The sequence below is a fragment of the Heliomicrobium gestii genome (assembly GCF_009877435.1).
Lineage (GTDB): Bacteria > Bacillota > Desulfitobacteriia > Heliobacteriales > Heliobacteriaceae > Heliomicrobium > Heliomicrobium gestii.
In genome coordinates, this window is record NZ_WXEX01000002.1 from 229,201 (window position 1) to 286,871 (window position 57,671).

The 57,671-nt window shown below is 54.0% G+C and carries 46 protein-coding genes, 1 pseudogene and 3 CRISPR repeat arrays (2 of these 50 only partly in view); of the genes and pseudogenes, 11 read left to right on the top strand and 36 right to left on the bottom strand.

All coding sequences use genetic code 11. From position 1 onward, the window contains the following. The 6 genes from GTO89_RS03070 to GTO89_RS03095 all read right to left on the bottom strand — a co-directional run. Positions 1–667 carry the 5' portion of a tripartite tricarboxylate transporter substrate binding protein gene (locus GTO89_RS03070; RefSeq protein ID WP_235920198.1) on the bottom strand. The gene continues 335 nt to the left of window position 1, outside the view, so only the first 667 of its 1,002 coding nucleotides appear in the window; its start codon is at positions 665–667; the stop codon falls past the left edge of the window. Between the two features lie 28 nt (positions 668–695). After that, positions 696–2,198, bottom strand: a complete 1,503-nt coding sequence (locus GTO89_RS03075) for a tripartite tricarboxylate transporter permease (RefSeq protein ID WP_235920212.1) — start codon at positions 2,196–2,198, stop codon at positions 696–698. Positions 2,199–2,240: 42 nt separating this feature from the next. Further along, entirely contained in the window at positions 2,241–2,936 is a 696-nt protein-coding gene (locus GTO89_RS03080; RefSeq protein ID WP_161260604.1) for a tripartite tricarboxylate transporter TctB family protein, read from the bottom strand. 57 nt (positions 2,937–2,993) lie between these two features. After that, a complete protein-coding gene (locus GTO89_RS03085; RefSeq protein WP_161260605.1) occupies positions 2,994–4,004 on the bottom strand; it encodes a tripartite tricarboxylate transporter substrate binding protein in 1,011 nt (336 codons plus the stop codon). Positions 4,005–4,266: 262 nt separating this feature from the next. Then, positions 4,267–5,391 (bottom strand): Ger(x)C family spore germination protein, encoded by a 1,125-nt coding sequence (locus GTO89_RS03090; RefSeq protein WP_161260606.1) that lies wholly within the window; start codon positions 5,389–5,391, stop codon positions 4,267–4,269. Between the two features lie 61 nt (positions 5,392–5,452). Further along, entirely contained in the window at positions 5,453–6,850 is a 1,398-nt protein-coding gene (locus tag GTO89_RS03095; protein ID WP_161260607.1) for a spore germination protein, read from the bottom strand. 184 nt (positions 6,851–7,034) lie between these two features. On the opposite strand from GTO89_RS03095, the gene GTO89_RS03100 reads away from it, so the two are divergent. Both GTO89_RS03100 and GTO89_RS03105 read left to right on the top strand, forming a co-directional pair. Continuing rightward, on the top strand, positions 7,035–8,174 hold the full coding sequence (locus tag GTO89_RS03100; protein ID WP_161260608.1) for a GerAB/ArcD/ProY family transporter: 1,140 nt from the start codon (positions 7,035–7,037) through the stop codon (positions 8,172–8,174). A gap of 146 nt (positions 8,175–8,320) precedes the next feature. Beyond that, positions 8,321–10,189, top strand: coding sequence for an alpha-amylase family glycosyl hydrolase (locus tag GTO89_RS03105; RefSeq protein WP_161260609.1), 1,869 nt, complete (start codon positions 8,321–8,323; stop codon positions 10,187–10,189). A 62-nt stretch (positions 10,190–10,251) separates the two neighbouring features. Here GTO89_RS03105 and GTO89_RS03110 read toward each other — a convergent pair whose 3' ends face one another. Further along, positions 10,252–11,571: a hypothetical protein gene (locus tag GTO89_RS03110; protein ID WP_207708914.1), complete on the bottom strand. Its 1,320-nt coding sequence runs from the start codon at positions 11,569–11,571 to the stop codon at positions 10,252–10,254. 122 nt (positions 11,572–11,693) lie between these two features. Here GTO89_RS03110 and GTO89_RS17760 point away from each other — a divergent pair, with 122 nt between their 5' ends. After that, entirely contained in the window at positions 11,694–12,782 is a 1,089-nt protein-coding gene (locus GTO89_RS17760) for an HD-GYP domain-containing protein (protein WP_161260611.1), read from the top strand. A 175-nt stretch (positions 12,783–12,957) separates the two neighbouring features. Then, positions 12,958–13,542 carry an NAD(P)H-dependent oxidoreductase gene (locus GTO89_RS03120; RefSeq protein WP_161260612.1) on the top strand — a complete coding sequence of 195 codons (585 nt, stop codon included), beginning with the start codon at positions 12,958–12,960 and terminating at the stop codon, positions 13,540–13,542. Between the two features lie 105 nt (positions 13,543–13,647). Here the strand turns inward: GTO89_RS03120 and GTO89_RS03125 are convergent, their stop codons facing one another. Continuing rightward, the gene (locus GTO89_RS03125; protein ID WP_161260613.1) at positions 13,648–14,169 is read right to left on the bottom strand and encodes a nitroreductase family protein; all 522 of its coding nucleotides are present in this window, start codon (positions 14,167–14,169) and stop codon (positions 13,648–13,650) included. A gap of 168 nt (positions 14,170–14,337) precedes the next feature. Between GTO89_RS03125 and GTO89_RS03130 the strand changes: the two genes are divergently transcribed. From GTO89_RS03130 to GTO89_RS03150, 5 genes are all read left to right on the top strand, one after another. Continuing rightward, a complete protein-coding gene (locus tag GTO89_RS03130) occupies positions 14,338–14,685 on the top strand; it encodes a winged helix-turn-helix transcriptional regulator (protein ID WP_161260614.1) in 348 nt (115 codons plus the stop codon). Positions 14,686–14,756: 71 nt separating this feature from the next. Further along, entirely contained in the window at positions 14,757–15,860 is a 1,104-nt protein-coding gene (locus GTO89_RS03135; RefSeq protein WP_161260615.1) for an HD-GYP domain-containing protein, read from the top strand. Positions 15,861–16,209: 349 nt separating this feature from the next. Continuing rightward, positions 16,210–16,758 carry a M15 family metallopeptidase gene (locus GTO89_RS03140; protein ID WP_161260616.1) on the top strand — a complete coding sequence of 183 codons (549 nt, stop codon included), beginning with the start codon at positions 16,210–16,212 and terminating at the stop codon, positions 16,756–16,758. A gap of 224 nt (positions 16,759–16,982) precedes the next feature. Further along, positions 16,983–17,642: a hypothetical protein gene (locus tag GTO89_RS03145; RefSeq protein ID WP_161260617.1), complete on the top strand. Its 660-nt coding sequence runs from the start codon at positions 16,983–16,985 to the stop codon at positions 17,640–17,642. A gap of 174 nt (positions 17,643–17,816) precedes the next feature. Beyond that, positions 17,817–17,990 carry a hypothetical protein gene (locus GTO89_RS03150; RefSeq protein ID WP_161260618.1) on the top strand — a complete coding sequence of 58 codons (174 nt, stop codon included), beginning with the start codon at positions 17,817–17,819 and terminating at the stop codon, positions 17,988–17,990. A 163-nt stretch (positions 17,991–18,153) separates the two neighbouring features. Here the strand turns inward: GTO89_RS03150 and GTO89_RS03155 are convergent, their stop codons facing one another. The 19 genes and pseudogenes from GTO89_RS03155 to GTO89_RS03245 all read right to left on the bottom strand — a co-directional run. After that, positions 18,154–18,330: a BsuBI/PstI family type II restriction endonuclease gene (locus tag GTO89_RS03155; RefSeq protein ID WP_170294344.1), complete on the bottom strand. Its 177-nt coding sequence runs from the start codon at positions 18,328–18,330 to the stop codon at positions 18,154–18,156. 22 nt (positions 18,331–18,352) lie between these two features. Continuing rightward, positions 18,353–19,486: a type III-B CRISPR module RAMP protein Cmr6 gene (cmr6, locus tag GTO89_RS03160; RefSeq protein WP_161260619.1), complete on the bottom strand. Its 1,134-nt coding sequence runs from the start codon at positions 19,484–19,486 to the stop codon at positions 18,353–18,355. Positions 19,487–19,492: 6 nt separating this feature from the next. Next, the gene (gene cmr5 / locus GTO89_RS03165) at positions 19,493–19,990 is read right to left on the bottom strand and encodes a type III-B CRISPR module-associated protein Cmr5 (RefSeq protein ID WP_235920199.1); all 498 of its coding nucleotides are present in this window, start codon (positions 19,988–19,990) and stop codon (positions 19,493–19,495) included. Positions 19,991–20,000: 10 nt separating this feature from the next. Then, a complete protein-coding gene (cmr4, locus tag GTO89_RS03170) occupies positions 20,001–20,819 on the bottom strand; it encodes a type III-B CRISPR module RAMP protein Cmr4 (RefSeq protein ID WP_161260620.1) in 819 nt (272 codons plus the stop codon). After that, positions 20,816–21,925 (bottom strand): type III-B CRISPR module-associated Cmr3 family protein, encoded by a 1,110-nt coding sequence (locus GTO89_RS03175; protein ID WP_161260621.1) that lies wholly within the window; start codon positions 21,923–21,925, stop codon positions 20,816–20,818. Before GTO89_RS03175 ends, cmr4 begins: the two co-directional genes overlap by 4 nt. Next, positions 21,922–23,862 carry a type III-B CRISPR-associated protein Cas10/Cmr2 gene (gene cas10, locus GTO89_RS03180; RefSeq protein ID WP_161260622.1) on the bottom strand — a complete coding sequence of 647 codons (1,941 nt, stop codon included), beginning with the start codon at positions 23,860–23,862 and terminating at the stop codon, positions 21,922–21,924. Before cas10 (GTO89_RS03180) ends, GTO89_RS03175 begins: the two co-directional genes overlap by 4 nt. Further along, complete coding sequence (cmr1, locus tag GTO89_RS03185) at positions 23,859–25,046, bottom strand: type III-B CRISPR module RAMP protein Cmr1 (protein WP_161260623.1); 1,188 nt, start codon at positions 25,044–25,046, stop codon at positions 23,859–23,861. The genes cas10 (GTO89_RS03180) and cmr1 overlap by 4 nt, the downstream gene beginning before the upstream one ends. Before the next feature lie 379 nt (positions 25,047–25,425). Continuing rightward, a complete protein-coding gene (locus GTO89_RS03190) occupies positions 25,426–26,820 on the bottom strand; it encodes an RNA repair transcriptional activator RtcR family protein (RefSeq protein ID WP_161260624.1) in 1,395 nt (464 codons plus the stop codon). A 12-nt stretch (positions 26,821–26,832) separates the two neighbouring features. Further along, positions 26,833–27,759 (bottom strand): type III-A CRISPR-associated RAMP protein Csm4, encoded by a 927-nt coding sequence (csm4, locus tag GTO89_RS03195; RefSeq protein WP_161260625.1) that lies wholly within the window; start codon positions 27,757–27,759, stop codon positions 26,833–26,835. A gap of 11 nt (positions 27,760–27,770) precedes the next feature. Continuing rightward, a complete protein-coding gene (gene csm3, locus GTO89_RS03200) occupies positions 27,771–28,442 on the bottom strand; it encodes a type III-A CRISPR-associated RAMP protein Csm3 (RefSeq protein ID WP_161260626.1) in 672 nt (223 codons plus the stop codon). 7 nt (positions 28,443–28,449) lie between these two features. Continuing rightward, positions 28,450–28,926: a type III-A CRISPR-associated protein Csm2 gene (gene csm2, locus GTO89_RS03205; protein WP_161260627.1), complete on the bottom strand. Its 477-nt coding sequence runs from the start codon at positions 28,924–28,926 to the stop codon at positions 28,450–28,452. Between the two features lie 2 nt (positions 28,927–28,928). After that, on the bottom strand, positions 28,929–31,331 hold the full coding sequence (gene cas10 / locus GTO89_RS03210; RefSeq protein WP_161260628.1) for a type III-A CRISPR-associated protein Cas10/Csm1: 2,403 nt from the start codon (positions 31,329–31,331) through the stop codon (positions 28,929–28,931). Positions 31,332–31,589: 258 nt separating this feature from the next. Next, positions 31,590–32,135: a CRISPR direct-repeat array (repeat unit 38 nt; unit sequence CATTTCAATTCCCTACGGGAATTATCGTTTCCTGTTAC). A 272-nt stretch (positions 32,136–32,407) separates the two neighbouring features. Then, a complete protein-coding gene (gene cas2 / locus GTO89_RS03215; RefSeq protein ID WP_161260629.1) occupies positions 32,408–32,686 on the bottom strand; it encodes a CRISPR-associated endonuclease Cas2 in 279 nt (92 codons plus the stop codon). 21 nt (positions 32,687–32,707) lie between these two features. Then, positions 32,708–34,330 carry a CRISPR-associated endonuclease Cas4g/Cas1g gene (cas4g/cas1g, locus tag GTO89_RS03220; protein WP_235920216.1) on the bottom strand — a complete coding sequence of 541 codons (1,623 nt, stop codon included), beginning with the start codon at positions 34,328–34,330 and terminating at the stop codon, positions 32,708–32,710. Positions 34,331–34,647: 317 nt separating this feature from the next. Further along, positions 34,648–35,541, bottom strand: coding sequence for a CRISPR-associated endoribonuclease Cas6 (cas6, locus tag GTO89_RS03225; protein WP_161260631.1), 894 nt, complete (start codon positions 35,539–35,541; stop codon positions 34,648–34,650). Between the two features lie 36 nt (positions 35,542–35,577). Continuing rightward, positions 35,578–37,752 carry an eCIS core domain-containing protein gene (locus GTO89_RS03230; protein ID WP_235920200.1) on the bottom strand — a complete coding sequence of 725 codons (2,175 nt, stop codon included), beginning with the start codon at positions 37,750–37,752 and terminating at the stop codon, positions 35,578–35,580. Between the two features lie 176 nt (positions 37,753–37,928). Then, entirely contained in the window at positions 37,929–38,468 is a 540-nt protein-coding gene (locus tag GTO89_RS03235) for a GNAT family N-acetyltransferase (protein ID WP_161260632.1), read from the bottom strand. A gap of 316 nt (positions 38,469–38,784) precedes the next feature. Further along, positions 38,785–40,153: a CRISPR direct-repeat array (repeat unit 37 nt; unit sequence ATTTCAATTCCCTACGGGAATTATCGGTTCCTGATAC). A 649-nt stretch (positions 40,154–40,802) separates the two neighbouring features. Continuing rightward, on the bottom strand, positions 40,803–41,048 hold the full coding sequence (locus GTO89_RS03240) for a hypothetical protein (RefSeq protein WP_161260633.1): 246 nt from the start codon (positions 41,046–41,048) through the stop codon (positions 40,803–40,805). Between the two features lie 202 nt (positions 41,049–41,250). Then, positions 41,251–42,484: a CRISPR direct-repeat array (repeat unit 37 nt). A 525-nt stretch (positions 42,485–43,009) separates the two neighbouring features. Continuing rightward, positions 43,010–43,688, bottom strand: a pseudogene (locus tag GTO89_RS03245) (argininosuccinate synthase); the annotation flags it as partial. Between the two features lie 245 nt (positions 43,689–43,933). Here GTO89_RS03245 and GTO89_RS03250 point away from each other — a divergent pair. Together GTO89_RS03250 and GTO89_RS03255 are read left to right on the top strand one after the other, a co-directional pair. Continuing rightward, complete coding sequence (locus GTO89_RS03250) at positions 43,934–44,560, top strand: amidase domain-containing protein (RefSeq protein ID WP_161260634.1); 627 nt, start codon at positions 43,934–43,936, stop codon at positions 44,558–44,560. Beyond that, positions 44,557–45,132 carry a hypothetical protein gene (locus GTO89_RS03255; protein ID WP_161260635.1) on the top strand — a complete coding sequence of 192 codons (576 nt, stop codon included), beginning with the start codon at positions 44,557–44,559 and terminating at the stop codon, positions 45,130–45,132. Before GTO89_RS03250 ends, GTO89_RS03255 begins: the two co-directional genes overlap by 4 nt. Before the next feature lie 158 nt (positions 45,133–45,290). Here GTO89_RS03255 and GTO89_RS03260 read toward each other — a convergent pair whose 3' ends face one another. From GTO89_RS03260 to GTO89_RS03300, 9 genes are all read right to left on the bottom strand, one after another. Next, positions 45,291–46,502, bottom strand: coding sequence for an argininosuccinate synthase (locus GTO89_RS03260; protein ID WP_161260636.1), 1,212 nt, complete (start codon positions 46,500–46,502; stop codon positions 45,291–45,293). A 181-nt stretch (positions 46,503–46,683) separates the two neighbouring features. Next, entirely contained in the window at positions 46,684–47,640 is a 957-nt protein-coding gene (gene argF / locus GTO89_RS03265; protein WP_204758160.1) for an ornithine carbamoyltransferase, read from the bottom strand. Positions 47,641–47,772: 132 nt separating this feature from the next. After that, positions 47,773–51,027 (bottom strand): carbamoyl-phosphate synthase large subunit, encoded by a 3,255-nt coding sequence (carB, locus tag GTO89_RS03270; protein WP_161260637.1) that lies wholly within the window; start codon positions 51,025–51,027, stop codon positions 47,773–47,775. A 140-nt stretch (positions 51,028–51,167) separates the two neighbouring features. Beyond that, positions 51,168–52,406: a glutamine-hydrolyzing carbamoyl-phosphate synthase small subunit gene (gene carA, locus GTO89_RS03275; protein WP_161260638.1), complete on the bottom strand. Its 1,239-nt coding sequence runs from the start codon at positions 52,404–52,406 to the stop codon at positions 51,168–51,170. Continuing rightward, complete coding sequence (locus GTO89_RS03280; protein ID WP_161260750.1) at positions 52,403–53,632, bottom strand: acetylornithine transaminase; 1,230 nt, start codon at positions 53,630–53,632, stop codon at positions 52,403–52,405. The genes carA and GTO89_RS03280 overlap by 4 nt, the downstream gene beginning before the upstream one ends. A gap of 190 nt (positions 53,633–53,822) precedes the next feature. Further along, on the bottom strand, positions 53,823–54,710 hold the full coding sequence (gene argB, locus GTO89_RS03285) for an acetylglutamate kinase (RefSeq protein WP_161260639.1): 888 nt from the start codon (positions 54,708–54,710) through the stop codon (positions 53,823–53,825). 99 nt (positions 54,711–54,809) lie between these two features. Next, complete coding sequence (gene argJ, locus GTO89_RS03290) at positions 54,810–56,024, bottom strand: bifunctional glutamate N-acetyltransferase/amino-acid acetyltransferase ArgJ (RefSeq protein ID WP_161260640.1); 1,215 nt, start codon at positions 56,022–56,024, stop codon at positions 54,810–54,812. A gap of 140 nt (positions 56,025–56,164) precedes the next feature. After that, entirely contained in the window at positions 56,165–57,220 is a 1,056-nt protein-coding gene (gene argC, locus GTO89_RS03295; RefSeq protein WP_161260641.1) for an N-acetyl-gamma-glutamyl-phosphate reductase, read from the bottom strand. 85 nt (positions 57,221–57,305) lie between these two features. Further along, positions 57,306–57,671 carry the final stretch of a DMT family transporter gene (locus GTO89_RS03300; RefSeq protein WP_161260642.1) on the bottom strand. It continues 570 nt past the right edge of the window, so the window shows 366 of its 936 coding nt (coding positions 571–936); its start codon lies beyond the right edge, outside the window; it ends in the stop codon at positions 57,306–57,308.

Consider the following 57,671-nt stretch of genomic DNA (forward strand, 5'->3'; position numbering starts at 1 on the left):
GCATCATATCATTCAGGTTGCCGATGATGGCGTCCACATGACCGCCCAAGAGAGCCACATTCTGATCGGCCGACCCCTGAAAAGGCACCGGTGTGACGGTGATGCCGAGGACATCCTGCATCTTCAACAGCGCCATATGGTGACCGGTGAAGGTGCCGACGATGCCGACGGTTAGCTTTCCTTCTCGTTTCTTCGCCTCGGTGATGAATCCATCGAGATCATCCACACGGCTTGCCTTATTGACGATGAGCATCTGGGGATCGTTGACCACCTGGGCGATGTGGATGAAGTCATCCTTCTTAAAGGTGGCCTGCGGGCTGAGCGATTGAAGGATAAAATGGGGCGCATTGATCCCGCCGATCGTGTACCCGTCGGGGCGGGCCCGGGCGATCTCGGTGAAGCCAACCTGTCCGCCTGCGCCCACCTTGTACTCAAAGGCGATGGGCTGGTTGAATTGTTTCTTCCAGTACTTTTCGACGATGCGCGCCTGAACGTCACTGGAACCGCCGGCAGTAAAGGCGATGACCAGGGACACGGGCTTGGTCGGATAGTCGCCGGGAGCGCCGGCGCCTGTCTGAGTTGTCCCTTTGGCGCAGCCGCCCACCATCAGGAGAAAGGCCAGTAAGAGGGCGATGGCGGCCAGCTTGCGTGGCATTGAAGGCATCATCGAATTTCCCTCCATTCCCAAGAAAGGGTCAACCGTCCTCAGTGATCGCCGGTGGTCCGCCACGGCCGCTATTGCGGAAGCGACCATAGAGGGACAGCGACGTGAGTCCCAGGGCCAGCAGCAGCAGAGACAGACTGATCGGCCGCTGCAAGAGGATGGTCAGACTCCCCTCTCCCATGCTGAGAGTCTGTTTGAGCGACGTTTCCAGCATGCCAGCGAGAACGGTCGTCAGGATGAGCGGCGCGGCAGGCATGTCGATCTTGCGCATCCACCAGCCGAGGAGACCAAAGAAGAGGGCGATCCAGACATCGAGCAGTTTCTCGCGGACGCTGTAGGCGCCGATGAAGGAACAGACCAGAACGACCGGCGCCAGCAAGGGGTAGGGAACCCGCACCAGGCGCGCCCAAATCCCGACCAAGGGCAGGTTGAGCACGACGAGGATGACATTGCCGATGTACATGGAGGCGATGATCGCCCAGACGAGGTCGGCGTTCTTTTCAAACAGGGTGGGTCCCGGCTGCAAACCGTACATCATGAACCCGCCGAGGAGAACCGCCAGGGCGGGTCCGGAGGGAATGCCGAAGGAAAAGAGCGGAACGAAGCCGCCGCTGGTGGTGGCGTTGTTGGCGCCTTCCGGAGCGGCCACCCCCGAGAGGCTGCCTTGACCGAATTCTTCCGGTTTTTTGGCCAAGCGCTTTTCAGCGTCATAGGCGACAAAAGCGGTCACGGCGGGACTGCACCCCGGCAACAGCCCCAGAAAAAAACCGATGACGGTGGAACGGAGCATCGCTGGCAGGGTCTCGCGGATATCAGCCCAAGTGGGCATGAGACCCGTCAGCTTTTTTCCGTACACTTTAACGGTTGGGTTTTCTACATTGGAGAGGATTTCGGCAACGGCGAAAAGGCCGATGACGACACTGATGAAATCAATGCCAGACATGAGGTCCACCTGGCCGAAGGTAAACCGTGAAACACCGGTGATCGGGTCCATCCCGACCATGGCCACCAAAAACCCGAGAAGCGCCGAGATCAGCCCTTTGACAAAGGAACGCCCCGTCAGGTTGACAACGACGCTGAGGGCCAGGCACATCAGGGCCACGTATTCGGGCGGGCCAAAGCGAAGCGCCCAACCGGCGAAGGTGGGAGCGAAAAAGGTGAGGCCGATCAGGCTCAACGTACCGGCAACAAAGGAGGAGATGGCGGCGATGGCCAGGGCCGGGCCCGCCCGCCCCTGGCGGGCCAAGGCGTATCCGTCCATGGCCGTGGGCACCGACGCGACCTCGCCGGGGATGTTGACGAGAATAGCCGTGGTGGAACCGCCGTACATGGCGCCGTAGTAGATCCCGCAGAGCATGATGATGGCCGGGGCGGGATCGAGGATGAGCGTCAACGGCAACAACATGGCGATGCCCGATGTGGGACCCAATCCCGGCAACACGCCGACAAGCGTCCCCAGCAGGCAGCCGAGGAAGGCGAAAAACAAATTGACCGGCGTCAGGGCATCGGCAAAACCGTGGATCAGCGGCGTCATGTATTCCAACGGCATCGCCTCCTCGCTACCGATAGGCCAAGATCAGAACCCGCTCCATCCGACCGGCAAGGGCAACGCAAGCAGTTCACGAAAAACGAGGACAGTAGTGGCGCCGAGCAAAGCGCCATAGAGCACACACCGCCACCAGGCATACCGTCCCAGACGGCGGGTGAGCAGGGTCACCATGCCAACGGTTGCGCTGCCAAACCCGAGGACATCCATGGCGAGCACGTATACGGCGACGAGAAGAAAAAGTTCTGCCACGGCCAGAAATTCTCCGTGCGATACGATCGGCCCCCGCATCTCCGAATCCGAAGTATTTGGATAAGTCGCTTCCTGCGCCTGCGTTTCCTGATCCCTTTTTTCGTTATCCTTTGTATCGTTGCCCTTTGTTCCCCGGCCCTTCGTTTCGTGGTCCTTTGTTTCGCGATCCTGCATTTCCCGCTCTGTCGCTGCCAGTTCCTGTCCCTCATGATGTTGCGTTTGCGATGCAAGGCCGCCGCCCTGTTGCCATTGCCTCTCTCTGCCCCACTCCTGCTGCCCGATTCGTCCTCTGCTGGCAAAATAATCTTTGAGGGCGCGAGCCGTCAGCAAAAGGGATAAGAAGGCGAGCAACAGCCCGATCCACAAGGGCAAGACACCCGGCGCCATGCCGGCGCCAACAGCGCCCCGGGGCATCGCCGCAGCCGATACGACGGCGGCGACGGCCAACAGAAAACACGCAACGCTTGAGGCCATCTCCGCCTGCCACATGTCGCTCACCTGCCAGGTCGGTCGACCCTCGACCCTGTTTTTCTACGGGGTGTTGTTCAAGCCGTATTTCTCAATCAATCCCTTGGCTTCAACAAAATACCGGTCACAGTAGGCGGTAAAATCCTCGCCGGAGAGGTACTCGGCCGGTTGCCCGATCTTCTCCATGTCTTCCTGGTAGCCGGCGTCCTGGCAGATTTTCCGGAATCCCTCACGCAGCCGCGCCACCGTCTCCGGATCGGTTCCGGCGGGCACGGAAAATCCACGGCGGATATCGGAGGTGAAATCATAGCCGAGTTCCTTGAAGGTGGGCACATTGCGGATCACAGAGTGGCGTTTCTCCGAGGCGATGGCGAGCATGCGGAACTTCTCCATGCCGCGCATGACATCATTGAGGTTGCCGATGATCGCGTCCACCTTCCCCTCTGCCAGCGCCTTGGTCTGATCAGCAGCCCCTTCGAAGGGCACGGCCGTGAACGACAGGCCAACAAGATCCTGCATCTTGAGCAGCGCCAGATGGTGACCGGAAAGGAAGCCGACGACGCCGACGGTCATCTGCCCCTTTTTTCGCTTCGCTTCATCAATCAATTCGTTCAGACTGCGGATCGGGCTGGTTTTACTGACGATGAGCAACTGCGGGTCATTGACCACCTGGGCGATATGGATGAAGTCATCCTTCTTAAATGTCGCCTTGGCGCCGAGCGATTGCAGGAGGATGTGGGGCACGTTGACGCCGCCGATGACAGAGCCGTCGGGACGCCCTTGGGCGATGGCCGTGAAGCCGACCTGCCCGCCGGCGCCGGTCTTGTACTCGATGGCCATGGGCCGGTTAAAATACTTTGACCAGTACTTTTCGACGATTTTGGCCTGGATATCGCTTGAACCGCCGGCCGGAAAGGCGATGATCAGGGTGACCGGCTCAGCCAAGCCGCTGCCAGAGGTGTTTTTACCGCCAATCTGGGCGCATCCCACAATGAACGACGCAAGCAACAGAGTCAGCGACAACAAAGCAATGGGCAAAAGCCTCAGCGCGCTCCATTGCATCCTCTTTCCCACGGGCGTCCCTCCCATGATCTCCAATGGATTGGCAACCAAATCGGCAAGCCGGATCAAGGTGAAGCAAATGTATGTCCACCGCAACCGGAAAAGTCCTACACCGTTACCGACTCATGGGAGCCGTTGCCGGTGAACAGTGTTCAACCTGTTCATCGGGTCACTTATTATATATGGGATCGCAAATGATTTATTCCCATAAAAAAAAAGCCGCCATCCGGCTGACGGATTCGGCTCTCATTCGGCGCTGCATCGAAAAACCGGTTCACTTCTCGGGAAAGTCAAGACCAAACCCCTTCGTGTCTGTCGACCCCCTGATCGTCACTTTGGCCTCGACAGTGAGCACCGCTCCAGAATCCTGGCGACGGTTATCGCCCGGACAATACCGGAACGCCAATTCTCTGGCGCCGATGATATCGATGCCCCGTTGTTTCTCACGCTCGTAGAGGGCTTTGCACCGGGACGCGATGAGATCTTCCACGTTCTTTTCCAGGGTGCTCAATTGTTCGTTGGTAAAGGCGGTGCGCACCTCTGTCTCCCGGATCAGGGCTTGACAGGAGATGCGTTTCCAGACGGAAAGAGACGTTGCGGATGGGCTCACCTGTTGCGTCGTATCGCTTTTGGTGAGCAGTAAGGTAACGTGCTTATCCTGCACCGTCGGATGAGGCACGCTGATAATGGCGCGCCGGATCTCGTCGCGCAAAAAGTTCAGGTATAAGGTCTCATCCGTGGAGATCGTGTCCTTCAGGCGGTAGTCTTGGAGCAGGGCGATCCCCTCGACAGAGACTTTGTCCTCGTTCAGGTGACGCTTCACGGTGATCAGCGGCAACATGGTCAGATGGTCGCCAATGAGGCTTTGGGTCAAAAACTCGCGGATGTTCGTGTCCAGCGTCTTGGAAGAGACGGTTTTCGCCGTGCGCAATAGTTCGTAGAGATAGATACCCACATGCTGTTCGCCTTTTAGTTTGACATTCATCAGCGCCTCGGGGTCGCCATCATAAATCAGCACATTGGTGCGCACCAGAAACTCTTCGCGGCGATCAAAGCTATCGATGAAGGTTTCTAATCCCCGCTCAGCCGCCCGCCGGGTAAAGAGCAGCGTCCGGTTCTGAGTAAAATTCACCCGCAGGGCCGACGATTCACTCAGTTGATTGATGGCTTCGCCGACCGTTTTGGCCTGGGTTTTAAAAATCAGCCGTTGCATCACCTGCGTTTCTTTCGTCGACCCTCGCTGCGGGTGAAAAGCTTCAAAGTACAGGATCGGCGAACCGTCTTCCGCCACATCGACCAGGACGGCGCTCGTAAAGAGCACTTTATCGATATCCTGATAGCTGAAACACCCCGCAAGTGTCGCGCTAACACCGATCAACAGCAGCAACAGCCTGCTCATGGCCTCGCCACCCGGTCAGCGGCAGGTCGCGCCTTTCTCATCGACAGCCCCCTCCGAACCATTACCGCAACAGGCGGTAGGAGATGTGCCGGAGATCCCCTCGCAGCACCACATCCTGTGAGGATAGATTCAGCTTTTTCACCGTTCCGATGGGATAGAGATAGGGATAGCCGCAACTGGATAGGGAGCCCAGGTGCGCAATGAGCAGGACCGCACAGATCCAAAAGCCATGCAACCCCAGTATCGTGGAGGAGAAGATAAAGATGACGGCACCTATCGTCACAGAGCCGTTCAGTTTTGGATTGAGATAGGAAGCGGTGGCGAAAATGCCGGTGATGACGATGGTGATCTCCGATGTGAGCCCGGCGCCGATGGCCGCTTCCCCGAGGATCAAGGCCGATACGATGCTGAGCGGTTGGCCGATCGTCGGCGGCAGCCGCTTGCCGGCCTCTCGGGAGAACTCAAAAAACGCCATCATTAAAAGCAGTTCCATCACCGTCGGGAAGGGCACCCCCACCCTAGAGGAAGACATGCGGATCACAAAGCGGATGGGAATCAGCGAGTGGTGATAGGTGACGAGGGCGATATAGAACCCCGGCAATAAGACCGCCACCAAGTAGGCGAAGAAGCGAAGCAGCCGGTGGAAATTGACCATGTACTTGTTCAAATAGTAATCGTCAGGGGCGTGAAAGTGTTCCACAAAAAAGTAGGGGGCGGTGATCGCGCTGGAACTGCCTTCCACGAGAATGACGATCTTGCCTTCAAAGAGTTTCGCCGTCACCGAGTCCGGCCGTTCCGTAAAACCGACCGTATCGAACATGGTCCATTTGTGCTTGATCTGTTCCTCAATAAAGCTGGGGTCGGTCAAATACTCGATCTCCATGGCGGTTAACTTCTTGCGCATGGTTGCGATCAGCCTGGGGGGAGCAAGCCCCTTGATGTAGGCCAGCACCACCGGCGTATTGGACTGTTTCCCCACCTGGAAGACCTCAAGCACGAAATCTGGCGTTTTGATTCGCTTTCGCAGCAAGGACACATTGTCCATGAGCTCTTCGTTGAAGGACTCTTTTGAGCCTCGGATGACGGGCTCATTCGTCGATGTTTCAACAGCCCGTGTGGCGATCTTCCGGGTATCGCAAAAGAGCGCCTCCGCGAAACCGTCAAAGAGCAGGACAACATTGCCGGAGAGAATATGCATGACCGCATCTTCCGGGGATTGCACATCGCCGACAACGCCCGCGAACAGGACTTGGCCTTTCACCTCATCCACACTGAGCGGCGCCCGGCTCATGGCCAGGAGTGGGAACACGATGTATTCGCTGATGGCCCCCAAGTTGGCCATGGTGTCGGCAAAAAAGAGGTGCATCGTGGCCCCCGATACCACCACCTGTTTGTGCTTGATATCAAAGCTGTTTTGCAGCTTGTCCTGAATATAATTCAGGTAGTCCGTTGTCGTCATTTGGTCACCTTGTTGTTGTCGTATTATCGTCATGTTGTCGCCTTGTTGTCGTCGCCGTGTCTTTATCTTGTCGCCGCGTCGCTTCCACAAGGGATAGTATCTCCACTACGAGAGAATAATTCCGGTAGCGCCTCACCTTTAGGGCGTATCGGGGCGGTGATGACGGCAAGGGTGGCTATGGGCGATGTTGACTTCCTGGCACTCCATCTTCTTCATCCTCGGACTGGGCGTTGTGTCGATCAAAACCTATCCGATTATTTTTACGCAGCATGCCGGCCGAGACACCTGGATCGCTTTGATTGTGGCCTCTTTCATTACCCTCGTCTATGTCACCTATATCCTGTGGGTCTGCCGTCAGACAAAGACCTATGACATCGGGGTGATCTACCGCAGCGCTCTGGGCAAGCCCCTCGGGAATCTGGCGCTGGCGCTGTTTGGAGCGACCATCTTCCTGACACTGGTGGAATCTTCGGCGATCGAGGCCAGCGCCATGCGAACCAACTTTATGGAAGAAACACCCCTGTGGTTTCTCCTGATCTGGTTTTTGACGGTCGGCGTCTACGCTGCGAGCCGGGGCTATGCGGCGGTGCTGACGGTCACGTTGATCACGATCTTTTTGGTGTTTCTGTCCGGCGTCAACCTGTTGTTCTTGACGAGCAGCTATAAAAAATACAAATACCTGCTGCCGATCATGGCCGAGGGGGTATCCGCGCCCTTCCTCTTAGCCACAATAAAGCTGCTGGGCGCCTACGGCGCGGTGGCGATCTTTTTTCCCTATCTCATCGACATTGCCGACAGAAAAAAGATGACCCGCGGCATCATCATCGGCCTCTTGCTCCTCTTTCAGATGCAGGTTGTTTCGATGACAGGCACGCTGACCACCTTTGATATCGAACGCCACAATGTCATGTGGTTTCCGAAACTGCTACAAACACAGGCGATCCGGCAGTACCCTTTTTTGGAGTCCGGTGAGTTGTTTGTCATGTTCCAGGTGATCGCCGGATGGCTGACCAAATTCATCATCTCGCTATTTGCGCTTTTGAAAACACTGGAAATGATCGGCTTGCCGACAAAACATCTCGTTTATCTGTTCGGTCTGATCACCTTTTTCCTGTCGACGTTGTTGACAGGCGATCTCTTTTTCCTCTTCTCCTTGCTGAATGACTTCATCTATATCAGCCTCATCAACTTCATGGCGATCCCCTTTTTCGTCTTTTCCCTGTTCCTTTTGAAGGGCGGTGAAAAGGGTGTCCGGCATGGCGACAGGCAGTCGCGCAGCACCCAAAAGTGGATGCGCAGCGGCGTCACCTTGCGCAGACGGTGACCAATCTCCCGCCCTTGCTTGGAACGTCAGGGGGCTATTTCCCCCGGTTGTTCATGAAACCGCCGTCAGGAGACACACTACCCATGGGCTCGGGATCAATGGGGCCACCCATTTTTACGCTCGGCGAATCACAGGAGGATGATCACATGTCTAGGGACACCACGCCGGTATCCATCGAATCGTCACTCCCCCACTCGATCAAAGAAACCGATCTCAAGCCGCGCGGACGGGTGCATCCCAGTCCGCCCACCTGGCGAGATCAGATCGTCTACTTCCTGTTGCCTGACCGGTTCAGCGACGGGAACGAAAGCCGTCGCCCGCTCTTTGACTTCGGCGCTCCCGATCAGCACCGCGCGCCCGACAAGGGCGCCTGGATGGCGGCGGGACAGCGGTTCCAGGGAGGCACCCTGCGCGGCATCGCCAGTAAACTCGACTACCTGCAATCCCTCGGTGTCACCACCTTGTGGCTGGGACCGATCTGGCGCCAGCGGCCGGATCTGCAAACCTACCATGGCTATGGCATTCAAAATTTTCTCGACGTGGACCCCCGCTTCGGCACACGCCAGGACCTGCGCGATCTGGTGGACGCTGCTCATGACCGGAAAATGTATGTGCTGCTCGACATCATCTACAACCACAGCGGCAACAACTTTTTTTACAAAGATGATCAGGGCCAACCTGTGGAGCGGCGCTCCTACCGCTACGCGCCGCCCTATCCGACACATGGGTGGCGCTCCGCAACAGGGCAGAGCGTGCCGCAGATCGCCGGTATGGATGACGGTGTCTGGCCGGAGGAATTTCAGAACATCGACGTCTACACGCGGGCCGGTTCCATCGGCCAATGGGACGCCGAACCGTGGGAGGACAAGCTGAGCCCCGATGTGCAGTTTCGCCGGGGAGATTTCTTTGACCTGAAGGATCTGAACCTGAAACCGGCCACACTGGATCTGATCATCCGGGTGTACCGCTACTGGATCGCCCTGAGCGACTGTGACGGCTTCCGGATCGATACGGTCAAACATGTCCCCTGGGACGCCTCCCGCAACTTCTGCGGCGCCATCCGCGAATACGCCGAATCGATCGGCAAGGAAAACTTTCTCCTATTGGGTGAGGTGACCGGCGGCGAGGAGATGGCCCGCGATTATCTGGATATCTTCGGTCGCAACATCGACGCCGCCCTGGACATCGGCGAACCGACACGCCGGCTGGCCGGCATGGTCAAGGGACTCAGCGACGCGGCCGATTACTTCCGGCAGTATGGCGGTCACGACATCCTGGGGGGCCACCGGGAGACCGGCCGCTACCATGTGAACATCTTGGACGATCATGATATGGTGGGGCGTGAGGGCAAGCACCGCTTTGCCGCCCACAACGACATTCCCGAGTGGTTTTCCCAGGTGGCCCATGCGGTGGGCGTGCAGTTGACCACCCTGGGCATTCCTTGCATCTACTATGGAACAGAGCAGGCTTTTGACGGCACCCAGGACCGTCATGATCCTACGCTGGAACCGTGGGGCGGCGAAGACCGTTACATCCGGGAGGCCATGTTTGGCGGCGAATTCGGCGCCTTTGAGACGAAGGGCTGCCATTTTTTCAATGTCGATCACCCCACCTACCTGCGGATCGCCGCCATCGCCCGGGTGCGCAACCGCCGCGACGCCATCGGCCTGACCCTGCGTCGCGGCCGCCAGTACCTGCGGGAGACGTCCCTGTTTGATGATCCCTTTGCCCTTCGCGGTCGCGGGGAATTGGTGGCCTGGTCAAGGATCCTCTTTGACCGGGAGGTGCTTGTGGCGCTCAACACCCATGGCACGGAAGGCCGCGGCGCCTGGGTGTTGGTCGATCCCATCCTGCATCCGGCGGGAAGCGCCTTGACCTACCTGTACCGGAGCGATTGGAGCGATGGGGAACTCAAAAACCCGCCCAAAGACCAGGTGGAAAAAGTGAGCCTCCAGCATGGACAGGGGGCGGTGCGGATCGATCTGCCGCCGGCGGGGATGGCGATTTTGGCGTAGGGACAGGTACTATAGAAAAAAGCCCCTGCTTGATTAACAGCAAGGGCTTTTTTCTGTGCGGTTTATTTAAAGATAAAGATTTTCATCAGAGAAAAAAGAGACAGGACAATCGCAAAGAAACTAAACACCATCCCCGACTTCGACGAAAAGGTTTTTTCCACTTGATTTAGTTTTGCTTTTAAACGCTCATATTCTTCCGGCAAATGCATGGATGTCCGAATGGTGCTGTTCAGCGAGTCCAGCTCTGCAATGCCATCCTGCGATATTAGTCTTTCTATATTCGAATATATCCTGTTGTGGTTTCCCCAGTACAACCACAACATTCGCGGCAATTTGATCAACGCGGGATCGATGAGAAGAAAATTTGTGAATTGTTTATGTACTTCACGAAGTAGGTAGTAGGTTTTTGAAGCAAGTTCAAGCACCAATAATGGCCCATGATCCAAACCTGCCAGGGTTACGCTCGGGCCTTCTTTCATGGGATGCCTCTCGGCGCCGATTGCCGTTTTGAAGTTGAGTTCGTACTCTTGCGCTTTCGCAAAACAATCCAAATGATGCATCTTGAACGAAAGTACGCGTTTACCCAGCGCATGCACCCGCAGGTACTCTCTCGTGCTCCAACAATTTCTTAGTCGATTTTCAGCGCATGATTCGGGAACATTTCTCCAGCCCTCATCACTCGTGAGGATTCCATAAAACAATTGCGGGTATTTAGTTACCAGTTTAGCGGGAACCTTCTGTTCATCATCAACGTCTAGAATTTCGCAGATTACGCTGTAGTATATCTTATCTTTAATCGGTTCATTCCCAGTCAATGCCCGATATATATTCGAGACAGCATTCATCCTATGAGCACTATAATATTGTTGAATAAAAATTAGTTCGTCGGCATTTGTGTTCTCTAATGAAATGTTCAAAAAAACAATTGCGATCCGCTGGTTTTTCAGCACAGACAAGACTGTATCTGTTTTTTCAATTTTCATTTCCTTATTTTCTTTTTTAATTAAGCTTTTATATGCATATACTGCATTTTCCATCCATTTCTCTATAGAATGATCACATATCCAACAACTATATCGATTGGGATCATCCGTCTTTCTTGTGATCTCCTGGGCGATGAGATGATCACGCTCATAATAAATTCCATTTCTGTCGAGTGAACTTCTAATTATCGCTTCACTGATATGTTCAGATGGGCTAGAAGGTAAGAAATCTAAGTGAAACAAGCTCCCTTCTCGATAAAACGGAATGGGAATGGTAAAGATGTTAATAAAACAGAGCCGCGCTTCTGTAATCGGTAACGACTTAGATTTCTGCATATACGCCCCTCTCTTTACTCTTTTTCCTATACTTATTTTACCATTTATAAACTGTTCTCTCAATCGCCCAAATATCCCCAGCCACACCCGAAATTGGGACCCCGGGTCTATTCCCCTTTCTCCCTGTGAGGGCTACAGTTATCTAAAGAATCTTTTTTTCGGGTGATGGCATGCGGATAACATCAGTGAACACACTCAAAGTGGGCGATGTTCTCGCCAAACCGATCTATGCCAGTGACGGCCGGGTTCTGCTCAGCCAAGGGGTGGCGCTGACAAGCGGGTACATCGCCCGCATGATCAACCTGGGTGTTTCCAAGGTCTATATTGAAGACAAGCTACTGGCCGACGTGACCGTTGACGAGCCCCTGACCGACCGGACGCGAAACGCCGCCATTCAGATCCTCGAAGATATCACCGACACGATTCCGGTTAAAAAAGAGGGCCTGCTGACGCTCAGCAACGATGAACTCGATCGGGTCAGCAGCAAATTCAATTCCGCGCGATACATCGCTGTGGTCAAAGAGATCGTCAGTGAACTGATCGGCAAAATGGATGTCATGGTCCACCTCGCCGATATGCGAGAGCGGTCTGACTTCCTCTTCAGCCATTCCGTGACGACGACGGTGCTGTCCACCCTGTGCGGCCTCGGCATGGGATTGAGCCGCAAACAACTGGACGAACTGGCGACCGGCTGCCTGCTCCATGACATCGGCTTCACGATCATTGATCCGGCGTTGCTTCGCAAACCGATCAACGTCATCACCGCCGATGAGGCGGCCCTCTTTCGCAAGCATGCCGCCGTCGGCCTGGCGATCATGAAAAAACTGCCCGGCATCAGCCTGCCATCGGCCTATGTGGCGGGCCAGCATCATGAATTGATGGACGGAACCGGTTTTCCCAACCGGCTGCGGGGCGATCAGATTCATCTTTACTCGCGCATCCTGGCTGTCGCCGACTTCTTCGACAACCTGATCACCGGCAAGGCGGGAAAGACGCTGTTGCCCCACCAGGCCTACGAAGTGGTCTTGGCCCAATCGGGAACGAAGTTTGACCATAACGTGGTCGCTTCCTTTGTGCGCCATATCGCCCTCTATCCGAACGGCAGCACGGTCCTGCTGACAACGAATGAAACGGGCATCGTCGTCCGCCAAACCTCCTCTCCGGCCCGCCCGGTGGTGCGCGTCTTCCGGAAGCGAACGGGCGACGAGGTGGATTTCAAGGAGTACGATATGCTGAAGGAGTTGACGGTCTTCATCAAAGAGGTCGTCGACTAACAGGGATGCCTGAACAGGCGCGCTGTTCAGCCTCGTCGCAGTGACGCCTGAGTGCGAGACAGTGTCACCGGTTATTGGACGCCATGACGGGCAACGCTAAGGGTTGACCAAACCTGGCGAGATCGATACCGTCGATTTCGACCTTTTCGGGAAGACAGGTAGAGGAGGACTCTTGATGAACCATTTGATTCTCTTTGCCCACCCCAACCCCAAAAGCTTCAACGCCGCGATCTTGGAGACGACCGTGACATCGCTGGAGGGCAAGGGCCACCGGGTTGTGGTGCGCGATCTCTACAAGCTGAATTTTGATCCGATCCTAAAGGGGACGGATTTCGAAGTTTTCCAATCGGGCCGGAAACCAGCGGACGTGGAGGTCGAGCACGATCATATTCAAAAGGCCGATGTGATTACGATGATCTATCCGATCTGGTGGTCCGGCATGCCGGCGATTTTGAAAGGATACATCGATCGCGTCTTTTCCTATGGATTTGCGTACAGGTACAACGATGAAGGAGTCCCAGTGGGCCTGCTCGCCGGGAAAAACGGGCTGATCATCAACACGCAAGGAAACACAACCGATTATTACGATTCCATCGGTATGACTGGGGCCGTCAAATTGACGACCGATACCAGCATCTTCGGTTTTTGCGGCATTGAGCCGGTGGATCACCTCTTCTTCGGCGCAGTACCCACTGTGGACGACGCCACACGGCAGGGTATGCTGAAGACGCTGCGGGAACGGCTCGACCAACTGTTCTAACCGACGACCATCGACGGAAATACAAGAAAGCAGCCCGCCGTTTTTACGAGCGGGCTGCTTTTTGCTTTATCGATCCGTGACCAGGCGAACTGTCTTCATCATCGCCTATTTGAATTCTTCGTAACACACCAGTTCTTCCAACGGTTTGCGGGCCGTATCATGCCGGTCTGGCGAAAGGGCTTCCTGAGCGGAATACCCGAGGGCGAGGATGCTGATCGCTTCATAGTCGGCGGGGATCTGAAATTCCTCACGCAGCACCGTGGGGTTGAAATAGCAGATCCAGACGCTATCCAACCCCAGTTCTGTTGCCTGCAGCATCATGTGATCGGTGACGATGCTCGTATCGATATCGACGATGTCTTTTTGATCAAAAGGACGAACCCAGACGTTGCGATGATCGCCGCAGACGACGATGGCGAGTGGCGCGCCGTAAATATTGGCCGCCTTTTTTAGTTTCTCCAACCCGGCGGCCTCTTGAAGGACGAGCAGCTTAAAGGGCTGTTTGTTGGCGCCTGTCGGCGCGATTCGGGCGGCTTCCAACAGCGCTGCCAGTTTCTCCGGTTCCACCGGCTTCGGAAGGAATTTGCGACAGGAATAGCGCTTCTTGGCTGTTTCGAGAAAACTCATGGATATCGTCCTTTCTTGGGCAATAATTTTGAAGCCATGATGACTCCACAGGTCGCTGTTCATAGTATAATCGTATTGGATAGTCATCTTCAGCACAAGTACGTACTATTTAGTTATGTAGTTTCCATTTAGATACTATGATGCGGTACGGATATACGGAGGAGAACGATGATTCGATTCAAGAACAACACGTTGAAAAGCACCATGGAAGTGGCCATTGAACTGATCGGCGGCCGGTATAAGGCGTTGATCCTGTGGCATCTCGTCGATCAGACGTTGCGTTTCAGCGAATTGAAACGGCTCATCCCCCAGGCGACGCAAAAAATGTTGACCCAGCAGTTGCGCAGCCTCGAAGAAGACGGTTTGATCACGCGAAAGGTCTACGCCGAGGTTCCTCCGAAAGTAGAGTATTCCCTGTCCGATTCGGGTCGAAACCTGCAACCAGTGCTCGAAGCCATGTGCCAGTTTGGGAAGCGGTATGTGGAGGAGCGCGGGCTGGAAGTGGACTGCAATTAGGACTTTGGGTCTATTCCCCTTTGCCAGAGCAAAGGCTACAGTTATTTATAAAATGCTAATTAGGTGAAAGCATGCGGATTACATCAGTTAGTAATCTAAAAATCGGCGATGTTTTAGCGAAAAATATTTATGCCAGCGACGGCCGGATCCTGCTCAGCAAAGACGTGTCGCTCACCGGCAGCTATATCACCCGGTTGAGGAATCTGGGCATTTCCAAAGTCTATATTCAAGATGCCTCACTAGCTGACGTATCCATCGACGAGCCGCTGACCGATCAGACGCGCAACGCGGCGATTCAAATCCTCGATGACATCACCGACACGATCCCGATCAAAACAGACGGGCTCATGACCTTGAGCAATGATGAATTGAACCGGATCAGCAAAAAGTTCGACTCCACCCGCTATATCGGCGTGGTCCGGGAAATCGTGACCGAACTGGTGGGCAAAACGGAAGTGATGGTTCACCTCGCCGATATGCGGGAGAAATCGGACTTTCTCTTCACCCATTCCATCACGACCACCGTGATGTCGACCCTATGCGGCCTCGGCATGAACCTGAGCCGGAAGCAACTGGACGAATTGGCCATCGGCTGTCTCCTTCATGATATCGGCTTTACCATCATCGAGCCGGAACTCCTCCGCAAACCGATCACCACCATCACGGCAAAAGAGGCGGAGCTCTTTCGCAAACACACCGTCGTTGGCTTGGCGGTGATGCGAAAACTGCCCGGTATCAGCATCCCCTCGGCCATCATGACCTACCAGCATCATGAGATGCTCGATGGATCCGGCTTTCCCTGCCAGCGCAAGGGCGACCAGATTCACCTGTACTCCCGGATCCTGGCTGTCGCCGATTTTTTCGACAACCTGATCTCCGGAAAAGCCGGAAAAACGCTGTTGCCACACCAGGCCTATGAAGTGGTGATCGCCCAATCGGGCCGGAAGTTTGACCACAATGTGGTCTCCTCCTTCGTCCGTCACATCGCCCTGTACCCGAACGGCTGCACCGTCCTGTTGACGACAAACGAGACGGGCGTCGTCGTCCGGCAAACAGCCTCCCCCGCCCGTCCAGTCGTTCGCGTCTTCCAAAAACGGCTGGGCAATGAGGTGGATTTTAAGGAATACGACATGACGAAGGAATTGACGATTTTTATTAAAGAAGTGATCGATTAAAGTTTCCCGATGAATCTCGACACGGTTTCTCCCTTGATAGGGCTCTGGATTTCTTCGGGATTCTCTAGCGAGTGCATAGAGCGCTTATCGAAAGGCAAAAGGATGCCGGTGGACTTGTGGTCCCCGGCATCCTTTTTTCATTGTCCGCCAGTGTTGAACACCTTTTTTAAATACTTCTTTTGAACATTTCTTTTGATGCTTCTTTTGAATACTCCCTTTACCCGCCATTCAAAACATGTTTATGTCTTATATCGAACATCAAAATGACATCTAAAACCTGTAATATATCACCTTTTTGAAGCATATAATTTGACGAGAATGGTTGCGACAAAATGCTTGGAGGGATTTTATGAAACTCAAGGTAAAATCGGTCGTTTTGATCCTCACGATGCTCCTTTGCTCCCTGGCGCCAGCCTTCGCCTATGCGGCAGACCCGTACCCGAAAACCAGCCCGACCCACGGCAAATTCGGTCAGTTCAAGTACAAGGAAGCGAGCGGCGGCAGGATCGAAATCGATCCATCCTGGAGCAAGAGCAACATCGTATCCGTCTCACTGCCCGGCGTGAACAAAACGGTAAGCATACATAAAAACGCGAAGGATGCCCTCGTCAAAGCCTTTACGACAATCAAAAACGATCCTGCGTTGCTGAAAAAAGTAAAAACCCTTGACGGCACCTGGGTGCCCCGTCACATCAGCTGGGATGCGAGCAAACCCTTAAGCGAACATTCCTGGGGGATCGCCATCGACATCAACGCGTCCGCAAACCCCCAAGGCAGCAAGCCCACCAGCGATAACAAAACGCTATGGGAAAAGGCATTTAAACCGGCGGGATTCAACTGGGGCGGCAACTTTTCCGGCAGTGACGTCGACGGCATGCACTTCGAAATGCCCTATTAAGGTTGTTAGAAACGGGCAACCATTCTCAGGTTAAAATAATTGGTTTTACCCCGCTCTTTACGATGAGAGCGGGGCTTTCTCATTCAACATTCATTCTTGGTGTAAAGCCAAAACCGAAGTGGAGAATCCCTATTTGTGATCATTGTGAAGCCACTTACGTTGACAAAAATATCAATCTATTGATATAATAAATGTATAAACAAAATTTACCAGGAGGAAGAAATATGATTCCCAACTTGGATGCGTCATATTCCTCATTGATAAATACCCTCAGTTCTACATCTACAAAAAAAGCGAATACCACTTTATTTGCGGCACAACTCGAAGATTTTAAAAAAGCCGATACCAATCTCTATATTAATGAAATCGGAACCTGTTATCCCGGAACAAAGGTTACGGTAAAATCCATGACCAGTAGTGATGTTCAAAAGTATTATGAAGAGTGGAAGAGACAGCCGATCTCTTCATCTGGGTTTGACCATAATATCATTGTATCGCCAAAGGTATTGGAAAAGATGAAAAACGATCCGGGCTATGCGGAAAAGATGCTGGGAAAAATCAGGCAGGCAGCGACTCCGGTAGGGTTTGAGAACGCAACCTTATATGAATATAAAGTCATCGTTCGGGATGACGGTGAAATCGAAACAATGGCCTGCGCAGATTTTATGAATGGCAACGAACAAAAAGCCGAAAACAATGACAAAGACAAGAAAAAAGCCGCGAAAAAATTTGATCCTATCTTTTTTCATAGGAAAATACAAAACCAACGGGAAACGCAGCTTTTATCAGAGACCGGTTTTTATACTAACCTATTTTTCGAACCGCAATATCGTTTCATTGCAGGAATTGCTAATGGGAACAGAAAGGGAAATGCTGTTGAATGAACGTGAAGGCGATTAACTTTACTCAACAACCGGGTTTCTGCAAGAACAGCCGAACACGCCTAACTGATTAAAGTTAAGCATGATCGGCTGTTCTTTTAAGTGTGCTAAAAAAGATAGGGACAACCAGTGATCCAGTTTTTTGATGTCGTTTTGTAGCGTAAAGGAGGGGGTACTATGCCATTACTGTTTTTCTCGATATTAGGCGGCATCGTGGGATATAGCATCGGCAGCACGCTGGGTCTGCCTTTTGTGACGATCACCAGCTTAATCGGCTTTAGCATACCAAGCGTTCTCGTATTAGATAAAGTTCATAAATACCTTGTTGAAGTAAAGAGAATGGAGGATTAGTCACCAATAATCGCTGTTAAGGCCTACTCTATGTCCCTGCCCATTTCCTGTTGTTGTTACAGCGATTGCCTCGCCGTTTTCCTCAAATCGGCCAACTTCGTCTCATACCCCTTCTTCAACACGACGATATTATCCGGCTCCGCCATGAACCATGCGTATGTATTCAAGGCCAGCACAGGCATCCGCCTGCGGCTGGGTCGCCCTGCCGGTCTTCAAAAGCGGTGACAAAGGCCAAGTCGCGCGTCTTGAATCCGGCATCGACGGCGATTTGCTGGAGCGCCTCTTTTCGCTGCTGGCTGATCGGGCCGTCGGTGGCCACGACTTCCACGAAGACGATCAAGTAATCACTTGTCCGTTCAGTATCAATCCTTCAGCCGGTATTTTTTTATTTTTTTTACCTTTTCTTCATTTTTACCCTTAGGCTTTTTCCATTGGTCAGGCTTGTTGACCTGATACCACTCTGCCAGAAGAATCGCTATCTCCTGCCTGGTTTTTTCCTGTGGTTCCTCATCAAGGCGGGAGAGCCACTTTTTCGTTAGAGCAGCCATAAACAAATCTACATTTCCAGAGTAGCCATCGTCCTCCATCTCCCGACGCACCGGACTCATTTGGGCACGCGCTTCTTGTTGCTTAGCCTGTTTCGCTTTCTCTTGCCGCGCCTTCAGCCATATATTCCATTCTCTGTCCTTCTTATCATCGTGAATAAACCTGCCGTAGCCCGCGGCGGTCTTGGCGCCAGCTCCGATCCACTCAAGGGCCTCCGTAAGCCAGTGGATGACCTGCCCTGCATCGTTTCGGCTATCTTCATTTTTCGGAAAACGGGGCGCCACTGCAAACAAAAAAGGTTGCTCTTTGGTGACAGTGAGAAACGGGATCGGGTTGGGGCTGTACCAGTCCGCCGGGCTCTTCTTTCCGCTCGTGTCTTGGTAGTAATCCGTATAGTGGGGCGTCATCACATCGCATTGCAACTTCACCGTTTTTAACGGAAGGGCATCAAAAAAGATGACACTTCCTGCCGACCCGACTTGACCAAAGATTCGCTCATTTTGCTCGCTGTTTTCTTGTTTCTGCCAAGAATCCGCCCAAGCACGCACGAGACCTTTTACGGAGGAACCAGGCAAAAAAGGAACCCCTAATGTGCTGTGCCAAGCAAAACCGTTTTCAACAGGGTGATTGCGGCCCAACCCGGTTACAAAACGCCATTCGGTTTGCATCACTTGCCAACAACCGCTCAAACTATCCACCAAGGTCAATTGGCGTTCGATTGCTTCCTTGATCTGTTTCGCATTCCCAACGCCGCCTTCACTCTTTTGAGCAACGGTCTTAATCCAGTTGACCTTCGGGTTTTTATTTGCGCTGTTCGATTTCATCGACCAATATTGGACTTTTCTATATTCAACAGTCCATTGGTTGCAAAACTTATCATACCAAAGGCCGGCATTCATACCGACTGTGTATGCTTCCGGCGCTTCAACGCCGTTATACAAGGGTAACATCCGTTCTCACCCCCGTTGCTTCAGGTAGGCCGTGGCGAATTTTTTCAACCATTGCAACCAGGCGAGGGCTTCGGCCTGGGCGCGCATATAGGTGTTGCGGTCACTTTCAACGATTTTTCTCATCAGATCGGGCGTTTCATCCTGGGGCGTATAATAAGGGGCCATCGAATCATCCCGGCACAACCAATGCTCTAGGTCTTTATATAGTTTCATGTTAGCCTTCTGGACATTGTTGGCTTCTTTTACGTCTGCTTTTGCTGCCGCCAATAAGGTCGCCGCCGCCTGACCCAACCCGTTGGTGATAATTGTGACCGGTAGGCTGGTTGCATAGGAGGCGTATTTGTCCTTCGTGTCCTTGTTTTCTGATGATGATTCCTCCAGATTTTTTACTTTCTTAAAGGCATCTACGGCCATCCTCTGTATGTATGTCCTATTTGTTTCTGCAGGTGCGATTCCCGATTCTCCCCCGTTACTTTGCTCCATTTTCTGCATGTTCTCTCTCATTTCCATCCTCCTAGCTCAACCAGGATACGGCGCACCAGCCTTGACCTATGGTTTCATTGCCGCCCACTTGTAGATAGGGGTGGTCATCAAAGATCTCTTTCAGCCGTTCGAGCCTTTGTTCTTGACGAGATAGAAGCAGGGTGTACAGCAGAGTGTCTGGGGGCAGTGTCTCTTCATACCAGAGGTTGTTGCTTTTTTTCGTATCCGTCTCCAACTGGTTGCGGGCGTTGACTTGCAATCCATACAGGGCAAAATGATGAAACTCATCATCACTGATTACGACCAGTTGGCTCTTTAACCGCTCCTGCACTGACGGATGTTTGATCAAGGGAGCAAGCGCGTCGGCAATGGCAGAAATCTCCTGCTCCGCTTCATTGACCTTAAAAGAAAACTCTTCTAACAGCAACGGCGTTTGGGAAGTCCCTTTATATAAAATAGCCTCAGAATTTGCCGGCTGCGGAATAGCGAAGGATGACCCTAGACCCGCTAGCCCCTGATCCCGTTGAAACCGTTCCAACAGATAGGGACAGGTGACCCATTTATAGTGACTAGTCAAAGAGCGCACCGGCAACAGCAGCAACCTGGCATCGGTCACCGCCATCGAGCCAGCGCATTCCCCTGTTCCAAATAATTCTTCGACGGCTTTCGCATCCGGGATTCGTTGATTCGCCACCGCATTCCGTAGCGCGCCCTTCAGACTGGAACCCACCAGCACCGGGTACCCGGTTGCGACCTCCCTCGCCACCGGCAGATCGATAACGCCTGTGCTCTGTTCGGCGCCAGGATGTAAACTGGTCTCGGCCAATAGGCCCATGATCGCGTTTTTCACACCGATCCCCCCCACTTTCCAACAACGACCTGTCCATAACCGTAGTTCGTTTTTTCCCCCACCAGTTGGCCGTGCAATGCTGTAATTAGGGCCACTTCTTCTGCCTGAGCCTCATAAAACCAGATGCTTCCTGCCGGCAAGAACGGCTCCAGGGGGCGCGGTTTCTTGTTTTTCAGATTCCAGCCTCCCACCTGCCGAACCTTACCGATACAACCGGCAATGCAACATCCGGGAACTCCCGGCGGTCCGTTGATGATCGCATCCCTTGTCGCGGCGACATCTGCAAATTTTGCCGGCGTCACCAGCATGATTGTAAATCTCACGAGACCGTTCTTTATCTCCAGTTCCGGCATCGACGGTAACAATTCTCGCTCGTCCATGATGGTTACGTGAACCAACCGCCCTTCCCCGCCTAAAGAAAAAACAGGGGCAACCTGCGCATGCCATTCATCGGGAATTCCGGACACCAAAAGGGTCACCGCGACTTCTTTGCCCGGGCGCACATGAACCGCGTTATACAGTTTCCTGTCCACAGCTGTTCGAGTATCTTTGTCTCTCTCGATGCCAACCCTGTATTCGGAATGCCACAATTCTCCCGCTTCTTTGATCTGTCCATCTGTCGGGTACGCTTCAGACAGCAAAGAACTCAGGCCTTCCCGGTCTATATAGGCTTGCTCCAAGACCTTTGCCCCCCTCAGCCGGGTTACAGGCTGCGGCAGACGCTTATGTCCCAGATCACAGTGAATCGATTCTTTTCCAGGCTCTAAGCGGGTGTACTGGACTGTCTGACCGTCTTTGCTTCGCATCAGCGAAAGCGGTACCGGAAAGAGCGTTCGATTGCGCCACTGCACATAGGGTCCACGAAGCACCAGTTCACCGATGTCTTGATGATCTCCCAACTGCCTAGGAAAGCTTGCACCATGTTCTGGCCTCCATCCCTGTCCATAGGCCAAGGCGGTTCGTACCGCCCCCTGGAGCGTGCTCATCATGGGTGGAAACGTGCTGGATACACTGGTGAAACCGCCCTCGCCAGCGTTGAAGGGACTTCCATCTCTGAAAAAGAGGGTATCCAGTGCTTGGAGCACCCACAGTTTTGTCGAACTCACCGGCACACCCCCTTTTCCGCCAGGAAGCGCACCAAAAGCGCCCCGTCAGCCGAGAAACCACTGTACACAATTTCCGGCGGCTCACTCGCATCCTTGCTTACCCTGCGGCGAAAGCGCCGACAGATTTTCAATAAAGTGTCCATCCGTTCCATAAGTTCATCGATTTTAATATCCTTAGCCTCACGATCCCGGTTTTTCAGGTACTCCGCCGCCAGTATTTTTGCTTGATCCGCTGCCTTAAACGCATCATCTCCAGTGGTTTGATTGAATAGCTCCTCGTATCGTTCTTGCATGTTGTAAAAGAAGGCGCTATTGAAATGCCGGTCCGCGCCTGCCTGTCCGACAAACTGTTCAACCATATCGTCTATGAGGTTTTTGGGGCCTGTCACAATCTGCGTCCAAGGCGCAGACCATTGAATGCCGGGACCGCTGGCACGCCAGACATTGACGGCCAGGCTATCTCGTCCGGTCTCTTCTTTGGCTACTTCATCGAGCATATAATGGGCCCGGTTCAGCACCGTCTTCAGCGCTGCATTGCAATGGGCATAGACGATGCTGGCGGAGATAGTGGTTTTATGGTCAGGAAATGCCGTTTCTCGAAAGGCTGCGAGGTACCTTTGACGCAATTCCACGGCTGCGCCCAGGGCATCCTCCAGGGGCAACAATGCAAGCACATCGTCACCTCCGGCGTAGAGCAAAACACCGTTATGCCGTCTCACGGTAGCCTCTACATTACTGCTAAATCGAGCCAAGGCGCGGCTGATCACGGTTGCCGTCTCTTTGCCCTGCCCTTCACCCTGCAACAGACCGCCGAGGGAATCGCCGTCCATCAGCAACACAGCATAATAGGGGTTCGGTTTACTGTCGCCTTCGTTTTGCTTATACAGTTCAACTAGCCCTGTGCGCAACTCGAATCGTTGCATCCTTGTGCCGTCAGACCAAAGGCGGTCATTCAACAAGGTGTCCTCGAAGAAGTGATTTCCGTTTAGGGCAGCAAAACCGCGCAACCGGGGATTGGCATCGACGAGTCGCCTGAGACAGTCGATGTTCCCAGGCAATTTGTCGGAGGACACGGTCAATCCCTTCCGTGTTGCCGCTGTCGCAAACTCGGTTGCTTGTTGCGGTTGGGTTTTCATGATGTCTTCCATCCAGTGAACGGCGGCCAAATAGGTCGTGGAGGGATATGTCAGCGGAACGGGCCAGCCGATGGCCTGCACTGCAACTTCCGGAAACATGCGTTTGATCATAGCGATGGCACACAAGCGTTCGTCGGAACGCAGGTTGAGATCCGATACCTTTTCCTTTATTTCGGCCCAGAAATGGTCTTGAGCGTGTCTTTCACTGCATCGGACAAATCCAGAGATCTCCTGCCAATTGCCCATGCTGATGCATTTGTCGCCTTCTTCCGGCGGCGGCACGTGGCTGCGCCAGTTCTTTCTCCGATCAAGCAGATCATTGCCGTCTTCTTCACTTACCACCCAAGCCATATCCCAGAAGTGTTCCACTTGCCTTTTCCAGATGGCTTCTGTTTCTTTTCCGGATCGCGCCGCTTCACATACATAGCTGTCCCAAACAGCTTGAGCCAGCCTTCTCCAGGCGGCTAAAACCGCTTCCTCGCACTGAAGAGGTGAAAAATCCGGAGGGATCTCCGCCTTAAAACGGTTCGGAATAGATCCAATGCTGCAACCCTCAATCGTTGCCGATTTCTCTTCAAAGGCCGCAATAGCGCTCAACAGGGGATCGGTAATGCGGTCTTGATCCTGAACACTGGGGAAGAGGATGGCGCCCCCGGCCTTGATAACAGCATACATTGCTTGTCCCGCCAGGTAAGAGAGCAAAAAAGAACCGCTCCATAGGTCTTTTGTGCGCCTTGCCTGAGCCACAAACCCTTGAACGGGACCCAGGGTAAAGTGCAGTTGCCGCCCTTGTTTTCTCATTGTTCGATCACCTCTAGCCGGTCAGGAAACCGATCCATAAAATCCCGCACTACTTGATAACGCTCTACATCGGGGCTGAGTGGAACAGCCTTATCATTGATTTTTATTTTTTCATCGTCCGGGAGAAAACGAGCCGGCATTAATATGACGACAGCCACATACAACTTGGCGGTCAATCGGTGTATGTGGATGAAGAGCGGGCTTGCCCGGCGATCGTGTCTTTCGGCGTTTACATCTACTTTATACTCACTCTTAGGAAACCAATAATTATGCGGCAAGCCAAAAGCCACACGCTCAGGGGGTTTATCTCCCCTCAATACACATTGACAGTCAGCTATAAAACGCCGGACCGGTTTCCCGCCGACAGCAGAACCAGTTTTGCTTGGCCCACTTAGGCGATTGCTACGATAATCCATCAATTTTTTGCCTATGTAATTTAAGAGTTTAAGTGAGCCTGAATCATTTTTCACATCTGAATTATGTTTTACATCTAAATCATTTTTTACAATGAAAATGCGACTATGTCGAGAAAAGGCAGTATATTCAGGTAATACCGATGACAGTTTAGCACTCGGAAGGATTTCTAGAATTCTTGCTTTGAGTTCGTGTTCGTTGGTTGGTGGTTGCCAAACGCTCTCATCATTGTGTAAGAGCTTTTCCAGGCTTAGGGAACCAAATCCCCGACGCGAGCGGGAACCCAGACCTCCAAAGAGGCCCAGAGCGATCAAAGACTTGCGAATCAATTGGATATCTTCGTCTGACACGTTCTTGTTTTCTGTTTTATTTTTCTTTATCAGTAGGGTGACTGTGAAAACAATCCCTTCCTTTAAGTACGGACGGCTGTTACTGCCTCCTTGTTTTGGCTGGTTCAAACCATAACCCAGATATCTTATGCCCACTCCATGGGACCAAGTCGTACCCCGTTTTTCTGTGTTATCTTCTGTATCCGTCTCAAAACTAAGCTTCATCAGAAATCCGGCTTGTCCAAAGTCAGTACTGCCAAAAAGCCTAGCTTCTCTGTACTTAATATCCTGCCAAAAGTTTGAATTTGAAAGCGCCAACCCCCGGAACCAGAAGCGTAATGCTCCCTTAACGGATGGGGGTCGGAGTTCCGCCGTATCTATGTCAGCTCCTGCTATAAACATCGGTGTTGTTATTCTGTAGGTAGCCTCAAACCTATTCATGGTTCCTCCCTCCCTGGATGTTTTTATCCGTCATGTTGGATTTGTTAAAACCATTTGAATGCGTTATTGGTTTATTCTACAATCCAGGATTCATTCCTCTGGATTCAACATATTTCCACTAATTATTTTACTGGGATGTGTGTTTTCTTTTCTAAACACAAAAAAAGTGTAATGGACTTAATTAAACGCGAAAGCCCGTATAGCTCTAGGAAATTCAGAGTAATACGGACTTTTGCAAAACAAATCAATTTCTTACGGGAATTATCGTTTCCTGTTATTGTCAACCAACTGTCCCGGCCATCTTTAAACGTAATTTAATTCCTTTTTGTTTTGCAGACTAATGTTGCCTGATGGGGCACTACGTATACATTGTGAACTCTTATCGCAAACGTGTGAGTATCTCCTCCAGAAATGTCCTCATCTTTAACAAACCGAATGAATACTCACTAATCTCCGTTTGGATGGACTCCCGCTGCATTCTAGGATGAAAAAATACAGCGAGTACTTCTAAAAGACTCTTGGTAGCTAATTCACTGTCTTCAAAATTGACAAAGCGTAATCCATGAGCAACGCTAGATTCATTACGGAGAACTCGCAAGTAATCAAGCGCATCCTTCAACACCAACGTATTCCCACCGGCTCTACGAATCCGCACACTCTCCAGCCTTTGTTTGAAGTCAACGCTAATAGCCAGTAAAACCCTTTCCGCATCCATCAGTTGTAATTTATCGTCCCTTAGGTTCGGCAACTTTTGCCTAATCAATTGGAGTCTACGCTTATCCGGGCTATTGCGGAAGGAAACTGGGTCAATCCCCTTCGCCTTAAGCCCGTAAAAGATGGCTTCTTCATAAATGCGCCAAAAACGGGCAAGGGCGTCTCCGTACCGTCTTTCCTCATGACGCCTCATCATGCTGTGATACAGGTCAGTTAAGAGGGTGAACATTTCATCCCGGCCGTATTCAGGAGAACGTTGATGCTGTTTTCGTTTCTGACAATTGACTAAAATAGAAAGCGTTCGTTTCTGCTGTCGAATGAGGTCTGCATAATTCGCTAAGTCCGGATATTTCTCTACATCAACAAGGCAAGTATCGAGCTTTGACTGCGCTTCTTCGTACAACAACAAGTCCCATGCGTGATAAGCTTCCAAAAGAATGGACAAATAGCTGGCATGCCGACTCCGTTCATGATACCGGGCGAATTGTGTCAACCGGGATAATTCCTGGGCTGCAAATCCGTAAGAAAAAAGGCGGGTCAGTTCACGAACTCGCTGAATAATGTTCTCCTCTTCCAAGAAAGTGGTATCAACAACCCTCGTTCTCTGAGTTGCGTATTTTGGGGCTATGCTTTGAAACGGTTCTGCAACAAGATTGCCGCTGTTCAAGAGCAACAGCCAACAACTTTGCATCTGCGGCGTTCCAGAAGATATATTGACGATGTACTCCGGATTTTCAGCGTGCACTTCCGACTGAGCCAATGCTACTACGCGCCTCATCTCAAGCAGGAGCGCATGGTAATCCGTAGGGTCTTCCACAGATAACGGATAAATCCGCGTCTCTATATGCATACCCCGCACTTCGGCGATTGATTGTAAGTGGGCCACAACTGTATCAATATGGTTAATCGTTCCCTCACGGTTTTCCGGTTGGCGATCCGTAGGGAACAAAAACACCACATCGGGATGGGTCTCTGCGAAAATAGTAACCAGTGGCCCCTCGCTGTTATCTTCCCGATTCAACGGATCACGGTTGCCAACACAGGAAAGCAGGATTCTCATTATCCTGCCTCCCTATCGAAACACAGCGGGCACGGCAAAGGCCAGCCCGTACTGAACCACTTCTTTTTTCGCGGGCGCGATGTTGGCGATCATTCGACCGTAATAGGGTTTGACAACACCACTGATACGGAAGGCAGCCCCAGGCTGGAGGTAGATAAAGGGGTGTTTAAATGGGTTGTCGCAAGCGGCATAGGCATTGCCCAGCTTTCCATACTTTTGCGCCAGACGGTACCTGCCATCGACAGGATCATCCGTCGCCGGAACACAGTTGGAAAGATAGATAACCGCGTTGGGGTTGGGCACGTTGTCGAATTTATCATAGGGCTCAAATTCCTTCAGCCGGAAAAAGCCCTTGCCAACACTCCGGCGCTTGCCGAATCCGGTTTGCCCTAACAACTCCAGCCACCGTTTGAGCGGCGCCACCCAGGTTTCGTTTATCTTTAGATAGATGCTGATGTCGCTTTCCTTTTCATAAAAGGTTTCATCTCGACTGTACAGTTGACCGCTTCCTGCGGTGGTATCGGTCAGCCGGTTAATCTGATTATGAAACACTTCCATGGCTTTACCCGGAACTTTCGAGTCGGAGAGGTGATCAATGGCCTCACCCCGGATCACGCGCAGAAACTCCGTTTCATTCAGAAATTCTATCGCCCGAAGCCGCTTACCCTCGCGGGCCTGTGTGATACCCTCTTTTTTAGATACGTCTCCGGTCGATGGCTGGCGCATCCAAAGCATAGGCTTGGGCAAAAGATCGTTTGGAAAACCGCTGCTGATGACGAAAGGGGCAGTTCCAGCCCGGTATTCATCCAGAAAATCGTTGAGTACGGCCTCGCTCTCGCAAAGACGAATCATCCAGCAGATCTGTCCAAACAAGGTATCCGAATGCCAAGGAGATATGACGCTGCTTTCCGGCATCAATCGCGCCACATAAGTACGCATACCCTCATCCCCTAGTCATTCAACATAAAGGCTTGTCCATCCAAGGTCAAATCCTTGAATTCTACCTGACCAGAACCACGGCTGCCAAATCCGCCGAGATAGGTGTTTTGGACCATCAAGAGGGCTTGTTTTACATGATTGATGAGCGTTTCTTCCCTGCCCAAATCCATGTTGTAAAACTGCAGCGCAATCTCCATTTGAAACTCCGCCCCAGCCGGCACACGCTCCACCGGTCTGGGGTGTTTTGCTTTGCCAGAGTTTCGATCGATCATGTTTTCCGTTTTGGTTTCCAAAAAAGGTTGACCTTTGGTGAGCATTTCGTTATATAACTCCTGCTGTTTTTCCGTAAAGGGGCAGTCTCTAACGATGATCCGTGTCGGTCCGGCGGCACTGGTGGATTTGCTCTTATGGGTTCCGAATATGACACAGACAGGGCAGTTGGAACTTCCGCAGCCGCAGGGCTCTCCCGCTTGCACATCATATCTCCCCAGCTTTTTTTCCAAGCCGGAACGCATCTTCCCTTTTAGACTGCTGCCGGGTATGTAGGGCTCCCGTGTCCAGGGGTGTTTGATGACGGGCAGCTCAACACCGCCGATTTCAATTTCATCGTTCGAACCGCCGATCCGCAAGCCTGATTTGCAAAGGATGACGCCCCGAATGACCGCAATCCTCTCTAGTTTCATGAACAAATCACTCCTTCGGATACATGTAGTAGAAATAGGCCACCACCGCTTCAAAATGCGGCAAAAACCCTTCGCGGAAGTCTCTAATGGTGTGGATCCGCTCTACGTTCTTTTCCATGAAGGTGACAAACCGGTCAGGAACTTTTTCACGGCTATTGGCATAGAGGGCCATCGGGAGCAATTTCAAAATATCCAGGCGGATGGCGGGAAAATGATCTTCTCCCATCTGGATTAATTTCATTTCTAGGGCGCGGGCATGGTTGAAAAAGCGGCGCAACTGACTGTTCTTCAGGCGTTTTCGTCCATTGGCGTAATGCCCGAAAACCCCGGCGCATGCCTTCGCATGCGCGATGATCAGTACTTCCCGCAGGTTGCTATTGGCATCAAAATATCCATGGATCAGATAATCTTCCGGTAACCGAAGTTCCGGCGCAGGGGGTCTGCCGCCACCCTGGCCTCCTCGAAACCCAGAGGGCCGTTCCATGTTCAAGCGCTCTCCTTTCTTGTCGCCATGATGGCATAGCCCAAGATGAAGTCAAGATAATGCAGCACGGGGTTATTCTTCTGATAGTCAAACAGCGTCTCCAACCATGCCTTGACCATTTGTTGCTCTGGATGATACGAATCGGAATAGTTGCGGCCGATGTCGTAGGCTAGAAGAGGGATATAACGCAAACCTTCCGTCTTCATTTTTCGGTTCCATAGGAAATCCTGAAAATAGCGGCTATAGGTTTGCAGGTTTCGGATGGAAGATAGGGAAACAATATTGCCTTCGATCCAGCGAATCATGCAATCGGCATGGTGAAACAGTAGCTTTCCATGTTCCCATTTGAAGACGGTGTCAAAGGCGCAGAATTGATTTCGACCGATAGCTTGTCCCGGTAAGACGATTTCTTTTGCCTTTTCCAAGGCCCATTCCGCCTGATCAGCCATGCGAGCGATGGGCACTTTTGGACGGCTTGTCACCAAGCCTGCCGATAGGGTTAGGTTCGGGTTATTGCCGCAGAAGCGACTGAATTCTTGACGCAGCTCTTTGGCAAACCAAGTCAAATCTGACCAAGGGCCAACCAAAAAGAGGTCATCTCCTCCGGAGAAGACGGTATAGCACTGTGGATATCGCTCCCGCAGGGTCTTTTCAACCCATCCCGCAAAGAATAAGTCCAGCATCCGGCTTAGGGTGGTAATCCGGGAAACGCTGTTCCAGTTATGGCCCTCTTCCATCAACCCGAAGACAACCACAGCGCCGAGTTGATCCACATCAGCCTTGAGATACCCAATGTAGGGCTTTCCTTTCGACATTTTCGCTAACTCGTCAAAGCTGATCGTGGAATGTGCTTCATTGACGGGGACATAGTTGGCGTAATAACGGCTGAGTGCAGGCCATTCGCCCAATTCCTGAATGGTTGGGGAATTCAACTTCTGCACCAAAAAAGGATTTGATAGGCCGATAGTATCGGGATGTTCATGCAGCGATAGGACGATCCCGTTGAGCAGTTGAAACTCATTGAAATGTTGCTTTAATCCGCTACTGAAGGCGATGTATCTAGCCTTGGTTAAAGAACTACCCATTTTTAGGTCCTCAGCGCAAGCGGAGCAAAAATTCTCTTCAGCGCCAGACTCTTCCGCAAATGCCTTTTGGCAACCGTCGCAGAGCACCTGTCCGGATCCTTTTACCTGCAACTTGTGGACAAACTGCTCAGTCTGCCAAACCTGCTCAGCAGTAAGGACTGTTTGGAGAGGTCTTGCTTTCTTTTCTTGCAGTAAACCAGCCAACCGGTGCAACACGTTACCAAAATGCTTGAACTCCTTGCCGGAAAGAGAAGTCCATGCCAAGTTGACCGTAACAACGCCATGAAAGCGTTGGAAGAGTTCCTGCTCCACTGTTGCTTGCAACCGTTGAAGTCTCTCACCAACATCAGCCAATTGTGGCAAGAGCACGTAAAACTTGCCGCCAGATGTCATAAGAATGTTTGCTTGCGGTAAATCAAACGTTTGCAGGATTTGCTGACTCACTGCGTCAGAGAGGACGGAAAGCAAGAAAGAGCGCGCCCGTAAACGCTTGGAAACGCCACCGCTCCCTCCGTGGGCGATATCAAAGATATACTTCTGAATCCCCGACAGGTCACCGACGACGAGGAGGAACTTTTCTTTCTCGTTGTCCATGATAGAGGCTTTAATAAAGCCCTTTTCCTGGTGATATTGATATAAACAGGCGGCAATGGCACTGGTGGTCTTCAAATGGTCGAAAAGGGAAACGTCGGGGATATCTTCAAGAGTGTTGCTAGGGATGCACCATGCGTAAACCTGCATTAGGTTTAACAGATGGGTGTAAATCGTCTGAAAGGTTTTTTTACCATTGTTAAAGATTTGGATAAACGCATGCTCAAAGCACTCACGATGATGGGTTAATTTGATTAAATCGTTTTTCCTTTCTGGACGGGGAAACGCTTGTTCCGGTGAAAACAGGCCAACATCATAGTAGGTCATTTCCGCCAGTTGACGCTCAAGAGAAACGCGACTTAACACCGATGCGAGGGGAACAGTCCGGTAGTCTTGCCCCTGTCCCGCCCATTCTCCCCGCTCGTAAGACGAATAATTGTCTGCACGGCTGATCAATTGGGCCAATGGCTGTATCGCCTCAGTAGCATTTTTCACCTGTAAGTCGGCAGGGTATTTGTCTGATTCATGATGGCGTTGGACGAGCTCTGTCAATAACTTAGGGTCGGCATAGGGAGTGAGCCGTTCCGAGTGTTTTTTAATAAAATCGGCAGAATAATGAGGGTGTCTCCCACCGTTACTCGGTTTTGGATATCCACTTCTCTGCAAAAACTTACCGATGTCGTGTAAGAGACCAGCAAGGAGAATCGTCTGATATGTTTTTTTGTCCATAATAAAATCCTCCTTCCTTGATTAATGCAAGACAGGGGATTCGTTTCAGTTTGTTGTCTTTATGGGGAAACCAGATTATGTTTCTGATTATTCTACAAAATGCATACATTTCCTTCTAAAATTTACAACCCTCGTCGAATTTTTGACGAGGGTTGATTGTTCTTTACCTTTGCTTCGGGTGCGTCCCGTAACATCCTCAACGGGAATTATCGGTTCCTGTACCGCACTGAGATATTGGATAAAAATTTCCACTCTCTTTATTTCAATTCCCTACGGGAATTATCATTTCCTGTTACAAGGGTCAGGTGAAAACGTCACCATGGCAAACGAAAAATTTCAATTCCCTACGGGAATTATCGTTTCCTGTTACCCGATGACCCTGGCGCATTTTTCGACTCCTGCACCGTTATTTCAATTCCCTACGGGAATTATCGTTTCCTGTTACCTTATGGGGAATTCGTAACCTTGCCTGTCAAACCATTTCAATTCCCTACGGGAATTATCGTTTCCTGTTACGGAATGGCAAGGCATTTTCGGGTAACACTGAAAATGCATTTCAATTCCCTACGGGAATTATCGTTTCCTGTTACACACAATGGCGTTGTCATGAAACGGGCTTCAGCCATTTCAATTCCCTACGGGAATTATCGTTTCCTGTTACTGATTGCCGAGTACGCAAAGGTCGACGAGGAGCATTTCAATTCCCTACGGGAATTATCGTTTCCTGTTACCGGGCGGATGAGCGCCGATCCGTGTCCCAGCGGCCCATTTCAATTCCCTACGGGAATTATCGTTTCCTGTTACTGCGCCCCCTTTCAGCCCTTCTCCCACAAGCCCTCCAGCCCCCCTTTGCGAGCGACGCCAAAAACGTCCCCCTTTTCATCGCCTTCTCCCCTCTCAAAACCCATCCAACCCTTGATCTCATCGGATCGAGACACTCCCGGCATTTCTGCCGACCTGCGTCGCTCGCGCGGGAAAATCCAAGTAGCGGCACCATGACCTCGCGTCACCATTGACGCTGAACAGCTATCCCCATAATAAAACTACCACACCAACCCCTTCCAGTCCATCCCCCTTTACAACACGATATCCCCGATCCCGACCAATTCCACCTTCCGCCCCAACCGCTCCACATCGTGTTCACAGGCGCGGCATTGGCGGTAAAAGATCACGCTGTCCTCATCGCGGTGGATGCGCCGGAGCAATTTGTGCCGCAGTTCCACATAATCCTCCGTCATCAGCACCACCTCGAAGACGCTCTCTTGCACATGGGTCCCATAATCTTTCAATGTTTTGAACACCTTCGATCGCCGCTTGTCATCGGCAATGTCGTAAGTCACCACGTAATGCTCCACCATTGATCACTCCACCCCGATTCACCTGGCCCGGAAGGCCTCATACGTCAGCCATTCCCCTTGCATCACCTTACCCAGATAGCGCGCCTGGATCTCCATCAGCCGCAGGTAGTTGACCCGATAGCCGAAAACAGGATGCACGGCTTCCTCGCGGATGCGCGTCTGGTAGGCGCCGAAAAAGCGTTTGCGCCCGCCGTCTTTCAGTTGGATGCCATCGAAGACCGGTTCAAACTCGTCCGCCTTGATGATGCCCCGGTTGATCACATTCAGCACCACCGAGTCTGCCACGATGGCTCGAAACTCCTCCATCAGATCCAAGGCCAGGGCGGGACGGCCGTAGCGCTCACAGTGATACAGGCCCAGGTAAGGATCCAGGCCGGCCCGGATGATCGCGTTGATGCAGTCTTTGGTCAGCAGCGAATAGGCGTAGCTCAACAAGGCGTTGACGGGGTCACGGGGCGGCCGGCGGTTGCGCGAGGCGAAATCAAACCCCTCTCCCGCCCGCAACAGTTGGGCAAAGCCCGAAAAATACAACCGGCCCGCCAGCCCCTCGAGGCCGCGCAGGCTGTCTTTGTCTTCGGCCTCTTTGGCGGCGGCGGCCAATCCGTCGAGCCGCTCGACCACCCCTTGGATCCGATCGATTTTTCGCTCCCGGTTGCCCCGCTGCAAAAAAGTCCGCTGGTTGAGGATTTTGCCGCGCACGATCTCCCGCGCCACCGCCAGCGACTGCGTGTCCGATTCGACAAAGCGATACTGAGCGCGCCGCAAGGGCACATTTTTGTTCCAACTCGGCTGCAACCAGCTGCGCACCCGTCCATGCCCCATGAGGTAGAGGGGGATCCCCAGATCGCTCAGGGCCGACAGGGCGGCGCTGGACAGCGATGCGGCCTGGCTGATCACCACCTGATCGACCGCCGAAAGGGGCACATCCTTCAGCGTTTGGCCGTCGGCCTCGATGATCAGCCGCCCCTGGCGCTTTCGCAAAGCGGCTCCCGGCACATCGAGATAGAGCGTCCGGCCCAGGTTGCTGCCGGGCGTCGGGCGCCGAGGGGCGGCCTGCGCCCCTGTCAAAAAAGCGCTTTCCTCCGGCATGCAACGCTCGGCCAGGGCGCAGCCCTGGCATTTCGCCTCTGGCACAGCGGCCAAGGGGGGCGGCTCTCCGGCCTCCCGGATCGCCCGGGCCGCCGCCAGGGCTTGCAGGGCGGTTTCTCGCAGCGACTCATCCAAAAACACCTGTCGCCGTTCGGCCGATGCCACATAATAGACATAGCCGTAGGCCACGTCCCGACCGGTCGCCTCCTCCAACAGCAGGCCTTGCAGGCACACCTGCACGTCATCGTTGAGGCGGTGCTCGGCCCTTCCTTTTTTAAACTCGACAGGATAGAGCTCCCCTTCGGCGGCTTCCAGCACATCCAAAACGCCGCGCAGTCCCAGCGCATCGGAAGACAAAGAGACCTGCCGCGTCTGCACCCGCCCGTCCTCACTGCGGGTGCGGCGCTCGTTGCGGCGCTCATCCTGGAAGCGGCCTTCGAGCATGTGATGGTTGGTCTCCTCCGCCCCTTCTACGGCGCGGTAGAAAAAGTTTCGCGGACAAAACAATACCTCCGCCACGGCCGAGATGGGGAGGTATTCGCGGGTATCCATATCCACTGGCGTTGGCCTCTTTCATGCAAACTCGGGGAGCGGAATTGAATACGAAAAAACTCCCTATTCTCAGTTTGCCAATTCCGAGGGCGTTGCATACACCGTCTTCACCGGATGATTGCCTGTCGAATCGGCCGATCCTTGGGGCATTTCTTTTTTCTGCTCGACGGCTTTCTCCCATGCTTTCTCTCATGGCAACGCCAGTGTTTCGGCTGTAACGCCATACACGCTGAAGTAAACGCCTTACAGACCCATGCTTTCTCCCATGGCAACGCCAGTGTTTCGCCTGCTGCATATTCCCGGTGGGAATTCCCTCTTCAGTTCGCGGCGGGAGAAACCGGCGTTACCGAAAGGCGGTCACCGCAGCAGGTCACCGGCAGCATGTTCCGTCGTGTCCGTTCAGAGGTCGACTGGATGATCCGCGTCTCGCCCATGCCCATCGTGCTTTTGTAGCCGACGCCGCTGTATTCGGCAAAGCGCGCCAGCGCATTGAAGAGGATGGGGGTGACCGGATTGGTCGTGGCGAACTCGAAGACCACATCGCCGGCAAAGCCGATGATTTTATACCGGTCAAACCGGTAAAGTTCGGTGCGGATGTTGTGTTTGCGGATGCGGATCGCCGCAAATTCTTCGGCTAAGGATTCGGGAAAAGGCATAGGGCTGTACTGGTTCCAGCGGCGAAGGAGGCTGCCGAAGACCAATTCGGGGATCGGCAGCACCACCTGCGTGCCCCGCTGTCGAAAGCTTGTGGGCGTGAGAAAACGAACATGGATGGGGTTGTGACATTCCGTTTCCGTGTACAACTGCTCATAGGTTTTTTTCGTGATCCCGATGGCGCGGATCGCCAGCGGCGTGTTCCCGATCCGAACCGCCCTCCCCTCCCAGGCCGTTGCCGCCTGGTCGATGACCTCGCTCAGCCGCCGATCGAGGGAACGAATGGTGAATCGCCAGCGACGGGCGTTCTTTTGTCCTGATCGTTCTGCGGCGGAGACCGGAGTTTCGGAAGGCGTGGTCGGGGAGGAACGCCGGGCCAGGCTGCGCAGCGTCGAGATGGCAAAGGGCTTTCCCTCCTGATCGTGGATCGATGTCGCCAGGTCGGGATCGACGCTTTTTAGCAGATCAAAAAACAGGCCGTGCAGTTTTTCTCCGCCTTCTTCCGGGATGGTTGTCTGCGGCGGTGCTTCCAGTTCGAGCGTTGCATTGAGAAGCAATGGGACATCTCCTTTTTCGCGCGATCTTGCCCCCGATTAAAACCCAACTCGATTGAGGGATTCGACAATCTCGGCGGGAAGTGTACTCCCGCTGATATCGATTTGAAGCGATGTGCGATCTTCAAAGACAACGCCCGGATTCGTGGATGGGGGTTGTGTCGCTGTTGTAGCGCCTTCTTCCTCGGGCCACTCATAATCGTTCGGTCTTTGCGCCCAATCGGCGGCAACTTGCCCGGTCGCTTGGCGCTCATGCAGTTCTTCGCCGTGATCTCGTTCCGCCAGCAACCCCAGATTCTGCAGCCCATGCAATGGACCGGTCACATCATGGGCCTCCGATTGAACCGCGCCCTTGACCTCATTGGCCAGCCACTCCATCGCCGCCGCCCATGGCCAATAGTAATAGCCGGTATCTTCTGTCGCAAAGTCCTTGATGCTTTTCGTCAAGCTTTTGTTTACATGCTCCAACTCCCCAGACAGTTCTTCCCCTTGCAATCCTTTCAGCAGTTTGAAGGATTGATCATGCAGCTTGATCGCGTTTTTTTCGGTGTCATAGATCGTTTCAAGCAGCTTGGGGGGAATAGCCAGCCTTTCCGGGGTGAGCGTTTGAATGGCCTCTGCAATGTTCGTCGCGAACCCATTTCGAGCCTCGGGGGGCTGATCGACAAACATCCGTCCGAGATCGGAGCGGATCAGGTAACTGACGGCGTTTTTGACCGTCCCCAACTGCGGCTTTTGCAGAAAACTAAGGGCATCCTTGAAAATCTTCACCGTCACGTCGATCGCTCTTGCAACTAAGCTTTCTCCGAGACGCCCGGACATCCCCAGGGCTTCTGCCATACTGGCGCGATTGACGATGACATCCTCCTTCTTAACATCTCTGATTCTCTTATCCATCCCTTTCCCGTATTTCTTTGGCACTTCCACTACGGTTTTACCGGCCACATACTCACGCGTATCCAGATTGGAGATTTCCGCCAGCTTATCCGGAGTTCCCTGGAAGGTGAGCTGCGTGCTTACGCTATAAAGCTGACTCTTGGTTGACGCGTAATCCTTGGCGAAACTATCTTCCAATGTGTCGCGCGGGACGGTTATTGCCTCCTTACTCAAGCAATCGCCGGCGGGTGTGGGCCATCCCATGCTGTAATGGGCGCCTGTGATTTCTCGCGTGCCCTCAAACACAGAGAGGTAGTTTTTGGCGATCTGCAGGTTGGCTAGCAGCGCTTCCCTGCTTGACACCGGTTTGGCCACAAGTTCTGCGATATGCATGCGCGATCCCTTGTTGAGCAGGTTAAGCGCCGCTCTGTGGGCCAGAGAAGAGCTATCGACATGAACCGCAAAGCCCTCTCCCAATGGCTTGCTCAGCCCGCCATCCACATTCTGATGGGTGTAGGTCGTGTTTTGTTCTTTGTAACCATCCACATGATCCGGGCGTGTTCCATTCTCGTAGATAGGCACCATGGTTTCCAGCTCACAGCCAACCAGCATGCGTTGGATAATGCCGGATTGGGGATCAGGTGGCGAACTCCTGTTCTGTTCAAAAGCCGAATCCGCTTTTCCCTGAAGACTGGTCTCGTTATGTTCGGCCCGGTTCATCTGCAGGGCTCTTGCGCCCATGACATCCGCTTCAGCTTCGAGCGTTTTGTCATCATTTATCTGCACGGTTTGGTTCATCCTCAGGGTAGGCGCTACTCTACCCTGCTTCTGCTGAACCGCATGCCAGGCTTCATGGGGCAAATGCCTCTCCTGCCCCGGCGCGACATGAATATCCTTTCCCTGTGTGTACGCCAACGCCCCAACCTTAGCCGGATTCGATGAATTATAATGAACCTTTACGTCACTTAAGCTAAGGCCAGACAAGCTCTCCACGCCGGACTTCAGGTTATCGGGCATTCCTGTGTTATTTTCTCTTCTCTGGATAGTCTCGGCTAGTTTATGGTTTCGAGACTCTTCTGTATTTGTTTTTTCATCTTCGTTCGTATGTCGTTGATTCATTTTGTCTTTACTCTCTAAAAGCTGCATCACTGCCCGGTTACCGATAACACGTTGGAGCTGCATAATCTCCGCAGGACTCAATGGTTCCGGAAACGCCCTCGCGCCCAGGACGGTGGGCGCTGAGGGAGCGCTCGTCCTTGCCGGATTGGTCCTGGTTACCCTTGATTCGGAAACGCTGTTCCGCTTCTTGGATACACTTACGTTTTCCTGTTCCGACATCTTGCACCTCCAAGAACCATCAACGGCAATCGATAAGAAAACACGGGTAGCCTTGTTTCTATTCGAATTGATTCCAGTGAATACATCTTATTTCTTAATAAAATCAGCGATTGGAATTAAATTTAGTACGTTGGTGGAACACTTTGGCGTGTCGAAAATGGGCTGCAAATTGGAATTTATCGCTTCATGACCTTTTCAAATCTAAAAAAATCTTCCCCTCCTGGTACGTCTTTATCATCTGGTGTATGTGGATCAGGGTGATGTTTATTGAAATATTCAACAATTTGAAATCCACATTTATTCACATAAAAATGGATATTGCGTTTTTCAAAGTATGGTGTATGAGTTTTCCAAACTTTGGTTTCGGGATACTTTTCTTCAATGGCCTTCCAAGCTTTATAGCCAATGCCATGACCGTGTTCGTTTACGGATATGAAAAAAAGAGCTAACGAGTTATGCTGTGTCATTTCATCGATAATAAGTACAGCACCGCCTGCCTTTTTTCCATTTGAGAGTATATGATAGATAACAGCTCCAGCGGCATTGAACGATTCTTCTATATCTTTATCAGAAGGAATGGGTTCATCTAAGTCAGAACCAAATGTTTCAACCACTGATACCGCAAACGCTTCCTGTAAGTCTCTTTTAAATTTTGGTAGTTCCTCTTTTTTTGCTACATCTAAAGTAACTATGTTTCCTATGTTAACTTGTGGCATGAATTTTGCCTCCTAAACTTGCAATTTACTAAAAGATACTATTTATTGATTTTTATACACCTTAATATGTCGCGCTGAATTGAAAGTATTCGCTATTAAAGCAAATGGCTTTTCTGTTATGCTGAGCAACATTGCAGGGGTTACATCTTCCTTCTTGTATTTAAGTGTTTCATGGAAGTTTAGATATGTCCTTTATGTTGTCAATGTATAGGGTGCACACTTTGGGGTTAAATATCTTGCGATTTTAAATCCCTACGGGAATTGTCGATTTCCTGATACGAAACAACGACATCGCTTATCAATTTACACTTAACAAATTTTATTTCCCTACGGGAATTATCGTTTTTTGGTACTCAATCATCAACGAAGCCCGCAATTCCAACCTCGTATTTCAATTCCCTACGGGAATTATCGTTTTCTGGTACAGACACTTTGCGTTTAATGACATTATTCAGTTTGTTGAATTTCAATTCCCTACGGGAATTATCGGTTCCTGATACGGTGAAGCAGTGGGAGGAGGCCTGCAAGGCGCGGGATTTCAATTCCCTACGGGAATTATCGGTTCCTGATACCCTGCTCCTCCTTCTCCACCTAACTATTCGTTCGGTACATTTCAATTCCCTACGGGAATTATCGGTTCCTGATACTACGTCGCTCAACTGTTCAACAAAATCTTTGTGGCCACATTTCAATTCCCTACAGGAATTATCGGTTCCTGATACTCGAAGCGGTGCGGTGCAGTCGACCGGGCGGGCAGTGTTATTTCAATTCCCTACGGGAATTATCGGTTCCTGATACCCTGTGCCGGGTGCATGGGTGCGCGGATATTGTGCCTTAATTTCAATTCCCTACGGGAATTATCGGTTCCTGATACCGGCAGCAACGAAGGCAAGATCTTTTTCACGTGCCAATTTCAATTCCCTACGGGAATTATCGGTTCCTGATACTTTTAGCCATAATATCCTTCAGCATGGTCTTAAATTGCATTTCAATTCCCTACGGGAATTATCGGTTCCTGATACAAGAAGGGCTGCGGGAGATATTGCCCAAGTACGAGATTTCAATTCCCTACGGGAATTATCGGTTCCTGATACATGGACGGGAGTGGTCGGAGTTTCCGGGGGTGGCATTTCAATTCCCTACGGGAATTATCGGTTCCTGATACCTGTTCTTCAAAACCTGATCTGACAGCACCTTATCAAGGCATTTCAATTCCCTACGGGAATTATCGGTTCCTGATACTTTCGGATGTCTACGGAGACGCCGCCAAAGTAGTATTTCAATTCCCTACGGGAATTATCGGTTCCTGATACAGCCTGATGATGTTCGCCGCCGACCTCAAGAGGATGAAATTTCAATTCCCTACGGGAATTATCGGTTCCTGATACGTTAGTGCCCTTTTGTTTAGCAGAAGGTTACTGCTATCATTTCAATTCCCTACGGGAATTATCGGTTCCTGATACGCAGCGTTTTCCTCTCCGGCTGGTGGCACGTGATCGTATTTCAATTCCCTACGGGAATTATCGGTTCCTGATACGGAGAAATTGTCTCAAATTCGCGCGCGTTTCACCACCGAATTTCAATTCCCTACGGGAATTATCGGTTCCTGATACTAGACCACGCCGCCGAAATGTTTACGCTTTACAAATTTCAATTCCCTACGGGAATTATCGGTTCCTGATACTGCGGGGCTTTCTAGCCCTTATCCCGCAAGCCTTCCCAACCCCCTTCGCGAGCGAGTCCGTTTTTCTCTCTTCATTCACTGCTTTTCCACCTGACTAACCCCAGCTAACCCTTGATTTTATCGGATCGAGCGACACCGGGGTTTTCTGCCGACCTGCGTCGCTCGCGAGGAGATCTCTAATGGACCTCTAACGGGAAGACTTCGTTGCCATAGCATTCCCGCTGAATATGCGTCCCTATCGATTCGCTCCACTCACGCAAATTTACAGCGGTCACCGTCCGAGCTATCGCACGAATGTGCAGATGATCCATGTGCCGAGGATGAACAGTATCGCTGATCATGCTTTTCATCCATTCTGTAATTTCTTCCATAATTCCTGCCTACATCCATTCAAAAACTCTAAATTCCGGAACCAGCTATAGAAAAAACTGTGCGCTCCTACAAAAACTTATGCCGAGGTTTATCTAGCTATTTGAGTACAACCTCTCCAGCCTAACCCCTCTGACGTTGAATGAGGAAACGTGGATGATGGCGAAGGGTTTTCCTCTTGATCGTGAATCGCCGTCGCCAAAACAGGAATCGGATGGTGGATGACTGCCACCTTCTCCACACTTCACACACGCCGTCGGGAAAGGGAGCGTAATTTTACTTCATGTCCCAATAATGGCAGTAGTAGACCGTTGGTCTTCCTGCACATCGTCTATCTTACGATTTATCGTTTTGAGCATCCCCTTTATATTATTTTCCTGGCTCCGTTCCAGGCGATCAAATCGACGACTCATTTCTTGCTTGAGTGAATTTATTTCACCGCGTATTTCGCTTTTAAGACGCTGCTGCCCATCTTTTAAATCCCGTAGCGCCTGAAGCACGAGGCTTTGGAACTTGTTATCGTTCATGGAAAGCCCCCCTTAAGGCATTTAAACTGTTCGGCTGTTTCAAGTATATCATGTTTAGTTAAATCTAACTTACCCTTACACTAAGCCTGTTAAAGATAGCATGTACCCGCAGGAATTATTGCTTCCTGTCACCGTTAGGCACACCTGACGAATCCCATCCATCCTTATTCATTTCGAATCCCTGCGGTAAACATGAGTCCGCATTTCAATTCCCTACAGGAATTATCGTCTTCTGAGACACGGTTTGTGAAGAATGTCGGGATTGTCTTGAGTGGAATTTAATTCCCTGCGGGAATTATCGTCTTCTGAGACAATCCACCATGTCTTTCATGGGTTGGCCAGCGCCGACATTTCAATTCCCTGCGGGAATTATCGTCTTCTGAGACCCATTGATGCGGCGGGCTGCTGATTATAAGCCAAGGGCATTTCAATTCCCTGCGGGAATTATCGTCTTCTGAGACGGAGAAGACTTTGTAAATTGGGATGGTGAATACAACAAAAAATTTCAATTCCCTGCGGGAATTATCGTCTTCTGAGACGTTCACCGGCGTCACATCCGGGACGGGCGCCACAGGATTTCAATTCACTGCGGGAATTATCGTCTTCTGAGACTCGGTGATTACTGGGTGGCTGGTGCTAGACCCGGCATGGATTTCAATTCCCTGCGGGAATTATCGTCTTCTGAGACAGGATCAAGCTGTCGCCCTGGCCCTTCGCAAGACAGCATTTCAATTCCCTGCGGGAATTATCGTCTTCTGAGACAAACTCGGCCGCAACATGGCAAATCAACGTTTAAAAAATTTCAATTCCCTGCGGGAATTATCGTCTTCTGAGACACCACCGGTACTGCAACGCAGGGGCAATTTCCTACGTATTTCAATTCCCTGCGGGAATTATCGTCTTCTGAGACCTTGGTGAACCGGGCTGTGTTGGGGTGTGACTGCCGGTATCATTTCAATTCCCTGCGGGAATTATCGTCTTCTGAGACTTGACTAGTTCGTCAATCGGAACACCTCCCAATTCCTATTTCAATTCCCTGCGGGAATTATCGTCTTCTGAGACGAAGCGCATCAGCTACTTCGGGCCATCGTGACAGCGAATTTCAATTCCCTGCGGGAATTATCGTCTTCTGAGACGCAAACTTAATCTCGTTATTCTGACTGCGCACACCGAATGATTTCAATTCCCTGCGGGAATTATCGTCTTCTGAGACAGAAAGAGGAGGCGACTGTCATGGGACACAGTGGGCATTTCAATTCCCTGCGGGAATTATCGTCTTCTGAGACACGGCTAGAGCGATTCTGCGCCCTGCCTCTTCGATAATTTCAATTCCCTGCGGGAATTATCGTCTTCTGAGACCTACGTGGTTATCTATCCCTTCTGGAAGTTACTACGATCTATTTCAATTCCCTGCGGGAATTATCGTCTTCTGAGACTGCGCGCCCTTCTAGCCCTTATCCCACAAGCCTTCCGGGCCACTTTCGCGAGCGAGTCCGATTTTAGCCCACAATTCATTGTCTTTTCACCGCCTTGACCCTCGCAAACCCTTGATTTCATCGGATCGAGCGACACCAGGGTTTTCTACCGACCTGCGTCGCTCGCGAGAAGATCGCCGATTCGCCGCTATTAGGAAGACCTTGCTGGCGTAGTGTTCCCGCTGTACATGCTTCTCTATCGTTTGACCGATTCACTCAAAATTACATAGGTTATCGATAAGCCGGGCCATTCCTATGATATCTAAACGACGAAATGGAACCCCGACTAAGTTTTTTATCCCTTCTATAGATTCTTCCACAATTCCTGCTTATGCCTAAGCAAAACCGTAATTGCCAGAGCTAACGATAGAAAAACAGGCTAAGGAGAGATTCCCTAGCCTGTTTTTATTATAAACATACGTGATTTACAAAACTACCCGTTCTTATCCCGTTGCGAATAACACCATTGAGCGCAAGCTCTCCAGCTTACCCCCGCAGCCCCGCCTTCTGCTCCATGATCGCCCGCACTTTCAGCGGAAGGCCAAAGAGGTTGATGAAGCCTTCGGCGTCTTTTTGGTTGTAGACGTCATCGCGACCGAAGGTGGAGAATTCCTCGTTATAGAGGGAGTAGGGGGACTTGGCGCCGGCGGGGGTGGCACTGCCTTTGTAGAGCTTCATGCGCACGACGCCGGTGACGGTTTCTTGGGTCACGTTCACGAAAGCGTCGAGGGCTTCTCTGAGGGGGTGGTACCAGACGCCATCATAAACGAGTTCGGCGTAACGGAGAGCGACCTGCTCCTTGTAGTGCATGGTGGCCCGGTCGAGGCAGAGGTACTCCAGTTCGCGGTGGGCGGCGTAGAGGACGGTGCCGGCCGGGGTTTCGTAGACGCCGCGGGACTTCATGCCGACGAGGCGGTTTTCCACCATGTCGCAGATGCCCACGCCATGGGCGGCGATGACGTTCAGTTTTTCGATCATTTCGACGGGGCCGAGGGCCTCGCCGTTCAGTTTAACGGGGATGCCCTTTTCAAACTCGATTTCCACGTACTCCGGCTTGTCCGGCGCTTGTTCGGGCGCGGTGCAGATCAGGAAGAGGTCGTTCTGGGGTTCGTTCAAAGGGGGCCAGGTCAACCTCTTCACGGCGTAATTGCCAGAGGTTGCGGTCGTGCTATGGAATCGAAAACGGGGTTCGGGTTCTTTTTATTTTAATATTGACAATCAAATTTCCCCACGATAAGATAGAAAATAGTTTCCATAATTTACATTTTTTGAAACATTGAGGAGGTGGTAATTTTTCTATCCCGCCTTCGCCCAAAAGATAGGAAAAATCGTTTAGATCAGCCACAAACAGCAAATGTTTTAATCCAAATTTTTACAAACTAAAGTTCAGTTAGAAAGGGGAATGTTTTAATGTTAAAGAAAATATTTTCTTTGTGTTCAATACTTATAATATTTTGTTTCTCTTACCCTGCATATGCTATAAATGGAGAAAGTGCTGCTCGATATGCTGACCAATGGGCTACAAGTTGTAATACTGCATGGCCTTCCTATACCCAAGATTGCACAAACTTTGTTTCTCAGGCCTTATATGCTGGCGGAATGCCTATGGACAAAACCACTCCAAACGTATGGTTTATGGAAAAGGAAACATTATACGGATGGAACAACTCAAAAAGTTGGACTGTATCTACTGATTTAAGAAACTACTTGTTAAGCACAGGAAAAGCAACTCAAATAGGTGGCTGGGGATGGGTAAATTATCTTACTATTCCATCCGACTCTAACTCTAGTTTTGTGCTTTCTACGTCAAAGACAACGGTATTTTTCTATGATTTTGGTAACGGTTTAGGAGTAAGTCATGCCGCTATACAAACATGGAGCGGTACAGATAATTATTATTCTTCATATACAGGAAACAGGGCAGATTACCATTCCAAGGATAAACTTGGGGTAATTTGGCATCTGAGGCCACACAATACTGACTGGCAACGACTTCTGTCTTTGCATATCAAGTTAATTAAAGAAGGGTCGGGATGAAGTTGATTAGTTCAAGACATTTGGCATTCATATTTTCGATAATAAGCATTATTACTATATCACTCTTGTTAGGTTCTATTAGTATTGAGCGGGATTCTGATATTAAATCAGTAAAAAATGCAGTTGCCGAAAACCTGGAATATCAGTATGCACCCAAAATCCCCAAAGTAAAACAAAAAGACCAAAAATTAAAGTCGGATGACAAAACTAATATTCACAATGCTATTGATGAACAAGCAGACAAATTAATCTCTAAAAATAACGAGCTAAACAAAACTAGAAAAAAGCAATTTAAATGGGCTGTAGAAGATCAGGTGGTAAATAACTTTAGACATACGGATGGAGGAGTCAAAAATCTTATATTTAAGAGTATTGATATTCAAGAAGATACTGCTAAAGTTAATGCGATATATACTGCCTGGATGAAAATGGCGATTATTAATAGTGATGGCTCTTTTGAACCTGAAACATACGCAGAACAAGAACACGAAGGAACCTATAACTTAATTCGAGAAAACGGAAATTGGGTACTAGAAAGTATGACGTTTGAAATACTTAATGGCGCCCCTTGATAGCCTTGAAAACCCTTTTTTTTATAATATGGGTTTCAGACTGAACACCTGCACCGCTATCAAACAGGCCAGAGAACCGCTCCGTCCCCTGGCCTGTTTGTATGATTACCGAGATATGCTCCATTTGTTTCTGACCACTTTTACATTTGCTCTCCAGCTTACCCCCGCAGCCCCGCCTTCTGCTCCATGATCGCCCGCACTTTCAGCGGAAGGCCAAAGAGGTTGATGAAGCCTTCGGCATCCTTCTGGTTGTAGACTTCGTCGCGGCCGAAGGTGGAGAATTCCTCGTTGTAGAGGGAGTAGGGGGACTTGGCGCCGGCCGGGGTGGCGCTGCCCTTGTAGAGCTTCATGCGCACGACGCCGGTGACGGTTTCCTGGGTCACGTTGACGAAGGCGTCGAGGGCTTCTCTGAGGGGGTGGTACCAGACGCCGTCATAGACGAGTTCGGCGTAACGGAGGGCGACCTGCTCTTTGTAGTGCATGGTGGCCCGGTCGAGGCAGAGGTATTCCAGTTCGCGGTGGGCGGCGTAGAGGACAGTGCCGGCCGGGGTTTCGTAGACGCCGCGGGACTTCATGCCGACGAGGCGGTTTTCCACCATGTCACAGATGCCCACGCCATGGGCGGCGGCGATGACGTTCAGTTTTTCGATCATTTCGACGGGACCGAGGGCCTCGCCGTTCAGTTTGACGGGGATGCCCTTTTCAAACTCGATTTCCACGTACTCCGGCTTGTCCGGCGCTTGTTCGGGTGCGGTGCAGATCAGGAAGAGGTCGTTCTGGGGTTCGTTCCAGGGGCTTTCCAGGTCGGCCCCTTCGTGGCTCAGGTGCCAGAGGTTGCGGTCCATCGAGTAGGGACGGTCTTTTTTGACGGGCACGGGGATGTTGCGGGCGTTGGCGTAATCGATGGCGTCTTCGCGGGAGCGGATGTCCCATTCGCGCCAGGGGGCGACGATCTTGAGGTCGGGGGCCAGGGCCTTGACGGTCAGTTCAAAGCGGACTTGGTCGTTGCCTTTGCCGGTGGCGCCGTGGGCGATGGCTTCGGCCCCTTCGGCGCGGGCGATTTCGACGAGGCGCTTGGCGATGAGGGGACGGGCGAAGGAAGTGCCCAGGAGGTATTTGCCTTCATAGACGGCGCCGGCTTTCAGGGTCGGCCAGATGAAGCCGGTGACGAATTCTTCCTTCACATCTTCGATGTAGAGCTTGGTGGCGCCCGTCTTGATCGCCTTTTCGTTCAAGGGGGCCAGTTCTTCCCCTTGGCCCAGGTCGGCGGCCATGGCGATGACTTCGTAGCCGTAGTTCTCTTTCAACCAAGGGATGATGATCGATGTATCGAGGCCGCCCGAGTAGGCCAGGACGATTTTTTTGGACATGGTTCGATCTCCTCTCACGGTATCCGTGTCAGTTTTATTCGGTGTTCTCGTTTACACTAGCCTTGAGATTTAAGGTTTACTTTATGGCTTGCTTTATGGATTACCTTATGGGTTGCGTTATGGATTACGTTGTAGGTTGCTTTATGGCTTGCCTTAGGATGCGCAGGCGCGTACTTCTCCCCTACATCACCGACGCCATGATCGCCTTCTGGGCGTGGAGGCGGTTTTCGGCCTCGTCGAAGACGGCCGATTGGGGGCCTTCGATGACTTCGTCGGTGATCTCTTCGCCCCGGTGGGCGGGCAGGCAGTGCAGGACGATGGCTTTGGGATGGGCCGCTTTCATGATTGTACCATCGATCAGGAAACCTTGGAAGGCTTGGGCGCGCTTCTGGGCCTCACCCTCCTGGCCCATGGAAGCCCAGACGTCGGTGTAGAGCACATCGACGTCTTTGGCCGCTGCGACGGGGTCGCTCATCAGGGTGATCGATCCGCCGTGGGCTTTGGCGTCTTCCGTGGCCAGGCGGACGACTTCCGGGTCGGGGCGGTAGGCTTCAGGGGTGCAGATGACCACGTTCATGCCGGCTTTGGCGCCGCCGAACATCAGTTCGTGGGCCATGTTGTTGCCGTCGCCGATGAAGGTCATCTTCAGGCCGTCCGTCTTGCCCTTGTATTCGACGACGGTCATCAGATCGGCCAGGACCTGGCAGGGGTGCAAGAGGTCGGTGAGGCCGTTGATGACGGGGATGTCGGCGTATTGGGCCAGTTCGGTCACATCGCTGTGGGCGAAGGTGCGGATCATGATGCCGTCGACATAGCGTGAGAGGACGCGGGCTGTGTCCTTGATCGGCTCGCCCCGGCCCAGTTGGATGTCGGCGGAGCTTAAAAAGAGGGCGTTGCCGCCGAGCTGGTACATGCCGACTTCAAAGGAGACGCGGGTGCGGGTGGAGCTTTTGGTGAAGATCATGCCCAGTGTCTTGCCGGCCAGGTACGGATGAGGGATGCGGGCATTTTGCAGGGCTTTCAGTTCCCGGGCCAGGTCGATGAAGTAGAAGATCTCGTCGCGGCTGAAGTCGTGGAGGGAGAGAAAGTCCCTGCCCTTCATGGCCGGGTTGAGTTTGGGCAGTTGTGCCGTCGTCATGGTGCGTTCCTTCTTTCTTGCGAGGTTCCGGGGCGCTGCCGGGGCTCATTGGGGATAGAGCTTTTCGGGAGTTGGGGGTTTTGGGGAGATGGTTTTTTTGGGGGATGGGCTTTGGGCAGCAGCTTCTTCTCCTTAGACCGCCCGCAGTCCCTCCACCCGGGCGCTCCATTCGGCCGAGTTGGCTTCCTGGAAAGTGCCCATGGAGAGGAAGTTCGGCGGGTCGCCTTCGCGGATCATGCGGATCGTGGCGAGGAGCGCCCAGGCCGTGTCGAGCGAGGTGAGACAGGGGACGCGGTATTCCGAGGCGGCGCGGCGGATGCGGAAGCCGGTCCGGCCGGCCACTTTGCCTTTGGTCGGGGTGTTGATGATCAACTGGACGCCGCCGTCTTTGATCTGGTCGAGGACGGCCTGGACGGCGTAGGCGCTGGTGTCGATGGCGGTGACGGCGAGGCCGCTTTCGCGCAGGGCTTCGGCCGTCCCTTTCGTGGCGGCGACGCGGAAGCCCAGGTCGGCGAATTCGCGGATCAGGCCGGCGACCTCCTCTTTGTCCCGCTCGGCCACGGAGATGAGCAGGTTGCCGCCAGTGGGGATTTTCATGCCCGCCGCCGTCATGGCCTTGAAGAGGGCCGAGGGGAGTTCAAAGTCGACGCCCATGACCTCGCCCGTCGATTTCATCTCCGGTCCGAGGGAGATGTCCACGTCGGTCAGCTTTTCAAAGGAGAAGACGGGCGCTTTGACGATGGTATAGGCCGTTTCGGGCCAGAGGCCGCTGCCGTAGCCCATCTGGGCCAGGGTCTTGCCGAGCATGACATTGACGGCCACCTTGATCATGGGGACGCCGGTCACTTTGGAGAGGATGGGCACGGTGCGGGAGGCCCGGGGGTTCACCTCCAGGACGTAGACCTTGCCCTGGCCGTCGACGACGTACTGGATGTTCAACAAGCCGATGACGCCGAGGGCCTTGGCGATGCGCAGGGTGTAGTCGACGATGGTGTCCCGCTCTTCCCGTTTCAGGGACTGGGGCGGGTAGACGGCCATGGAGTCGCCCGAGTGGACGCCGGCCCGTTCGATGTGCTCAAAGATGCCGGGGATCAGGGTGTCCGCCCCGTCGCTGATGGCGTCGACCTCCACCTCGCGGCCGCGGATGTATTTGTCGACCAGGATGGGGTGTTTCGGGCTGATGCGGACGGCCGTTTCCATGTAGGATTCGAGGTCCTTGACGTTTTCCACCACTTCCATGGCCCGGCCGCCGATGACATAGCTGGGGCGGACGAGGACCGGGAAGCCCAGTTCTTCGGCGATGGCCTTCGCCTCGTCGGCGCTGGTGGCGGAGCGACCCTCCGACTGGGGAATGGCGAGGCGCTTTAAAAGGGCCTCGAATTTTTTGCGGTCTTCGGCGGCGTCGATGCCCTCCAGGGAGGTGCCCAGGATGGGGACGCCGTGCTCGGCGAGGCCCTCGGCCAGGTTGATGGCCGTCTGGCCGCCGAACTGGACGACGACGCCGCGCGGTTTTTCCTTCTCGACGATGTTGAGGACGTCCTCCAGGGCCAGGGGCTCGAAGAAGAGCTTGTCGGCCGTGTCAAAGTCGGTGGAGACCGTCTCGGGGTTGTTGTTGATGATGATCGATTCGACGCCGGCGCCGCGGAGCGCCCAGGCGGCGTGGACGGAGCAGTAGTCGAACTCGATGCCCTGGCCGATGCGGATCGGGCCGGAGCCGAGGACGATCACCTTCTCCCCCGTCGTCTGGCGGACCTCGTCCTCCTCCTCGTAGGTGGAGTAGTAGTAGGGCGTCAATGCCTCAAACTCGGCGGCGCAGGTGTCGACCATCTTGTAGGTGGGCTGGATGCCGGCCGCCTGGCGGGCCTCCCGGACGGTCTGGGTGGAGATGTTGGCGATCTTGGCGATCTGGTAGTCGGAAAAGCCGAGGGTCTTCGCCTCACGGAGGGTCTCGCCGGCGACGGGCCACTGGGCGAGGCGCGATTCGAAGTCGACGAGGCTCTTGATCTTCACCAGGAACCAGGGGTCGATCCTGGAGACCTGGTGGATCTCCCGCACCGACCAGTCGCGACGAAAAGCCTGGGCGACGGCGAAGAGGCGTTCGTCGTCAGCGCGCTTCAGTTTGTTTTCCAGGTCGATGTCGGTCCACTCGCCGGCGCCGGGGTAGCGCAGGCCATAGACGCCTGTTTCGAGGGAGCGGACGGCTTTTTGCAAAGCGCCTTCGAAGGTGCGGTCGATGGCCATGACCTCGCCGGTCGCCTTCATCTGGGTCGTCAGGCTGCGGTCGGCGGTGACGAACTTGTCAAAGGGCCAGCGGGGGATCTTGACGACACAGTAGTCGAGGGTCGGCTCGAAACAGGCCGTCGTCTTGCCGGTGACAGGGTTTTTGATCTCATCGAGGGTAAGGCCGATGGCGATCTTGGCGGCCATCTTGGCGATGGGGTAGCCGGTGGCCTTGGAGGCCAGGGCCGACGAGCGGCTCACCCGGGGGTTGACTTCGATGACGATGTAGCTGTCGCTGTCGGGATGGAGGGCGTACTGGACGTTGCAGCCCCCCTCCACCTTGAGGGCGCGGATGATCTTTAAGGATGCCGAGCGCAGCATCTGGTATTCCTTGTCGGCCAGGGTCTGCGAGGGGGCGACGACGATGGAGTCGCCTGTGTGGATGCCGACAGGGTCGATGTTTTCCATGTTGCAGATGGTGATGCAGTTGTCGTTGCCGTCGCGCATCACCTCGTACTCGATCTCTTTCCAGCCGGCGACGCTCTGTTCGAGGAGCACCTGGCCGATCATGGATTTTTTCAGGCCCATGTCACAGATGGTGAGCAGTTCCGCCTCGGTGTGGGCGATGCCGCCGCCGGTGCCGCCAAGGGTGTAGGCGGGCCGGATGATCAGGGGGAGGCCGGCCTGGCGGGCGAAGGCGACGGCCTGGTCGAGGTTGGAGACGATCTCCGAGAGGGGGATCGGCTCGCCGATCTCCTGCATCGTCTTTTTGAAGAGTTCCCGATCCTCGGCTTTTTTGATGGCCTGTAAGGATGTGCCGAGGAGACGGACGTTGTACTTATCGAGGACGCCGGCCTGGGCCAAGGCGACGGCCAGGTTGAGGCCGGTCTGGCCGCCCAGGGTGGGCAGCAGGCCGTCGGGCTGCTCCTGGGCGATGATCTTGGTCAGCGAAGGCACGTCAAGCGGTTCGATATAGACATGATCGGCGATGTTGGCGTCGGTCATGATCGTGGCCGGGTTGGAGTTGACCAGGACGACTTCGAGGCCCTCTTCTTTCAGGGCTTTGCAGGCCTGGGTGCCCGCATAGTCGAATTCCGCCGCCTGGCCGATGATGATGGGCCCCGAACCGATGACGAGGACTTTTTTCAACTTCTGGTCTTTCGGCAAGGGTGTTCCTCCTTAGGTTGGGGGCTGTGGTGGTGGGGCAGAGCCTGGGGTGAGGCAAAAAAGGCGGGGCAAGCCCGCGCCATGAGCTTGAAAACCATGAGGCAAGCCAGGCAAAGAGGCAGGCGGCGTTCGACCGGGATTTAGGCCGACGCCTTCGCCAGGCGCTCTTTCATATTATCAATAAACTCATCAAAGAGGTAGGCCGAGTCGTGGGGGCCAGGGGCCGCTTCCGGGTGGTACTGGACCGAGTAGATCGGCAGCCGCTCGTGGCGAAGGCCTTCGACGGTGTCGTCGTTGCCGTTGCGGTGGCTGACGGTGAGGCCGGCCGGGAGGGTTTTTTCGTCGATGGCGTAGCCGTGGTTTTGGGAGGTGATGAAGACGCGGCCCGTCCGCAGGTCCTTGACAGGGTGGTTGGCGCCGCGGTGGCCGAATTTGAGTTTGTAGGTATCGGCGCCGGCGGCCAGGGCGAGGAGCTGGTGGCCGAGGCAGATGCCGAAGATGGGCAGCGAATGGGCCGGGGACGCCGGGCGGAGGAAGTCGGCGATGGTCTTGATGGCCGGGGCCACGTCTTTCGGGTCGCCGGGGCCGTTGCTCAGGAAGAGGCCGTCGGGGTTGGCGGCGCGGATCGCTTCGGCGGTCGTGTTCGCCGGGAAGACCATCAGGTGGCAGTCAAGGGCTTTGAGCATGCGCAGGATGTTTTCCTTGATGCCGAAGTCGAGGACGGCGACGCGGCAGCCGTCGCCGGGGATGACGTAGGCCTGGGGCGTCGTGACCGAGTTCACCAGATGGGGGCCGGCCACAGGCAGGTGGCGGATGGCGGTGAGGTATTCGATCCACTGGATGTAGCTCGCTTCATCCATGTGGGCGAAGATGGCTTCCAGGGAGGTGCGGCCGCCGACGCGCAGGTTGGCAAGGGCCTCCCCTTCCCAGGGGGCGCTGTCGGCCAGGCCGGCCCTGCTCGGGCCGTTGTGGATCACGCCGCGCAGGGTGCCGTGCTCGCGGATGCGCCGGGTCAATGAGCGCGTATCGATGCCGGCCAGGCCGGGGATGCCGTGCTGGGCCAGGTAGTGATCGAGCGTTTTTTCAGAACGGTAGTTGGAGGGGCGGGCACAGGCTTCGCGGACGATGTAGCCCCGCACCTGGGGTTTCGTCGATTCGGCGTCGGCGGCGTTGATGCCGTAGTTGCCGATGAGGGGATAGGTCATGGTCACGATCTGGCCGGCGTAGGAGGGGTCGGTGAGGACCTCTTGGTAGCCGGTCATGCCGGTGTTGAAGACCACCTCGCCGGTGCTGCTTCCCCGGTAGCCGAAGGGGATCCCCTTGAAAAGGGTCCCGTCTTCCAGCAGGAGGTAGGCGGCGGCCGGTTTTACTGCTGTCATTGCCCTTGCCCTCCTGTGGCGGCCGAGTCGGCGGCGGCGACGCCGGCGAGGACTTCCTCCAAGACGGCGACGGCTTCGTCCACATCGGCTTTCGTGATGGTGAGGGGCGGCAAAAAGCGCAATACCTTGACGGCGGTGCAGTTGATGATCAGGCCTTTTTTCAGGCACTCGGCGACGATGTCCGCGCCGGGGCGGTCGAGTTCGCAGGCGACCATGAGGCCAAGGCCGCGCACCCCTTGGATCAGGGGGTATTTTTCCTGGAGGCGGCGCAGGTGGCCCATGAAGTAGGCGCCCACTTCGCGGCAGTTGTCCATCAGGCCGTCCTTCAGGAGAACGTCCATGACGGCGACGCCGGCGGCGGCGACGAGGGGGTTGCCGCCGAAGGTGGAGGCGTGGTCGCCCGGCTGGAAGGCCTGGGCCACGTCGTCTGTGGCGAGGAGCGCGCCCATGGGGGCGCCGCCGGCGAGGGCTTTGGCCAGGGTCATGATGTGGGGCGTGACGCCGTAGTGCTCATGGGCGAAGAGCTTGCCCGTCCGGCCAAGGCCGCACTGGACCTCGTCAAAGATCAGCAGGAGGTTGTTCGTTTCGGCCAGTTTGGCGAGGCCCTGCCAGTAGGCGGGGTCGGCCAGGTTGACGCCGCCTTCGCCCTGAACGGGCTCGACCATGATGGCGCAGGTGTTGGCGGTGATCGCTTTTTCCAGGGCCTTCAGGTCGCCGAAGGGGGCGTAGCGGAAGCCCTGGGGCAGCGGTTCGTAGTCTTTCTGGTATTTGGGCTGCGCCGTGGCGGTGACGGTGGCCAAGGTGCGGCCGTGGAAGGATTTTTCCATGGTGATGATCTCGTATTTGTCAGGGCCCCAGGTCTTTTTGGCGTATTTGCGGGCCAGCTTGATGGCCCCTTCGTTCGCTTCCGCGCCGGAGTTGCAGAAAAAGACCTTGTCGGCGAAGGAGTTTTCCACGAGCGCCTGGGCCAGCTTGACCTGCGGCTCGATCCAGTAGAGGTTGGAGACGTGCAGCAGCGTCGCCGCCTGTTGCGTAAGGGCGTCAACGACCTTCGGGTGACAGTGGCCCAGGGAGTTGACGGCCAGGCCTGCCAAGAAGTCGAGGTATTCCCGGCCATCGGCGTCCCATACGCGGGCGCCCTGCCCTTTCACGAGCGAGATGGGCAGTCTGCCATAGGTGTTCATCACATATTTCTTTCCCAGTTCGACGATCTGGGCGTTGTTCATCATCCCGGTCACCGCCGATCCCCCCGTTCTTATTTTTTTATGAAGCGGTTGTTGGCCGCAAAAAGACGCGATCTATTCCGTACAGAGATTCTGCCGCGCCGGCCTTTTTTTGTCCTGGGCGGCGCGCTGGTCCGAAGCGGCTCGCTGCGCCTGGGCGGCGCGCCGCCCAGGCCGGCGTGACGAATCGCCGCTACTTGAGGACCATGGTGCCGATCCCCTTGTCGGTGAAGACTTCGAGGAGCAGCGAGTGCGGCAACCGGCCGTCGATGATGTGGGTCTGGCCGACACCGCCCTGGAGCGCTTCGACGCAGCAGCCCACCTTCGGGATCATGCCGCCGCTGATGATGCCCTCGTCGACGAGGGCCGGCACCTCTTCGATGTGCAGCGACGAGATGAGGCTGGCCGTGTCCTTGCGGTCGCGCAGGATGCCTTCCACGTCGGTGAGCAAGACCAGTTTGTCGGCTTCCAGCGCCTGGGCGATTTCGCCGGCGACCGTGTCGGCGTTGATGTTGTAGGCCTCGCCGTTTTCGCCGACGCCGATGGGCGCGATGACGGGGATGAAGCCACGGTCGGCCAGTTCCCGCAGGAGGCCCGGTTCGATGGCGACCACGTCGCCGACGAAGCCGATGTCGGTGGGCACCCGCACACCAGCTTCGTTTTTGACGTGTTCAAAGCGTTTTTTCGCCTGGATCAGGCCGCCGTCTTTGCCGCAGAGGCCGACGGCCTTGCCGCCGAAGCGCTGGATCAGGGCGACGATCTCTTTGTTCACCTTGCCGGCGAGGACCATCTCGACGACTTCCATGGTGGCGTCATCGGTGACGCGCAGGCCCTGGATGAACCGGCTCTGCAGGCCCAGGCGCTCGAGCATGTGGTTGATCTCGGGGCCGCCGCCGTGGACGACGACGGGATGGATGCCGACGAGTTTCATCAGGATGATGTCCATGATGACGGCTTCTTTGAGCTGGTCATTGACCATGGCGGCGCCGCCGTATTTGATAACGACGGTTTTGCCGGAGAATTTTTTGATATAGGGCAGGGCTTCGACGAGGATGCCCGCTTTCTCTAACGCTTTTATCAATGGTGTCTCTCCCTTTTTGGCGATCAAATCGATGCTATCTATTATGGCGCTGCCGCTGGGCCGGCGATTGGCCTTCTGCTGGATCGCGGGCCGCCTTTTTTAACTCCGGTAATCGGCGTTGATCTTCACGTAGTCATAGGTCAGGTCGCAGCCCCAGGCGGTGGCGCTGGCGTCGCCGTCGTTCAGGCAGACAGTGACGGTGACCTCGCCGGCGGAGAGGACTTTCGAGGCCTCCTCTTCCGAAAAGGGAAGGGCCATGCCCTGGCGGGCCGTCTGGACGGAGCCGAGGAAGACGTCCACCTTGGCGGGGTCGAATTGGGCGCCCGAGTAGCCGATGGCGCACATGACGCGGCCCCAGTTGGCGTCGTTGCCGAAGACCGCGCACTTGAAGAGGTTCGATTTGATGATGGCCATGGCGGCTTTGCGGGCGTCTTCAGCGGTGGCCGCCCCTTCGACGCGGGCTTCGATCAGCTTGGTGGCCCCTTCGCCGTCGCGGGCCATGATTTTGGCCAGGTGGATCGAGAGGGCCGTCAGGGCGGCGGTGAAGGCGGCGTATTCGGGGCCTTCCGCCTCAATGGCCGGGGCGCCGCTCTGGCCGTTGGCGAGAATGATGGCCATGTCGTTCGTCGATGTGTCGCCGTCGACGGAGATCATGTTGTAGGAGACTTTCGTGGCCGCCCGCAGCGCCTGTTGGAGGAGCGCCGGCGCGATGTTGGCGTCGGTCGTGTAAAAGGCGAGCATGGTGGCCATGTTCGGGTGGATCATGCCGGAGCCTTTGGCCATGGCGCCGATGGTGACGGTCTGGCCGCCGAGGGCGATCTCCACTTTGCCGGTTTTGGCGACGAGGTCCGTCGTCATGATCGCCTGGGCAGCCTCTTCCCCGCCTTCCGGCGAGATCGCGGCGGCGAGGACGTCGACGCCGGCGAGGATTTTTACCATGGGCAGGGGTTGGCCGATGACGCCGGTCGAGGCGACGGCGACGGTTTCGGCGGCGACGCCCAGAGCGTTGGCCACATGGGCCGTCGTGGCGCGGGCGTCGGCGAGGCCCTGTTCACCGGTGCAGGCGTTGGCGTTGCCGGCGTTGACGACGATGGCTTTGAGAGGGCCGGCGGCGATATGTTCCTTCGTCACCTGCAAGGGCGCCGCTTTCACCCGGTTCGTCGTGTAGACGGCGGCGGCGGCGGCGGGGCGGTCGCTGACGATGAGGGCCATGTCGAGAACGCCCGGTTTTTTGATGCCGGCGGGGATGCCGGCGGCTTGAAAGCCCTTGGGCGAGGTGACCCCGCCCGGGTGGATGGCAATCGGCTCTTGCATGGTCGTCGCTCCTGTCTCTATCGCAGATCCTGTCTTCTTGACAGGTTTTTTTGCAGGGGGGGTGTTACCGTTCCGGTCGCTTGCGTCACCGGGGGGTTCGCCGGGTGAGTCTCCCGGTGAGTCAACAGCGGTGACCTGAATCAGGGATAAATCCCTGCCGCCTCAAGGCCTGTCGTCTCAGGCAGGCCGAAGAGGAGGTTCATATTCTGAATGGCTTGGCCGGAAGCGCCCTTGACCAGGTTGTCGATGGCGGTGGTGATGATGATCCGGCCGGTCCGCCCTTCGACGGTGAGGCCGATGAAGGCGTGGTTGGAGCCGTAGGACCACTTGGTTTGGGGCCAGACGCCTTCGTCCATGACGTGGATGAAGGGCTCGTTGGCGTAGAATTGGCGGTACAGGTCGCGCACCTCTTCGGCCGAGGGGCGAAGGCCCTCTTTAAGGTCGGCGTAGACGGTGGCCAGGATGCCCCGCGTCATGGGCATCAGGTGGGGCGTGAATGTGATGGCCATGGCGTCAGGATCGAGGCCGGCCCGCTCGGCCACCTCCTGCTCGATCTCGGGGTTGTGGCGGTGTTTGGCCACGTTGTAGGCTTTCACGTTTTCGTTGACTTCGCCGTAGAGGTTGCCCACGTTGGCGTTGCGGCCGGCGCCGGAGGCGCCCGACTTGGCGTCGATGATCAGGCGGTCTTCCCGGACGATGCCCTGGCCGCAGAGGGGGGCGACGCTCAACAGCGAAGCCGTCGGGTAACAGCCGGGGTTGGCGACGATGCGGGCGGTTCGGATCCGCTCCCGCTTCAGTTCCGGCAAGCCGTAGACGGCCTCGGCCAGCAGTTCCGGCGCTTCATGGGTGACACGGTACCACTGTTCGTAGACGGCGGCCCGGCGGAGGCGAAAATCGGCGCCCAGGTCGACGACCTTTTTCCCTTTGCCCACACATGCGGCCACCCAGGGGACGGACAGGCCGTGGGGCAGGGCCAGAAAGAGCACGTCGGCGGCGTCGGTGACGGCGTCGATGTCCTGGGTCTGGCAGTTCAGATCCACCTGTCCGCTCAGGTGGGGGTAGACGGTGGTGTAGGGCTGATCCGCATATTGGCGGGAGGTCAGTCCGACAAGTTCCACTTCCCGGTGCCGGGTCAACAGGCGCACCAGTTCTGCGCCTGTGTATCCGGTGGCTCCTACAATCGCTGCTCGAATCATGGATCGGCCGACCTCCTTAACGGTATGCATAATACAAGAATAATTATACGGTTTCATGTATAATCATTCAATCCCGATTTTTATCTTATGCGGCCTCGCCTTCAGCGTCGTCACACTCGTCGACGCCGGCGTCGCCCGATTCGCCTGCGCCGATCATCTCGGAGGCGACGATCCCGGCCATGACGAGGACACCGCCGAGGGCGCCCCGCAGGGTAAGCGCCTCACCGGCAAGGGCGACGCCGAAGATGAGGGCGAAGACCGGCTCTGTGGCGAAGATGAGCGCCGTCCGGGTGGCGGTGGTGAATTTTTGAAAATACATCTGGGCCAGGAAGGCCAGCGAGGTGGCCGGGATGGCCGTCAAGGCCAGGGCGGTCCAGACTTCGCTCTGGAACTGATCCGCCGCCAGCGGCGGGTCGGAGAAAAAGGCAAAGGCGGCGCAGGCGATGCTGAC

Excerpts from the sequence above, each read along its gene's own strand:
- GTO89_RS03130 (WP_161260614.1), top strand. The coding sequence starts at position 14,338 with ATGATTCGATTCAAGAACAACACGTTGAAAAGCACCATGGAAGTGGCC.
- GTO89_RS03230 (WP_235920200.1), bottom strand. The coding sequence starts at position 37,752 with ATGTCGGAACAGGAAAACGTAAGTGTATCCAAGAAGCGGAACAGCGTT.
- GTO89_RS03125 (WP_161260613.1), bottom strand. The coding sequence starts at position 14,169 with ATGAGTTTTCTCGAAACAGCCAAGAAGCGCTATTCCTGTCGCAAATTC.
- GTO89_RS03150 (WP_161260618.1), top strand. The coding sequence starts at position 17,817 with ATGCCATTACTGTTTTTCTCGATATTAGGCGGCATCGTGGGATATAGC.
- cas10 (WP_161260622.1), bottom strand. The coding sequence starts at position 23,862 with ATGAGAAAACAAGGGCGGCAACTGCACTTTACCCTGGGTCCCGTTCAA.
- cmr5 (WP_235920199.1), bottom strand. The coding sequence starts at position 19,990 with ATGAGAGAGAACATGCAGAAAATGGAGCAAAGTAACGGGGGAGAATCG.
- GTO89_RS03095 (WP_161260607.1), bottom strand. The coding sequence starts at position 6,850 with ATGACGACAACGGACTACCTGAATTATATTCAGGACAAGCTGCAAAAC.
- cmr6 (WP_161260619.1), bottom strand. The coding sequence starts at position 19,486 with ATGTTACCCTTGTATAACGGCGTTGAAGCGCCGGAAGCATACACAGTC.
- GTO89_RS03250 (WP_161260634.1), top strand. The coding sequence starts at position 43,934 with ATGTTAAAGAAAATATTTTCTTTGTGTTCAATACTTATAATATTTTGT.
- GTO89_RS03080 (WP_161260604.1), bottom strand. The coding sequence starts at position 2,936 with ATGGCCTCAAGCGTTGCGTGTTTTCTGTTGGCCGTCGCCGCCGTCGTA.
- cas4g/cas1g (WP_235920216.1), bottom strand. The coding sequence starts at position 34,330 with ATGGATACCCGCGAATACCTCCCCATCTCGGCCGTGGCGGAGGTATTG.
- GTO89_RS03240 (WP_161260633.1), bottom strand. The coding sequence starts at position 41,048 with ATGAACGATAACAAGTTCCAAAGCCTCGTGCTTCAGGCGCTACGGGAT.
- GTO89_RS03145 (WP_161260617.1), top strand. The coding sequence starts at position 16,983 with ATGATTCCCAACTTGGATGCGTCATATTCCTCATTGATAAATACCCTC.
- csm3 (WP_161260626.1), bottom strand. The coding sequence starts at position 28,442 with ATGAAACTAGAGAGGATTGCGGTCATTCGGGGCGTCATCCTTTGCAAA.
- argF (WP_204758160.1), bottom strand. The coding sequence starts at position 47,640 with ATGACGACGGCACAACTGCCCAAACTCAACCCGGCCATGAAGGGCAGG.
- GTO89_RS03260 (WP_161260636.1), bottom strand. The coding sequence starts at position 46,502 with ATGTCCAAAAAAATCGTCCTGGCCTACTCGGGCGGCCTCGATACATCG.
- GTO89_RS03100 (WP_161260608.1), top strand. The coding sequence starts at position 7,035 with ATGTTGACTTCCTGGCACTCCATCTTCTTCATCCTCGGACTGGGCGTT.
- GTO89_RS03255 (WP_161260635.1), top strand. The coding sequence starts at position 44,557 with ATGAAGTTGATTAGTTCAAGACATTTGGCATTCATATTTTCGATAATA.
- GTO89_RS03235 (WP_161260632.1), bottom strand. The coding sequence starts at position 38,468 with ATGCCACAAGTTAACATAGGAAACATAGTTACTTTAGATGTAGCAAAA.
- csm4 (WP_161260625.1), bottom strand. The coding sequence starts at position 27,759 with ATGCGTACTTATGTGGCGCGATTGATGCCGGAAAGCAGCGTCATATCT.
- GTO89_RS03190 (WP_161260624.1), bottom strand. The coding sequence starts at position 26,820 with ATGAGAATCCTGCTTTCCTGTGTTGGCAACCGTGATCCGTTGAATCGG.
- carA (WP_161260638.1), bottom strand. The coding sequence starts at position 52,406 with ATGACAGCAGTAAAACCGGCCGCCGCCTACCTCCTGCTGGAAGACGGG.
- cmr1 (WP_161260623.1), bottom strand. The coding sequence starts at position 25,046 with ATGAATAGGTTTGAGGCTACCTACAGAATAACAACACCGATGTTTATA.
- GTO89_RS03090 (WP_161260606.1), bottom strand. The coding sequence starts at position 5,391 with ATGAGCAGGCTGTTGCTGCTGTTGATCGGTGTTAGCGCGACACTTGCG.
- csm2 (WP_161260627.1), bottom strand. The coding sequence starts at position 28,926 with ATGGAACGGCCCTCTGGGTTTCGAGGAGGCCAGGGTGGCGGCAGACCC.
- GTO89_RS03280 (WP_161260750.1), bottom strand. The coding sequence starts at position 53,632 with ATGAACAACGCCCAGATCGTCGAACTGGGAAAGAAATATGTGATGAAC.
- GTO89_RS03105 (WP_161260609.1), top strand. The coding sequence starts at position 8,321 with ATGTCTAGGGACACCACGCCGGTATCCATCGAATCGTCACTCCCCCAC.
- argC (WP_161260641.1), bottom strand. The coding sequence starts at position 57,220 with ATGATTCGAGCAGCGATTGTAGGAGCCACCGGATACACAGGCGCAGAA.
- GTO89_RS03140 (WP_161260616.1), top strand. The coding sequence starts at position 16,210 with ATGAAACTCAAGGTAAAATCGGTCGTTTTGATCCTCACGATGCTCCTT.
- GTO89_RS03120 (WP_161260612.1), top strand. The coding sequence starts at position 12,958 with ATGAACCATTTGATTCTCTTTGCCCACCCCAACCCCAAAAGCTTCAAC.
- GTO89_RS03075 (WP_235920212.1), bottom strand. The coding sequence starts at position 2,198 with ATGACGCCGCTGATCCACGGTTTTGCCGATGCCCTGACGCCGGTCAAT.
- argJ (WP_161260640.1), bottom strand. The coding sequence starts at position 56,024 with ATGCAAGAGCCGATTGCCATCCACCCGGGCGGGGTCACCTCGCCCAAG.
- cas10 (WP_161260628.1), bottom strand. The coding sequence starts at position 31,331 with ATGGACAAAAAAACATATCAGACGATTCTCCTTGCTGGTCTCTTACAC.
- GTO89_RS03135 (WP_161260615.1), top strand. The coding sequence starts at position 14,757 with ATGCGGATTACATCAGTTAGTAATCTAAAAATCGGCGATGTTTTAGCG.